This window comes from Streptomyces sp. NPDC048696, assembly GCF_043198895.1.
Classification (GTDB): domain Bacteria; phylum Actinomycetota; class Actinomycetes; order Streptomycetales; family Streptomycetaceae; genus Streptomyces.
On record NZ_JBICVJ010000025.1, the window covers coordinates 1 to 57,671 of the forward strand.

Sequence of the window (57,671 nt, forward strand, 5' to 3'; positions counted from 1 at the left end):
GCGGAGGAGGGCGGCGACGCGGAGCGTCGGCAACCGACGACAACGCGGCAGATGTGCGTGCCACGACCCCGCGGCCCAGGCAAGATCCACCGGACGGGCCCTAGAGTGGCCCGATGAAGACCATCGGCCTGATCGGCGGCATGAGCTGGGAGTCCAGCGCGGAGTACTACCGGCTTCTCAACGAGCTCGTACGCGAACGTCTGGGCGGGCTGCACTCGGCCCGCTGCGTACTGCACTCCGTCGACTTCGCCGAGATCGAGGAGCTGCAGAGCGCCGGGGAGTGGGAGCTGGCCGGGGAGATCCTGGCGCGGGTCGCCAAGGGGGTCGAGGCGGCCGGTGCCGATCTCGTCCTGATCTGCACCAACACCATGCACAAGGTCGCCGACCAGGTCGCGGCCGCCGTCTCCGTGCCGCTGCTGCACCTCGGCGACGCGACGGCCGAGGCGGTACGGGACCGGGGCATCCGGCGCGTCGCTCTGCTCGGCACCGCCTTCACCATGGAGCAGGACTTCTACCGCGACCGGCTGCGCGCCCACGGCCTGGACGTCCTCACCCCGGACGCGGCCGGGCGCGCGCTCGTGCACCGCGTCATCTACGAGGAGCTGTGCCTCGGCGTGGTGAAGGACGAGTCGCGGCGCGCCTACCAGGACGTCATCGCGGCGCTCGTCGGTGAAGGGGCCGAGGGTGTCATCCTCGGGTGCACCGAGATCGAGCTGTTGATCCGTCAGGAACACAGCCCCGTACCGGTGTTCCCCACGACACGGCTGCACGCGGAGGCCGCCGTGGCGGCCGCGCTCGAACCCTAGAGCGGGCCTCGCCCGCCACCTTCACCGTACGGTCACAAGAGCGGGCCACTCCCTACCGTCCCGACATTTCGACCGGTACCGTCCTTGGCAGCGTGCTCAGGGGGAGACCGGGGGGTCGAGTTGAGCAGTGGACGCGGTGGCCCTGTCAGGGTCGTGAGACCCGGCGAGCTGAACGCCGGTGAGCTGGAGACATGGCGCGACATACGGGCGAAGTCGGGCGCGCCCGCCAACCCTTTCATGGAGCCCGAGTTCACCCTCGCCGTGGCGCACGTACGCCGCTCGGCGAGGGTGGCGGTGGTCCACGAGGACGGCGAACCCGCCGCGTTCCTCCCCTTCGAGAGGGGCGCGTGGGGGCGGGGGCGGGCCATCGGGTTCGGCGTCTCGGACTGCCAGGGGATCGTGGCCCGGCCCGAACTCACCCTGGACGCGAGCGAGTTGCTGCGCGCGTGCTCCCTCTCCGTCTGGGAGTTCGACAATCTGGAAGCCGGGCAGGACCTGTTCGCGGCGGGCGCGGCCGCCGCGTATCCGTCGTTCGTCGTCGACGTGGGCGCGGGCTACCAGGCGTACGAGAGCGGGCTGAAGGTCCGCTCGCCCAAGTTCTTCAGGACCACCACCGCGAAGGAGCGCAGGCTCGGGCGGCAGGCGGGCGGGCTGCGGTTCGTGTTCGACGAGCGCGATCCGCGCGCGCTGCGGCAGCTGATGGAGTGGAAGTCCGCGCAGTACCGCCGCACCGGCCGCCGCGACCGGTTCGCGCAGGAGTGGATCAGCACCCTGGTGCGGTATCTCGCGCACACCGACGCGCCCGGCTGCGCCGGCGTCCTGTCGGTCCTGTACGCCGCCGACCGGCCGGTCGCCGCGCACTTCGGACTGCGCTCGCGCACGGTGCTGTCCTGCTGGTTCCCCTCGTACGACCCGGAGTTCGCCCGGTACTCGCCGGGACTCGTGCTCCATCTGCGGATGGCCGAGGCGGCGGCCGGGGCCGGGATCGCGGTGCTGGATCTGGGGCGGGGGGCCGCCGAGTACAAGGACGCGCTGAAGACCGGGGAGATCCCGGTGCACGAGGGCGCGGCGGTGCGGCCGGGCGCGGGCGCCGCGCTGCACCGGCTGGGCCGCGAGCCGTCCCGCCGCGCGCACGCCTTCGTCCGCGCCCGGCCGCGCCTCGCCGCCCTCGCCCAGCGCACGCTCAAGCAGGCGGGACGCCTGCGGCGCGGGCAGTAGCCCCGCCACCGCACCACCCGCACCACCCGGAAAACCACGGGGGAGTCGCATGTCACGTCGCGGTACCGGAGACGCACACAGAGCACACGTACGCGGAGCGCACGCGCGCGCACCACGGCTGCCGGAGGCGGAGGCCCTGGTCGGGGAGCAGGGCGTGCACGGCGGCATCGGCGTCGGTGAGCTGGACCTCGACGGGCTCGACGGCGGGGTGCTCTCGCTGACCCCCGCGCCCGGCGGGCCGCCGCTCGGGCAGGGCGAGGTGTACGTGCTCGTCCGGCTGCGGGGCCGCCCGGTCGGCACCGTGATCGGCCGGGTCAGGGCGGGCGAGGACGCGGCCGAGGTGCTGGCGGCGGCGGCCCGCAAACAGCTGGCGGGGCACGTCCCGGAGGACCGCGCGGTGTGGGACGCGATACCGGGGGCCGGGCCGGGGAGCCGGTCCGTGGCCCCCGCGCGGCTGCCCCGGGCCACCGTCGTCGTCGCCACCCGGGAGCGGGCCGCCCAGCTCGGCCGCGCGCTGGACTCGCTGCTCGTCCAGGACCATCCGGACCACGAGATCGTGGTCGTCGACAACAACCCCGTCACCGCCCAGACCCGCGAGCTCGTCGAGGGCTACGCGGCGCGCGGGGTGCGCTATGTGCGCGAGCCCGTGCCGGGGCTCGCCGCCGCGCACAACCGGGGTGTCGCGGTGGCCGGCGGAACGATTCTGGCGTTCACCGACGACGACGTGGTGGCGGACCGGCGCTGGCTGAGCGCGCTGGCCGCGCCGTTCGCCGCCGACCCGGGCCTCGGCTGTGTCACCGGCCTCATCCTGCCCGCCCGGCTGCGCACGCCCGCGCAGATCCTCCTGGAGAGCCACGGCGGGTTCACCAAGGGCTTCGCGCCGCGCCGCTTCGACCCCGCACGGCCGCCCGCCGACGAGCCGCTGTTCCCGTTCACCGCCGGCAGATTCGGCTCCGGTGCCAACATGGCGTTCCGGGCCGACGCCCTGCGCGCCGTGGGCGGCTTCGACCCGGCCACCGGCACCGGCACCCCGGCCAGGGGCGGCGACGACCTGTACGCCTTCGCGCGGATCGTCGTCGCCGGGCACCGCCTCGGCTACACGCCCGAGGCGCTCGTCTGGCACCACCACCGCGAGACCTGGCAGGACCTGGAGAACCAGGCGTACGGCTACGGCGCCGGGCTCACCGCGTACCTCACCGCGCTCCTGGTCCGCCGCCCCGCCCTGCTGCCCGCGCTGCTCGGACGGCTGCCGCGCGGCGCGGCCCACGCCCTCACCATCACCGCCCACCGCGAGGCGGGCGAGCAGTCCGTGCCGGGCGAGCACGGCGCCCAGGACTACCCGTGGCCACGCGGCCTGTCCCGCCTGGAGCGCCGGGGCATGCTGTACGGCCCGCTCGGCTACCTCCGGGCGCGCTACCGGGTACGGGGCCTGCGCCGCCCGTGGGAGCCGACCCGATGACGCGCCGGGACACGGCCCCGGACCGCCGCATCCCCGTCCTCCTCTACCACGCCGTCATGGCCGACCCGCCCGCCTGGATCGCCGAATTCACCGTCACGCCACGGCAGTTCGCGGCGCACCTCGACGCGGTCGTGGCCAGTGGGCGCACCCCCGTCACCGTCGGCGCGCTCGCCGACCACTTCGCCGGGCGGGCGCCGCTGCCGCCCCGGCCGGTCGCGCTCACCTTCGACGACGGCTTCGCCGATCTGCCCGGGCCCACCGCCGACGCGCTCGCCGCCCGCGCCCTGCCCGCGACCGCGTACCTCACCACCGGCGCGATCACCACGGGCGGCCGCTCGCTGCTGCCGCCCGCGCCGATGATGACCCTGGCCGGGGCGCGGCTCCTGGAGCGGTACGGGATGGAGATCGGCGGCCACACCGTCTCGCACCCCCAGCTCGACACGCTCACCGCCGGGGCCCTGCGGCGCGAACTGGCCGAATCCAAGGCCGTGCTGGAGGACGCGCTCGGCCACGAGGTGGCCCATCTCGCCTATCCGCACGGCTACAACAGCCCCGCCGTGCGCCGGGCCGCCCGCGCCGCCGGGTATGAGAGCGCCGTGGCGGTACGGCACGCGCTGAGCTCGGACGCCGACGACGCGTACCGCATCGCCCGGCTGATCGTGCGCCGAACCCACACCGTGGCGGACGTCGAGGCGTGGCTGGCCGGGGAGGGGGCCCGGGTCGCGCCGTACCGGGACTCGGCGGCGACCGTGGGATGGCGGCTGTACCGCAGGGCGAGGGCGGTGGCGCGGGGCCCGGTCTTCGCCGGATGAGCGCGCCCGTAAGCGAGTCGGACCTGGTCGAGGCCGCACGATCGGGTCCGGAGCGGGACCGTACGACAGCATCACAAAGGCGAAGGATGTTCCTATACTTCGCTGAAGGGGACAGCCAGGGGACGGCGGCGTGACGGCCGCACACCACATCCGTGGGGGGAGTCGCACTGTGCAGCAACGGGTGCCCGCGCCGGTGACCGAAGGCAGCGCGCCCCCCGGTCAGGGCGGCGAAGAAGACAGCGGGACGGGCGGATCCGCGCGCCTCCCGAAGTGGTCGGCTCCCGATCTGATGCGGCCTCAAATTCTCTTCACCTGGCTGCCGTTGGCCGTGGCCACCGCTCTGTGGCTGTACGCGCTGCCGCACATCGACTACCGGCACATGGGCGACTGGGGTCTGCTCGACAAGCTGCCCGCCGCCTTCTTCCTCTCGCTGGCCGTGCTCACCGCCGGGTTCGTCGTCAGCCTGCGCCGGGCGGGCACCGCGCCCTGGTGGCCCGGCCTCTACAGCGTCGCCCTGCTCTTCGCCCTGAAGGCGCCGACCGCGATCCTGTACGACTCGGTGCGCTATCCCTGGGCCTCCAAGCACGACGCGGTCGTCACGCATCTGATGGTCAACCAGGAGCTGCATCCGAACACGCCGCTCTCCGGCAACATGGCCGCCTACGACCAGTGGCCCGGCTTCTTCACGCTCAACTCGGCGCTGGTGCGCGCCTTCGGCGTGCAGAGCACCCAGTCGTACCTCAACTGGGCCGCGCTCTTCTACGGCGTGATCCTCATCCCGGTCCTGGTGCTGATCTACCGCACCTTCGCCGAGGACTGGCGGCTGGTGTGGACCGGGGTGTGGATCTTCGAGGTCGCCAACTGGGTGGGCCAGGACTACTTCTCGCCGCAGGGTCTGGCACTGATCCTGCACCTGTCCGTGCTCGCCGTGGTCCTGCGGCACTTCGTACGGCCGGGAGCCGCCGGTGACCTGCGCTCGCGCGCCAACCTGGACCCGGCGGCCGCCTCCGTGCCCCCGCCCACCACCGCCCGCCAGCGGGCGGTGTGCGTACTGATCCTGGCGCCGCTGATCGCCGCGATCAACTTCACCCACCAGCTCACCCCGGTGATGCTCTGCGTCTGCCTGTTCGCGCTCAACCTCACCCGCCGCTACCGCAACCCCGGTCTGCTCGTCGTCACCGGCGTCATCATGCTGATCTGGGACCTGACGATGGGCCGCAAGCTGTTCGTGGAGACGCTGGACTCGCTGAAGGAGTCCGCGGGCAACCTCCTCAACAACTCGCGCGCCGGATACGCGGGCGAACTCACCGGTCCGGGGCCCGTGTTGCAGGGCCGGGCCGACGTGGTGATGGTGCTCGTGGTGGCCGCGCTCGCCGCCTACGCCGTGCTGACCCGGCGCAGGCTGCTCAAGAGCGCGCTGCCGCTGCTGCTGATCTCGATCGCGCCCGTACCGATGTTCGCGATCAACGACTACGGCGGCGAAATGCTCTTCCGGGTCTATCTGTTCGGCCTTCCCGGCGCCGCGTTCTTCGCCGCCGCCGCCCTGGTGCCCGCGCCGGGCGGCGCCAGGGAGCCGATACGGCTTTTGGCGCGCATCCCCGTACGCATCGGCGTCCGGCCGGTGGTGCGGCGGCGGATCGCGGCCGTGGCGCTGCCCGCCGTGCTGCTCGCGCTCGTCGCCGGGTTCCTGCCCGCGTACTACGGCAAGGAGCGGATGTACTACACACCGCCCGCCGAGACCGCGCTGGTGACCCGGGTGATCGACGAGGCCCCGCGCGGCTCGCTGATCCTCGCCGCGACCGGCTCCTTCCCGATGGCGCTGCACCGCTACGACCAGCTGGAGCACTGGTTCTTCGTGGAGCAGACGCTGCCGGAGAACATCAGGATGCTCAAGGACCCGGCGGGGTTCCTGGCGCCGCAGCTGCCGAAGGACGGCAGACCCGCGTTCGTGCTGCTCACCCGCACCCAGGAGATCTACACCGCCGGTGAGGGGCTGCTGCCGCCCGGCGGGTTCCAGGAGCTCGAAGCCAAGCTGGCGGCGTCACCGCTGTTCCGTGTGATCGACCGCAACGCGTACGCGACCGTCCTCGCCTACCAGCCCACGCCCCGCTGACCGGAGGCCGCCGCAGTGACCGTGAACCAGAAGAGCGTCCGAGTGTCCGTGGCCCTGTCCGGCTGGGTGGCGCTGGCCGCGACCCTGCTGCCGGACGCCTGGCCGGCCCGCTGGATCCCGGTGCTGCTCTTCGTCACCTTCGGGCCGGGCTTCGCGCTGCTCTATCCGCAGCCCGCCGGGCTGCGGCCGGGCGCGCGCCTGGAGGCCCTGGCGCTCGCGGCGCCGCTCAGCCTCTCCTTCGGGGCGCTGGTGTCGACCTGCCTGTTCCTGGTGAAGGGGTTCTCGGCGACCGCGTTCCTGGTGTCGCTCGCCGTCTTCGCCTCGGTCGCCGCCGCCTTCCCGGGCCTGCCGCTGCCCGCCGCGACGCGCGGCGCGGCCGAGCGCACCCGCGCGAGGTGAGCGGTCAACTCCCGTACCGGCGGCGGTGGGCCACCGCCGTGGCCGCCACCGCGCACAGCCCCGCGAAGACCGGCAGCGCGGCCCGCGCGAAGGCCTCCTGCCCCGCCCACCCGGCCACCGCGAGCACCCACACCACCACCGAGGTGAGCCGCCAGTGCGCGCCCAGGGCGATCAGCGTCACCGCGACCAGCGCCAGGCAGAGCACCTGGAGCGCGACGGGCAGACAGCGCTCGGCCCCGGCGGGCGAGTCGAACCCGGCCACCTGGGTGAGCAGCCGGGTCAGCGGCCCGTGCCAGGGCCCGGCCAGCGGGTCCGGCCGTACGCCGAGGATCAGTGGCGCGGTGTGCAGGGCGGCCACCGTCACCCCGAGCCCGGCGGCGAGCAGGCCGGGCCGGGCCCGGTAGAGCGAGACGGCCGCGCTGCACACCACGATCAGGAGCACCCCGGCGGTGAGCGAGACGGGCGGCAGCGCGCGCAGCAGCCCGGCGCCGTCGACGCGCTCGGAGCGGATGTCGGCGGCCCGCGACAGCGGCACCCAGAACAGCCCCGCCGCGAGTCCGAGCAGCAGCCACAGCACGGTGGTGAGCAGCGGCTCGTCCCCGCTGTCCGGAGCGCTCGCAGGGATCGTCCGCAGATGCAGCGTGGTGGCGGTCGCGGTGCCGGGCGCGGGCCCGGGGACGTAGACGGGGATGCCGAGCGCCGGGGTGCCGGTGTCGAGGCCGCCGCTGAGGTACGCGGTCTGGGTGGCCCAGCGCGTCCCGTACTCCTTGGCCTCCTCGGTCCGCGCCAGCGCCGCCTTGCGGGCCCAGCTCGTGCCGTACTCCTCGCCCGTGCGCCTGGTGCGCGGCGTACGCACGGTGGCGCGGCCCGCGAGGGCCATGCGCAGACCCGGTACGGAGACCAGCGCCATGCCGGTCATCGACACCAGGACCGCCCAGCCCGCGCCCTCGATGCCGTTGGTGCCCAGCAGGACCGCCGCGCTGCCGAGGACCAGGGAGCACATGGCGCCCTGGAGGAGGGCGAGGACGCCGGTGCGGCCCTGGACGCGGAGCACCGCGATGTAGAGCTCGACGGCGACCCGGGGGAGCGCGGCCGCCGCCAGCAGGCGCAGGACGAGGGTGCCGTGCTCGGCGTAGTCCGCGCCGAACGGGGCGAGGATCTGCCGGGCGAAGACGATCAGGAGGAGGACGACGGGGACGAGCAGCAGCGCCATCCGCCGCAGTGCGCCGCGTACGCCGTCGGCGAGGCGGTCCGGGCTGTGCGAGGCGTGCGCGGTGAGCGAGGAGGCCATGTTGATCGCCATGTACTCCATCGTTCCGCCGACCGTGTACGCGATATAGAAGAATCCGTTCCGCGTGGCGTCGAACCGGACCGCGACCATCACCGGCAGCAGATTGATCATCGCGAGCGAGAAGAGCGCGCCGACCGAGTCGCCCGCCAGGAAGCGCCCGATCTCGCGCAGCTGAGGCACCGGCCGGTCGCGGTCGGCGTACTCCTGCGCGGGGATCAGCCTGCGGAAGACCAGCCAGCCCAGCGGCAGGATGGACAGGGCCATCGCCGCCGCCCAGGAGACGAAGACGCCCAGGGTCAGGCCCGCGCAGGCGGCGAGCAGCAGCAGCTTGCCGAGCGAGAACACCGCGTTGCCGACCGGCACCCAGATCGCCTTGCGCAGCCCGGTGAGCACCCCGTCCTGGAGCGTGAGGACCGCCCAGGCGACCGAGGCCGCGGTGAAGAGCGCACCGGCCGCGAGCCCGCCGAGCGGCGCGTACGAGGCGCCCCACAGCGGCAGCGTGAACAGGAAGCCCACGCTCGCCACACTCACCACGACCGTGCTCACGATGTACGCGCGGACGACCAGCGGCCCGGTAGAGCGGCCCGCGCGCGGCACATAGCGCACCACCGCGCCGGTCATGGTGGTGGCGGTGATCGAGGCGAGCAGCCGCATCGCGGCGATGGCGGCGGAGCCCTGGCCGACCGACTCCTCGCTGTAGTAGCGGGCCGCGACCAGCCAGAACCCGAGGCCGAGCGCGGCGGAGACGGCCGTGGAGAGCATCAGGGCGTAGGCGTTGCGGAACATGGAGTCACCGCTGCCCTCGCCCGTCGGCGCCGGCTCGTCCACGGCGCTGGGATCCCCGGTGCCCACGACGTCCCCGACGCCGTCCGGGCGTGCGTCGGACGTGGTGTCAGACACCGCCGGGGCCGCCTCTCGCGGGCCGCGCCCCGGACTCCTGAAGGACCCGGACGGCGAGCTCGGCCTTCAGCGGGTCGACGGGCAGGGCGTGCCGCGCGAACCAGCGCGCGGCCTCGGGGGCGGGCGAGGGGTCGGTGAACGCGTCGCCCGCGTAGTCGTCGAGCGGCGGGTCGTAGAGGTAGCCGACGGTGATCCGGGCCTCGGCGAGCGCCGCGCGGGCCGCGTCCCGGTCCTCGACGAGCAGCGGCACCCGGAACAGCGGCTGCGCGGGCCCCGGGCCCGGCCGCGCCCACTCGGTGGCGAGCAGCCGCTCGGTCCCGGCCCGGTGCGCGTCCAGTACGGCGTCCAGGCGGCCCAGCCTGCGGCCGATCCGGGCGAGCCGGAGCTGGCCCGCGCCGGTGCGGTAGTCGTGCATGTCGACGCGCACCCAGGAGTGGAAGGCGGCCAGGTCGGGCGCGGCCTGGGCGGCCCGGCGCAGCTCGTCGGGCCTGAGCGCCATCCGGATGTCGTCGCGCTCCTGGAGCCCGAGCATGCGCAGCACCGCCCACGCGGCGGGCGCCAGACGAGCGCCGCGCACGGCCGCCTCCGCGTACGGGCGTACCCAGTAGGCGAGTTCGGCCGTCCGGCGCGGCGGTTCCAGGAGCTCGTCGCGGGTCTTGGCCAGGGCCTCGCGCAGCCCCGGGTCGGCGACGGCGAGGAAGCCGCCCGCCTTGGCGGCGGTGTGCTTGGACAGCGAGAACACCGAGGCGTCCCCGAACGTCCCGACCGACCGCCCGCCGACCTCGCTGCCGATGGCGTGCGCCGCGTCCTCGATGAGCGGTATCCCCAGCTCGTCGCACTTGGCGCGCAGGGCGGGTGCCGGGTCCGGGTTCCCGTACAGATTGGTGGTGAGGACGGCGGCCAGGTCCGGCCACAGGTCCTCGGGGACGGCGGCCGGGTCGAGCGAGCCGTCGCGCGGGTCGAGCGGCGCCTGCACGGGCCGCAGCCCGGCCGCGAGCACCACGAAGAAGATGACGTCGTCGTTGACGGGCGACATCAGGACCCGCCCGCCCGGCGCGCACCAGTGGCGCAGCGCCACATACAGTCCGAGCCGGCAGGACGGCACGAACAGGCACTCGAGCCCAAGCCGGTCCCGCATGGTCTCTTCGAGCGTCGAGCACGTGGTCTCGTACGGCATGAGTCCCCCCAGACCCCCCGGTTGCCCCGCGCTCAATGTGACCCAGGTCGCACGGTTCGTCAACAAGGCCCAGGGCAATGTGCGAGGGCCCGTCCCCAGCGGGAACGGGCCCTCGCACAGATGTCGGGAAACGCGACCGTCACTCCTCGACAGTCAGCCCCTTGCGCAGCCGTGAGAGCGTGCGCGCGAGCAGCCGGGAGACATGCATCTGGGAGATGCCGAGCTCCTCGCCGATCTCGGACTGGGTCATGTTGGCGACGAAGCGCAGCGACAGGATCTTGCGGTCGCGGTGCGGGAGTTCGGCGATCAGCGGTTTCAGCGACTCGATGTACTCGACGCCTTCGAGGTCGTGGTCCTCGTAGCCGATCCGGTCCGCGAGCGCGCCCTCGCTGTCGTCCTCCTCGGGCTGGGCGTCCAGCGAGCTCGCGGTGTACGCGTTGCTCGCCGCCATCCCTTCGACGACCTCTTCCCTGCTGATGCCCAGGCGTTCGGCGAGCTCGCCCACCGTCGGTGAGCGGTCGAGCTGCTGGGCGAGTTCGTCGCCCGCCTTGGCCAGGTCGAGGCGGAGCTCCTGCAGGCGCCGGGGTACCCGGACCGACCAGGAGGTGTCGCGGAAGAAGCGCTTGATCTCGCCGACGATCGTCGGCATCGCGAACGTCGGGAACTCCACGCCGCGGTCGTGCTCGAACCGGTCGATGGCCTTGATCAGGCCGATCGTGCCGACCTGGATGATGTCCTCCATCGGCTCGCTGCGGGAGCGGAAGCGCGAGGCGGCGAACTTGACCAGGGCCAGGTTGAGTTCGACGAGCGTGTTGCGGACGTACGAGTACTCGTGGGTGCCCTCTTCGAGGGAGTCGAGACGCGCGAACAGCGTCTTCGACAGCGCCCGCGCGTCGAGCGGGGCGATCTGGTCGTAGGGAGGGATCTCCGGGAGATCCTCAAGTCCTTCGAGCGGGGGGTGCGGCATGTGCGGTGCCGACGTATCCAGGGATTCGTCGAGCCGGGGTGACATGGGGTCTCCTCCATCGTTCTCGGCATATGGCTGCCGATGCCCATACGTGGCGGTGCGGTGTGCGGCGCCTCCGTGGCCGGTCGCGTTGAAAAGCTGTCTCTACTACCCCTACCCGCTTTGGTTGTAAGCCCGCAAGGCTGGAATCTCCCTATATGTCCGGTTCATTGCGGTCTCCGGCTTCCGGAGGGCGTAGGGAAGGCGTAGTGTTCTCGGGGAGTCCGCGTGTACAGAGCCGTGTGCCGTCATCTGCACGGAGAGGTGCGTCACGTGTGACGGGGAACACGGCCACCGCCATCGGCGAGTGGCGGCGAACCACGGCGAAGAGGGACGGGCATGGACCGCGGCACGGTCGGTAGCGCGAATCGGGGCCGGCTTCAGGTCGGCGTCAGGTCGCACGGCCGCAGCGAGATCTTCACGCCCGTCGGCGAGTTGGACCACCACACCGCCGAACTGCTCAGCGAGCCGCTGGAGAAGGCGGTCGCGGCGGGCCGCACCCGGCTGGTCGTCGACTGCTCGCGGCTCGACTTCTGCGACTCGACCGGACTGAACGTGCTGCTCGGCGCCCGGCTCAAGGCCGAGGCCGGCGGAGGCGGCGTCCACCTGGCGGGCATGCTCCCCGTGGTGGCCCGGGTCTTCGAGATCACCGGGGCGGAAGCGGTCTTCACCGTGCATGATTCGCTCGATGCGGCACTGGACGACTGACCCCGGCGCGGCGGGGCAGGAGACCAGACTCAAGACGTTGGCATTCGGTGAATCGGTGAGGTGAAGCGCTGATGAGCACCACCCGGCAGCATCCGCCGGGCGACTTTGGCCCCGAGCCGGACGGAGCTGCTCCGGCCGCGGCCTCGCGCGTCCTCGCCCTGTACGGCGCGAGCGGCATCGTGCCGCTCGCGCGCGACTTCACCCGGCAGGCGCTGCACGACTGGGGCTGGCTCCCCGCCGCGACCGCCGAGGGGCGCGCGGCCGCCGAGGACGTGCTGCTCGTCGTCTCGGAGCTGGTCACCAACGCGTGCCTGCACGCGGAGGGCCCCGAACAGCTGCGGGTCTCGTGCACCCCGAAGGTGCTGCGCCTGGAGGTCAGCGACCGGGGCGCCGGACAGCCCGCGCCCCGCACCCCGCACCGCGCGGGGCGGCCCGGCGGCCACGGCATGTTCATCGTGCAGCGGCTCTGCCTGGACTGGGGGGTCGTACGGACCCCGGGCGTGCCGGGCAAGACGGTCTGGGCGGAGCTGGCCGCCCCGGCGTAGAGCGGCGGTGTCGCGCCCGCGCGGAGCGCGGGCGAACACTGGCGCGTAGAGCACTGGCGTCACTCCGGTGTGTTGTGTGTCTTCCCTCGACAAGGTCCCCGGCGTACCTTGACGGCCAATCTGATGTGCCGTCAGTAACTTGAACGGCCTCGGGAACGAGGGAAATTCGAGGTGTCGCACGTGTCGTACCAGAAGCGGACAGCACTCGCGCTGGCGGCGGCCGTGGCGGGCCCGGTGGTGCTGATGGCCGCCCCGGCCGCCCACGCCGACGTCGTGGACGTCAACTACAACTGCGAGACGCCGATCGGCCCCAAGAGCGCCGTCTCGCCCATCGACATCAAGGCGGTCCCCAGCGGCAGTGCCTACAAGCTGACCATGTCGTTCCAGAAGGGCGTCTCCTCCAGCCCGGTCGCGCTCGGCCCGGGCGCGATGAACCCGAGCGCGGTCGTCGGCCTCGGCGGCGCCGACAAGGGCACGGTCGCGGTGGCCGGGCCCGCCAACTCGGCCGAGATCCCGGCCAACAGCCCCATCAAGATCAGCGACCTGACCGGTACGTACACGCCCAAGGCGTCCGGCAAGGTCACCTTCACGGCCTCGGTCCTCACCATCAAGGCGCTGGGCACCGTCACCACCTGCAAGCCCGGCAACAGCCCCGGCCCCTCGCTCTCCCTCGACGTCACCGCGGCGCCCGGCGCCCCCGCCGCCGACTCGCTGCCCAAGACCGGCCCGCTCGACTCGACCGTCGCGCTCGGCACGCTCGGCGGCACGGTGCTGCTCACCGGCGCGGCCGGGGTGCTGTGGCTGACCCGGCGCGGGCAGCGGGCGCAGGGCTGACCCACGCACCCGGGCCGAGCCGATACCGACGGGGAGCCGCCGATGCCGCCACACCCGATCCGCCTGGCCGCTCTCGCGGCGGCCCTCGCCCTCTTCGCCCTGGACGCCCCGGCCGCGCGCGCGGCCGACGCCCCGTGGAGCGCCGCGCCCGCGCCCGGCGGCGGAACGCGGCCCACCGGCGACGGCAGACCGTACTTCTATCTGGAGGGCGCGCCCGGCTCCGTCCTGGAGGACAAGGTCGCGCTCACCAATCCGACCGGGCGCCCGCTCGCCCTGCGGCTGCGCGGGGCCGCGGCGGAGAACACCGCCACCGGGGCCGTCACCGTACGGCCCGACGCCGATCCCTGGATCGCGCTCGCCGCCGCCGAGGTGAGTGTCCCGCCGCACACCCGGGCCGACGTCCCGTTCTCGGTCACCGTCCCGGCCGGCGCCCAGCCCGGCGACCACCCGGCGGCGCTGGTGGCGTCCGGCGGCGGCCGCGAGGCGCGGGTCGGGCTGCGGGTGCGGGTCGGCGGCCCGACCCTGGCGGCGCTCACCGTCGAGGACGTCCATGTCGACGAGGGCCGGTCCCTGATCCGATACGCCCTGGTCAACCGGGGCAACACCACCCTGGCCCCGAGCCTGGCCGTGCGCGCCGACGGGATCGTCGGGCATCCGCTGCGGCGCCCGGCCCGGCCGCTCGCGCTGGAGCTGCTGCCCGGCCGCCGCGTCGAGCTGACCGAGCCGTGGCCGCACCCGCCCGCCCTGGACCGCGTCGAGGTCCGCCTGACGGTCACGGCGGCCGGGGGCGCGCGGGGCGAGGCGTCGGCGTCGGCCGTGTTCGTGCCGTGGGCGCCGGTCGCGGGTCTCGCGTGCGTACTGGCGGGAGGCGCGGCCTGGTGGGGGATCCGGCGGCGGAGAGGAGCGGCGTCGTGAGGCCGCGTACCGCGCGTACGAGGCGTACGAAGGTGGCGGCGCTGGTCACGGCCGTACTGCTGCTGTGTGCGGCACTCGCGCCGGTGGCGGCGGGAGCGAGCGCCGCCGACGGCGGGCCGGTCGTGACGCTCGCGCAGAAAGAGGCGGCGAAGGGGGCGGAGCTCACCGTCAGCGGTACGGGCTGGCGGCCCGGCGCCCTGCTGATGCTCCTGGTCTGCGGCCAGTCCAGCCCCGGTACGGGCGTGATCGGCGGCACCAACTCCTGCGCCAACGCGGACGGCCGCGCGGTCACCACCGACGCCAAGGGCGGCTTCAGCAAGCCGGTGCCGGTGGCCGCGCCCCCGAAGCCGTGCCCGTGCGTGGTGCATGTGGCGACGGTGACGGGTGAACAGGCCGCAGTGGACGCCGAGTTGACCATCACGGGACACCCGGTGGCGCCGCTGCCCACCCAGGCCGACGGCGGCCGCCTCGCCGTCCTGACCACCCCCGACCTGCGGGGCGGCAGCGGGCTGCTCACCTGGTTCGGCGCACCGCCGTCGCGCACGCTCGTCCTCACCGTCGGCAACCTCGGCTCCGCCCCGGTCAAGGACCCGGTCTTCCAACTGGGCACCTCCCACGGCGTGTTCGCGCCCCAGTGGGAGGACCGCCAGTGGAAGGGCACGATCAACCCCGGCCAGAAGACCGAGGTGAGACTGGGCTTCGAACTGTCGGCGGGCGCGCACGGCGACTACCAGATCTCCGTGAAGTACGCCCAGAAGGTCCTCGCCACCCAGCCCTGGGGGGTGAGCCGCCCCTGGGGCGTCACCCTCTTCTGGATCCTGCTCTGTCTGGTGGTCCCGGCGGCGGTGTTCCGCATCGCGATGGCGGTACTGGACCGGGCCCGCCCGAGGGGGGCGGGGCATGCGCGGCGGGGGCGCGGGGGCAAGACCGGCGGTGGCCGGGTCGGTGCCGGTCAGGGCGATGTAGGTCAGGGCGACGTCGGCCGGGGCGGCACCGGCAAGGGCGGCACTGGTCACGGCGGCGACCCGGACGGCCCTGGTCAGGGCGGCGGCGACCGCGTCGGCGGCGACCGGGGCCATGGCGGCCGTGTCGGCGGCGACCCGGACGACGTCGGCCGGAGCGGCACTGGTCAGGGCAGCGGTGACCGAGACGTCGGCCGGAGCGATGCCCGGCAGGGCGTCGGCCTGGGGCGCCTGCGCCTGCGCAGACCCCTCCGGTGGGCCGCCGCCCGTCCGGATCAACCCCGGACCGAGGTCGGCGGCATCCGCCCCGGCCCCGGTTCCGGCGAACCCGACGCCGACCCCCGCGCCGCCACGGCGACGACCCGCCTGCCGTGGTTCACCCCCGACTCCGCACCGACCGAGAAGAGTCCGAACACCCCCACGACGAAGGGAAATCCGTGACCACGCAACGGAGGATGAGCGCGGCCGGTGTCGCGCTGATGCTCGGCGGCGCGGGGATCATTCTGGCCGCCGCGCCCGCCCGGGCGGCGGCAGAGGTCTCCTACGCCACCGAGTGCATCCCACCACCCATCTCCGGCCTGCCGCCCGTCGAGGGCACGACGAAGGTGCAGATCACCGCGCCCGCCGAGGCGAAGGTCGGCGACGAGGTCGAAGTGGTCTGGAAGACCACCCAGGCCGCGTCGAAGAACCCCGATGTGCTCGATCTGGAGAAGGACACGGTCAAGCCGACCGGCGCCCTCAAGGTGGCCGGCGCCCAGAGCGCCGACCTGGCGGTGGAGGGCCCGCGGCAGAATCCGCCGATCCCCAAGAACAGCCCGATGGTCCTGCCCGACATGACGGCCAAGCTGAAACTGACCAAGGCGGGCGACGTCACGCTCACGCCGGACAAGTACAACATCAACGTCAGCAAGCCGCTGTCGACCGATACGAAGTGCTCCCCGAAGGCGCCGGTCGGGGTCGGTGCCACGATCAAGGTGTCGGACGGCGGGGGGAGTTCGTCCGGCGGCACGACCACGTCGGGCGGCACCAGCTCGGGCGGCACCAGCTCGGGCGGCACGACGGCGTCCGGCGGCACGAGCTCCGGCGGTACGAGCGCCGGTGGCACGACCGGCGGCACCACGACATCCGGCGGCACCACCGGCGGTACGACCACGAGCGGCGGCACCACCGGCGGCACGACGACCGGCACCACCACCGGCGGGACCACCACATCCGGTGGTAGCACCGGCGGCACCACCACCGGCGGCACCGGTGGCCAGTCCGACTTCCCCGGCAAGGAAGTCGCCGTCACCTTCGAGTGCAAGTCGCCCGGCCCGCCCAGCATCGCCTCCAAGGTGACGATCGACGCCAAGAAGAACGGCGGCGCCTACGACCTCACCGTCAAGACCGCCAAGGGCGTCATGAACAGCCCGGCCCCGCTGCCCGCGGGCGCCCTGAAGCCGTCCATGCAGATCACGGTCGGCGGCGCCGACAAGGGCTCGGTGGCGGTCGCGGGAGCGCCCAACTCCGGGCCCCTGAACGCCGGTGACCCGGTCAGCCTCTCCGACATGACCGGCACCTACAAGCCGGGCGCGAGCGGCAAGGCGACCCTCAGCCCGGGCACCCTGACCATCGACGTCACCCTCGGCGGCCAGAAGATCGACATCCCGTGCACGGTCAAGGGCACGGCGCCGGTCTCCCTGGAGCTGGACACCACCGCCCAGCCGGGCGGCACCTCGGGCGGCACCACCTCGTCCGGCGGCTCCACGGGCGGCTCCACCGGCGGCGCGGGCACGTCGTCGGGCGGCCTCGCCCAGACCGGCGCGACCGACCACGGCGTCCTGCGCGCCCTCGGCCTGATCGCCGGCACCGCCGTCCTGCTCGGCGGCGCGGTCTTCACCTTCACGCCGTGGCGGCGCCTGCGCGGCACCCGCTGAGCCGTCACGTCACGTACGTACGCACACAGGAAACGCGAAGGGCCGCCGCACCCGGTGAACAGGTGCGGCGGCCCTTCGCCGTGCTGTGGTGCTACGCGCTGCGGTGCTTAGTGCACGCCGCCCATGAGCTCCTGGACCTTCTTGCGGTACATGTAGATCGCGAGGCCCGCGACGGCGGCCATCGAGGCCTCCATCGTGATGATCCCGATGCCGTCGAGGCTCACACCGGCCAGCGAGAGCAGACCCGTGAAGCAGTCGCCCGCGGTGACCGCGAGGAACCAGACGCCCATCATCTGGGAGGCGTACTTCTGCGGCGCCATCTTCGTGGTGACCGAGAGGCCGACCGGGGAGAGGCAGAGCTCGCCGATGGTCTGGATCATGTAGATCGAGACCAGCCACATCGGGGAGACCTTGCCGCTGTCGCCCGCCATGCTCATCGGGACGATGAAGACGAAGAACGAGGCACCGATGATGACCAGGCCCATCGCGAACTTCACGATGGTGTTCGGCTCCTGGTTCTTACGGGCCAGCCACACCCACAGCCAGGCGAAGACCGGGGCCAGCGCCATGACGAACAGCGGGTTCAGCGACTGGTACCAGGTGGCCGAGAAGTGGATGCCACCGACGTTGTCGACGGTCTTGCTGTCGGCGAAGAGCGACAGGGTCGAGCCGCCCTGGTCGTAGATCATCCAGAAGACGGCGGCGGCGACGAACAGCCAGATGTAGCCGTTCATCTTCGACTGCTCGGGCTTCGACAGGTCCTTGTCGCGCTTGATGCGGACCAGGACGGCGATCGGGATGAGCAGACCGGCCAGCGTCAGCGGGACCAGCGCCCAGTTCAGCGTGTAGGCGCCCATGGCGACCACGGCGCCGTAGAAGACCGCGATGGCGGCGACGGCGATGGCGATCTTGGTGAGAACGCCCTTGCGCTCGGTGGCGCTCAGCGGGTTCGGGACGACGCTGCTCTTCGGGCTGAGGTGCTTGGTGCCGAGCAGGAACTGGGCCAGACCCAGGGCCATGCCGAGCGCGGCGAGGGCGAAGCCCAGGTGCCAGTTGTGCTCCTTGCCGACCGTGCCGATCACCAGCGGAGCCGCGAAGGCGCCGAGGTTGATGCCCATGTAGAAGACCGTGAAGCCACCGTCACGGCGCGGGTCGTCCGCGCCGTTGTAGAGGTGGCCGACCATCGTGGAGATGTTGGCCTTCAGCAGACCGGAGCCGATCGCGACCAGGATCAGACCGAGGAAGAACGGCGCCTGTCCGGGCAGGGCCAGCGCCAGGTGGCCGGACATGATCACGAAGCCGGCGATGGTGACCGTCTTGCGGGCACCCCACACACGGTCGCCGAACCAGCCGCCCGGCATCGCCATGAGGTAGACCATGGAGACGTAGACGGAGTAGATGGCCGTGGCCGTGGTGGCCCGCATGGCGAGGCCGCCGCCCTGGGCACCGGTCGCGGCGTCGGCGCCGCCGGAGACCAGGTAGTACACGAGAAGGGCGCGCATGCCGTAGTAGGAGAAGCGCTCCCACATCTCGGTCATGAAGAGAGTGGCCAGGCCGCGGGGGTGGCCGAAGAAGGTCTTCTCGGAGCCGGTGGTGCTGGCCGAGTCCTTCGTCAGGCTGGACGCCATGGTCGATCCTTGCTTGCTCGGGACGCGCGCTTCGTGAGCGGGGGTCGCGCCCGGTGGGGGGTGGCCGGCACCGGCAGGGGAGCCGTCCCGCCCCTACGCCCGAGGGGATTCGCTCCGTAAGCGACGGAGTCGAGAGGACGGACCCACCGGGATCCACGCCCGGGGCGCATCTTCGCGCCCGGGGCCCGGCCCATAGGTCATTCACTGTCTTCAGGTCCGGTGATAACCGGCCCTTGTGCAGAAAAGAGACCTTTGGCGCGCCAAGCAGGCCAAAGGTCCCCGAGTTAGTGCTAAAGGCGTTGAGACACCATACGACACCACACAGGCGCAAATGGAAGGACTTGAGACATGGATCACAGGCGTCTCAGGAACCATCCACGCACATTCCAAGGTGGTTAACAGGATCGCATCCCAGAGCCGCAGGGGCGGACCAAGAAAATACGATCAAGAAAAGGCCGCCGGACGATCAGGAGGCGGTCATGAGGTGATCGCGGGACGGTCCGTCGGCGCGCCCTCGACGATCAAGAACGGATCACCTGTCGCCCCCCGGCAGGTCACTGACGGGTTCGACGGACGGGCCCTCCCGCTCGCGGACTACCATCACCCCCATGACCCGTGTACTGCTCGCCGAGGACGACGCGTCCATCTCGGAGCCGCTGGCCCGCGCACTGCGTCGGGAGGGTTACGAGGTCGAGGTCCGCGAGGACGGCCCGACCGCCCTCGACGCCGGACTCCAGGGAGGCGCCGACCTGGTCGTGCTCGACCTGGGGCTGCCCGGCATGGACGGCCTGGAGGTGGCCAGGCGGCTGCGCTCCGAGGGCCACACCGTCCCGATCCTGGTGCTCACCGCCCGCGCCGACGAGGTGGACACCGTGGTCGGCCTCGACGCCGGCGCCGACGACTACGTCACCAAGCCCTTCCGGCTCGCCGAACTCCTCGCCCGCGTCCGGGCCCTGCTGCGGCGCGGCGCCACCGAGCCGGTGCCCCAGCCCGCCACCCACGGCGTGCGGATCGACGTCGAGTCGCACCGTGCCTGGATGGGCGACGAGGAGCTCCAGCTCACCGCCAAGGAGTTCGACCTGCTGCGGGTCCTGGTGCGCGACGCGGGCCGGGTGGTCACCCGCGACCAGCTGATGCGCGAGGTCTGGGACACCACGTGGTGGTCCTCGACCAAGACGCTCGACATGCACATCTCCTGGCTCCGCAAGAAGCTCGGCGACGACGCCGCCAACCCGCGCTACATCGCCACCGTGCGCGGCGTCGGCTTCCGCTTCGAGAAGAGCTGACGCCCGGTGGGCCGACGTGGTCCGTCGGCCCGCACCAGCACGTCCTGGGAAACTGAAGCATGCGCCGCCGACTGATCAACTCCACGCTCGCCGTGGTGCTCGTCGTGATCGCCGTCTTCGGCGTCTCGCTCGTCATCGTCGAGACCCGGACGATCAGCAGCAGCGCCCAGGAGAGCGTGGAATCCGAGGCGCTGCGCCTGGTCAGCGTGATCGACAGCCGGATGCTCGCCAATGAGACGGTCGGCCCGCAGGCGCTCGCCGGGATCGGCTCCGACCGCTACGCGCGCGTGGACATCCCCGGCCGCGACGCGATCGAACTGGGCGTGCGGCCCGACGGCTCGGTCATCCGGGGCACCGCCACCGGCGAGCGCGGCGAGTCCGTCCTGGTCGAGGAGTCCCGCTCCACGGTCACCCGCGAGGTCGGCCGCACCCTGCTGATCATCGGCGCGGTCGCCCTGCTCGCCATCGTCTCCGCCGTGCTCCTCGCCGTACGCCAGGCGAACAAGCTGGCCTCCCCGCTCACCGACCTCGCCGAGACCGCCGAACGTCTCGGCTCCGGCGACCCCAGGCCCCGCCACAAGCGGTACGGGGTGCACGAGCTGGACCGGGTAGCCGACGTCCTGGACTCCTCGGCCGAGCGGATCGGCCGGATGCTCACCGCCGAGCGGCGCCTGGCCGCCGACGCCTCGCACCAGCTGCGCACCCCGCTCACCGCGCTCTCGATGCGCCTGGAGGAGATCGCCCTCACCGACGACCTGGACACGGTCAAGGAGGAGGCGACGATCGCGCTCACCCAGGTCGAGCGGCTGACCGACGTGGTGGAGCGGCTGCTCACCAACTCCCGCGACCCGCGCATCGGCTCGGCCGTCGTCTTCGACCTGGACGAGGTGGTCAAGCAGCAGCTGGAGGAGTGGCGTCCGGCGTACCGCAGCGCGGGCCGCGCGATCGTGCGCTCCGGCAAGCAGGGGCTGCGGGCGGTCGGCACCCCGGGCGCGGTCGCCCAGGTGCTCGCCGCGCTGATCGAGAACTCGCTGATGCACGGCGGCGGCACGGTCGCCGTCCGCACCCGCGTCACCGGCAACCAGACCGTCGTCGAGGTCACCGACGAGGGCCCGGGCGTACCGCCCGACCTCGGGGCGCGGATCTTCGAGCGGACGATCAGCGGCCGCAACTCCACCGGCATCGGCCTCGCGGTCGCCCGCGACCTCGCGGAGGCGGACGGCGGGCGCCTGGAGATGCTGCAGCAGCAGCCGGCGGTCTTCGCGCTGTTCCTGAGCCGGGTGGCGCGCGGTCCGCGCGAGCAGGAGCCGACGATCAGATGACCGGTTTACGACCCTGAGTTGTGGCGGGCGTAGGACTGGGGGGCCTCGCCCAGAAAGGATTCGGCGGTCTGGACGGCCTCGCGCGCGGGCAGCGCGCGAAAGACCCAGGTGCGGTACGACCAGAACCGGAACACCGTGCCCAGGCCCAGGCCCACCACGTTCTTGGCGATGTTGTCCGCGACGGTCGAGGTGTAGCCGAGGCCGTAGTGCGAGAGCGCGAGCACACCGTTCTCGATGACCAGGCCGATACCGCTGAACAGCAGGAAGAGCATCAGCTCCCGGCTGCGTCGGCCGCTGTCGGTGTCGCGGTAGGTCCAGTAGCGGTTGCCCACGTAGTTCGTGGCGATGGCCACGGCGGTGGCGATGACCCCGGAGCGCACGACCGCGAGGTGGAACGCGTGCATGCACAGGTTGAAGACGATCGCGTTGACGACGAACCCGATGGCGCCCACGGCACCGAACTTCGCGATCTCCCGGGCGAGCAGCTGCAGTCGCGTACGCAATGCGCCCCGTTCACTCATGGTGATCGCCCAGCCCCGTTCGAATCGGTGTTCTCGGCGGCGTGTCTCGCCGCCGCCAACCTGGCCATGCTAACCAGCCCCCCAGGGCATTGCTCGTGGGCGCCCGCAAATCCCGGCCACGCCCGGGCTCCGGCCCCCGCTCCCGCCCGCCCCCGTATGCTCCGGCGGACCCGGACCGGCTCCTTCCGGGCGCTGTCGGGGCGGCGGATACCCTGGGGGTGTGACGTTCCCGGTAGTCGGCATGGTCGGCGGCGGTCAGCTCGCCCGTATGACCCACGAGGCGGGCATCCCCCTCGGCATCAGATTCAAGCTCCTCAGTGACACCCCCCAGGACTCGGCGGCCCAGGTGGTGAGCGATGTCGTCATCGGCGACTATCGCGACCTGGACACGCTGCGCGCCTTCGCGCGCGGCTGCGACGTGATCACGTTCGATCACGAGCACGTGCCCACCGAGCACCTGCGGGCCCTGGAAGCGGACGGCGTCGTCGTCCGCCCGGGGCCCGACGCGTTGGTGCACGCCCACGACAAGGGGGTGATGCGCGCCCGGCTCGACGCGATCGGCGCGCCGTGCCCCCGCCACCGCATCGTGGCCGACCCGGCGGACGTGTCGGCGTTCGCGGCCGAGGGCGCGGCGGAGGGCGACGGCTATCCCGTCATCCTCAAGACCGTGGTCGGCGGCTACGACGGCAAGGGCGTGTGGTTCGTGCGCTCCGAGGCGGACGCGGCGGACGCCTTCAAGGCGGGCGTCGACGTCCTCGCCGAGGAGAAGGTCGACTTCGTGCGCGAGCTCGCGGCGAACGTCGTCCGCTCGCCCTCGGGCCAGGCGGTCGCCTACCCCGTGGTCGAGTCCATCCAGGTCGACGGCGTCTGCGACACCGTGATCGCCCCCGCGCCGGACCTCGACGAGCGGCTGGCGGGCGAGGCCCAGCAGCTGGCGCTGCGCATCGCGGACGAGCTCGGTGTGGTCGGCCACCTCGCGGTCGAGCTGTTCGAGACCCGCGACGCCGATGGTGTGCCGGGCATCCTGGTCAACGAGCTGGCCATGCGCCCGCACAACTCCGGCCACTGGACCCAGGACGGCGCGATCACCTCGCAGTTCGCCAACCACGTCCGGGCCGTGCTCGACCTTCCGCTGGGCGACCCGCGCCCGAGGTCGAAGTGGACGGTCATGTGCAACGTCCTGGGCGGCGACTACCCGGACATGTACTACGCGTATCTGCACTGCATGGCGCGCGACCCGCAGCTCAAGATCCATATGTATGGCAAGGACGTGAAGCCCGGCCGTAAGGTCGGCCACGTCAACACCTACGGCGACGACCTCGCGGACGTGCGCGAGCGAGCCCGTCACGCGGCGGACTACCTCAGAGGAACGATCACCGAATGAGTACCACCCCTCCCGTTGTCGGCATCGTCATGGGCTCGGACTCGGACTGGCCGGTCATGGAGGCCGCGGCCCAGGCCCTGGCCGAGTTCGAGATCCCGTACGAGGTCGACGTCGTCTCCGCGCACCGGATGCCGCACGAGATGATCGCGTACGGCGAGCAGGCGGCGGACCGCGGTCTGAAGGCGATCATCGCGGGCGCGGGCGGCGCCGCGCATCTGCCCGGCATGCTGGCCTCGGTGACGCCGCTGCCGGTGATCGGTGTCCCCGTGCCGCTGAAGTACCTGGACGGCATGGACTCGCTGCTCTCCATCGTGCAGATGCCCGCGGGCGTGCCGGTGGCGACCGTGTCGGTGGGCGGGGCACGCAACGCGGGCCTGCTCGCGGCCCGTATCCTGGCCGCCCACGACCGCGAACTCCTCGCGCGCATGCGGGAGTTCCAGCAGGAGCTGAACGACCAGGCGACGGAGAAGGGCAGGCGTCTTCGTACGAAGGTGGAGTCCGCGGCGTCCTTCGGCTTCGGAAAGTGAGCACGGTGGACCACCTCGCGCGCGCCCGTACGCTGCTGGCCCAGCACCCCGTCGTCGACGGCCACAACGACCTGCCCTGGGCGCTGCGCAAGCAGGTCCGCTACGACCTCGACCGGTGCGACGTCGGCCGCGACCAGAGCGGCCGGCTGCACACCGACATCCCCCGGCTGCGGGCCGGCGGGGTCGGCGCGCAGTTCTGGTCGGTGTACGTACGGACCGACCTGGCGGGCGACGACGCGGTCAGCGCGACCCTGGAACAGATCGACTGCGTCGACCAGATGCTCGCGCGCTACCCCGGGGACCTGGCGCCCGCGCTGACGGCGGACGACATGGAGAAGGCGCGGGCGGCGGGCCGCATCGCGTCCCTGAAGGGCGCCGAGGGCGGCCACTCCATCAACAACTCCCTCGCCACGCTGCGGGCGTTGTACGCGCTGGGCGTGCGCTACATGACGCTCACGCACAACGACAACACCCCGTGGGCTGACTCGGCGACGGACGTGCCGGGGGTGGGCGGGCTCTCGCCGTTCGGCCACGAGGTGGTCCGCGAGATGAACCGCCTCGGCATGCTGGTCGACCTGTCGCACGTGGCGGCGACGACGATGCGGGACGCGCTGTCGACGTCGGTCGCTCCGGTGATCTTCTCGCATTCCTCCTCGCGGGCGATCTGCGACCACGCGCGCAACATCCCCGACGACGTGCTGCGGCTCCTCCCGTCGAACGGGGGAGTGGCGATGGCGACGTTCGTGCCGAAGTTCATCCTGCCGGCGGCGGTGGAGTGGACGGCGGCGGCGGACGAGAACCTGCGGGCGCACGGGCTGCACCACTTGGACACCACGTCCGAGGCGATGGCGCTGCACGCGGCGTTCGAGGCGGCGCATCCGCGGCCGATCGCCACGGCGTCGACGGTGGCCGACCACCTCGACCACATGCGCGCGGTCGCCGGCATCGACCACATCGGCATCGGCGGCGACTACGACGGCACGGCGTTCACCCCGTCGGGCCTGGACGACGTCTCCGGCTACCCGAACCTGATCGCGGAACTCCTCGGCCGCGGGTGGTCGGAGTCGGACCTGGCGAAGCTGACGTGGGGGAACGCGGTGCGGGTCCTTCGGGACGCGGAGTCGGTGGCGGAGTCCCTGGGGGACCGCCCCCCGTCCAACGCGACGCGCGAGTCCCTGGACGGCTGACTCCCCCCACCCCGCCCCTCCACCTGAACCCTCCGGGGGTGGGTGGGTGGGGGTGGAGGTGGTTCACCCGGGGGCTACGCCCCCGGACCCCGGGCGGGGGCTGCGCCCCCTGCGCCCCGCTGGGGCTCCGCCCCGGACCCCGGGCAGGGGCTGCGCCCCCTGCGCCCCGCTGGGGCTCCGCCCCGGACCTCGTTTCGTCTGCGGACCGTGCTGGGTTGCTCGCGCCCACGCGGCGGAGCCGCAAATCGACACAGCCCCGCGCCCCTTGATGGGCCCTTCGGGCCCTCCTTCAGGGGCGCGGGGAACTGCGCGACCAGCCCCCACCGGCCCGCAGAAGGCCCGCACGCCACCCACGCCGTACCCCCCGAACGCCTCACCCGGCGCGACCCGGCGCCGTGCGCGTGTGACGGTGGCTCTACTGCCGTCGCCGATGCCGAACCCGGGAGACCGTCATGGCAGATCTGCAGGACGAGGCCGACGTCGCCACCGCCGGAATAGGCGCACCGGACCGCCCCACCACGCGGAAACGGGGCGCCGAGCCCGCCCCCGAACCCGACATACCCGACGCCTCCACCGCCAGGAAACCCACCCGCAGGGTGAGGGCCAGGAAGCCCGATCCCGCACCCCCGGCGGCACCCCAGGAAGACCCCGCACCACCCGCCGCAGCGGCAGCGGCAGCCGCACCCGCCGAACCCGAGCACCTCGACTCCGACGTCCTCGCCCGCGCCCGCGCGGCGCTCCGCGCACACCCCGTCGCCGACGGATACAACACCCTCGCGCAGATCCTCGTGAACACCCCGTGGCACGACGTCGAGCTCGGGGAGAGTTCCCTGGACACCGACATCCCCCGGCTGCGGCACGGCGGAGTGGGCGCGCAGTTCTGGTCGTTGATGGTCGCGGCCGACTGCCCGGACCCGGTCAGCGCCACCCTGGAACGCATCGACCGGCTCCGTACGCTCGTCGAGGCCTGCCCCGAGGGTCTGCGGCTCGCGGTCTGCGTCGGCGACCTCGCCGACGCCCGTAACCACGGCCGTATCGCCTCGCTCTTCGGACCCGTCGCGGTCCACGCGCTCGGCGACTCGCTGGGCACGCTCCGGGCGTACCACGCGCTCGGCGTACGCGCCGTGGCGCTCACCGCGACCGTCAGCTGGACCCGCGCGGGCCTCACCCGCTTCGGCCAGGAGGTCGTACGGGAGCTCAACCGCCTCGGCATGCTCATCGACCTGTCCGGCGCGGCCCCGGAGACCATCCGCGACACCCTCGGCGCCGCCAAGGCCCCCCTGGTCTTCACCCGGTCGGCGGCCCGCGCCCTCACCGACCACCCGCTCAACGTCAGCGACGAACTCCTCGCCGCGCTCCCCGAGAACGGCGGCGTGTGCCTGGTGAGCCTCGCCCCGGACCAGGTCGCCCGCCCCGGCCGCGCCGCCTGCGTACAGGATGTCGCGGACCACATCGAGCATCTGCGCGACGTCGTGGGCACGGCCCACATCGGCCTGTCCGGCGCGTACGGGCTGCCGCCGGGCGCTCCCCGCACCCGGGGCCTGGAGGACGCCTCCTGCTACCCCGTACTGCTGGCCGAACTGATCGGGCGCGGCTGGGAAGAACCCGCGATCGGCGCCCTGACCTGGGAGAACCTGGCCCGCGTAATCCGCGACGTCGACTTCGCAGCCCGAGCGGCCCAGCCCAGAAGAGGCCCGTCAACGGCGACGATAGAGGACCTGGACCCGCCGCACTGAGGAGCCGCCCGCACCCCTAGGAGGGCCCGAAGGGCCCACTAAGGGGCGCGGGGCTGTGACATTTGCGGCTCGCCGCGGTGGGGGTCCCCCCTGTTCGAGCGGAGTCGAGAACTTGGGGGAGCGACCAGCCCCCACCGGCCCGCACCCGAACGACGAAGCCCTACAACCCGCACCCGAACGACCGCCCCCACGCTCTCCAGCGGAAAAACGCACCCCGAGCGGGCGCGGCCACTACGTCCGCCGCGCCGCTCGATACGCCCGCATCTTCGCCCGGCTCCCGCACACCGCCATCGAGCACCACCGGCTCCGCCCCGCCGGGCTTCGGTCGTAGTACGCCCAGTGGCAGTCCGCGGCCTCGCACGCCTTGAGGCGGGGCCACGTTCCGTCGGCCGCCGCCGCGGCGATCGCGGCCGCGACCCGGGCCACCAGCGAGCCGGGGTCGACGGGGCGCAGGGCGGCCGAACCGTCCGGGTCCACCGTGACCACCAGCGGCGCCGCCGCGAGCAGCCGGTCGAGCGGGGTGGCCGGGACCGGGGGGTGGCCGCCGTGGACCAGGCAGACCGCCCGCAGCGACTCCCGCAGCTCGCGCGCGTCCGCGAGCTCGGCCGCCGAGGCGTCGACGAGCCCGAGCGCCGCGCGCGCCGGGTCCGTGTCCAGCGAATCCACGCCGCTCTCCAGGTCCAGCGTGTTGACCAGCGTCTCGATCAGCGCCAGCCCACCGGGCGCGGGTGCCCTCTCCGCCATGGCCGAACCTCCTGCCCCATAACTGCTTGCGACGTTACCCCTTATGCGGGACCATCTAGTAACGGTTACCGGTTGAGCGCGTTAGCCAGTAACGCAACCGGACGCACTCGGACGCATCGGAACGCGCTCGGCGACGCGCTCAAGTCCACGCGTACACGTCAGCCAACGGAGGAACATCATGGCCATCGCCACCCTCGGCAGCGTCGTCCTCGACTGTCCCGACCCGCACGCGCTGGCCGCCTTCTACGCCGCCGTCCTCGGCGGCGAGCCGGTCGAGGAGGACGGGTGGATCGACCTCGCCGTCCCCGGCGGCGCCGGGCTCGCGTTCCAGGTGGCCCCGGGGTACGTGCCCCCGGCCTGGCCCGCGCCGGACCGCTCGCAGCAGTTCCATCTGGACCTGACCGTCGAGGACATCGACAAGGCCGAGGCGCAGGTCCTGGCGCTGGGGGCCACGGTCCTCGAAGCCGGTGAGCCGGGCCGCACCTGGCGCGTCTACGCCGACCCGGCCGGCCACCCCTTCTGCCTCTGCGCCTGCTGACTCCGCGCCCGCTGAGCCAGCGGACTTACGCCCGGGGCCGGCCCATCGCCCGGAACGTCCAGCCCGCCTCGCGCCACTTCACCGCGTCCAGCGCGTTGCGTCCGTCCAGGACGATCCGCGCCCCGGCGACCTCGCCCAGCGCCGCCGGGTCGAGGTCGCGGAACTCGCGCCACTCGGTGAGATGCAGCACCACATCCGCGCCGCGCACCGCGTCCAGCGCCGTGTCCGCGTACCCGAGGGTCGGGAAGAGACGGCGGGCGTTGTCCATGCCCTTGGGGTCGTAGACGGTGACCTGGCCGCCCTGGAGGTGGATCTGGCCGGCCACGTTCAGGGCGGGCGAGTCGCGTACGTCGTCCGAGTCCGGCTTGAAGGTCGCGCCGAGCACCGCGACGCGCTTGCCGAGGAACGAGCCGCCGCCCAGCGCCTCCCGGGCCATCTCCACCATCTGGCCGCGGCGGCGCATGTTGATGGAGTCGATCTCGCGCAGGAAGGTGAGCGCCTGGTCGGCGCCGAGCTCCCCGGCCCGGGCCATGAACGCCCGGATGTCCTTGGGCAGACAGCCGCCGCCGAAGCCGATCCCGGCCCGCAGGAACTTCGAGCCGATCCGCTCGTCGTGGCCGATCGCCTCGGCCAGCTTCACCACATCGCCGTCGGCGGCCTCGCACACCTCGGCCATGGCGTTGATGAACGAGATCTTGGTGGCCAGGAACGAGTTCGCGGAGGTCTTCACCAGCTCGGCCGTCGGGAAGTCCGTCACCACGAAGGGCGAGCCCTCCGCGACCGGCACCCCGTACACCTCGCGCAGCAGCTTCTCGGCGCGCTCGCTCTCCACGCCGACCACGATCCGGTCGGGGTGCAGGGTGTCGTTCACGGCGAAGCCCTCGCGCAGGAACTCGGGGTTCCAGGCCAGCTCCACGCCCTCCGGCAGCGTCTCGGCGAGCCGCGCCGCCGAGCCCACCGGCACCGTCGACTTGCCGACGACGAGCGCGCCCTGGCGCAGATGCGGCACGAGCGAGCCGAAGGCGGCGTCGACGTACGACATGTCGCAGGCGTACTCACCGTGCTTCTGCGGAGTGTTCACGCAGACGAAGTGGACGTCGCCCCAGGCGCCGACCTCCTCCCAGGAGGTCGTGAACCGCAGCCGCCCGCTGGATCCCTCGATGCCCGCGACGTGCCGCCGGAGCAGTTCCTCAAGCCCGGGCTCGTACATGGGCACGCGCCCCTGCCCCAGCATCTCGATCTTCTCCGGGACCACGTCCAGGCCCAGCACCTCGAACCCCAGCTCCGCCATGGCCGCGGCGTGGGTGGCCCCGAGGTATCCGGTGCCGATCACAGTGATCTTGAGGGCCATGCGGTGCTCCTGGAAGGTACGGGCTTGAGGGCGCTGCCCGAGCATAGTCGGGGCCCCGCGGCGCCCGTGATCCGCACTGATCACCAGCGCTTCCGGGCTGTCGTCAAGCTCACGTATGCCCCGAGCCGTACACCCCACTAAAATTAAGGTTACTTAACGGTAGTTAGCGCCCTTGGGGAGTGAGTCACCTTGGCCGGAACGGCTGATTTCGACCTGTACCGCCCGTCCGAAGAGCACGACATGCTCCGCGACGCGATCCGCTCGCTCGCCGAGGCGAAGATCGCGCCGTACGCGGCCGAGGTCGACGAGCAGGCCCGCTTCCCGCAGGAGGCGCTGGACTCGCTGGTCGCGAACGACCTGCACGCGGTGCACGTCCCCGAGGAGTACGGCGGCGCCGGCGCCGACGCGCTCGCCACGGTCATCGTGATCGAGGAGGTGGCCCGCGTCTGCGCGTCCTCCTCCCTGATCCCGGCCGTGAACAAGCTGGGCTCGCTCCCGGTGATCCTCTCGGGCTCCGAGGAGCTCAAGAAGAAGTACATGACGCCGCTGGCCAAGGGCGACGGGATGTTCTCGTACTGCCTCTCCGAGCCGGACGCCGGTTCGGACGCGGCGGGCATGAAGACCCGCGCGGTGCGCGACGGCGACTACTGGGTGCTCAACGGCGTGAAGCGCTGGATCACCAACGCGGGCGTCAGCGAGTACTACACGGTGATGGCCGTCACCGACCCCGACAAGCGCTCCAAGGGCATCTCGGCCTTCGTGGTCGAGAAGTCGGACGAGGGTGTCTCCTTCGGCGCCCCGGAGAAGAAGCTCGGCATCAAGGGCTCCCCGACCCGCGAGGTCTACCTCGACAACGTCCGGATCCCCGCCGACCGCATGATCGGCGAGGAGGGCACCGGCTTCGCCACGGCGATGAAGACCCTGGACCACACCCGCATCACCATCGCGGCCCAGGCGCTCGGCATCGCCCAGGGCGCGCTCGACTACGCCAAGGGCTACGTCCGCGAGCGCAAGCAGTTCGGCAAGCCGATCGGCGACTTCCAGGGCGTCCAGTTCATGCTGGCCGATATGGCGATGAAGGTCTCGGCCGCCCGCGCCCTGACCTACCAGGCCGCCGCCGCCTCCGAGCGCGGCGACGCCGACCTCACCTACCTCGGCGCCGCGGCCAAGTGCTTCGCCTCGGACATCGCGATGGAGGTCACCACCGACGCCGTCCAGCTCCTCGGCGGCTACGGCTACACCCGCGACTACCCGTGCGAGCGCATGATGCGCGACGCGAAGATCACGCAGATCTACGAGGGCACGAACCAGGTCCAGCGGATCGTCATGGCCCGCAACCTGCCGTAAGCGCCGGTCGCCTGCGTCTGTTGTACGAGTCGGGCCCGCGTCCGGATGCCGGATGCGGGCCCAACTCGCTGTACGCGTGCGTCAGTTGGCGCCGGAACGGCGGCGGCGTGCCGCGATGACCGCGCCCGCGCCGACGACGACCGCCGCGCCGCCCGCGAGCGCCAGCTTCGGCGTGTCGGAGGAAGCGCCGGTGGCCGCGAGGGTGCCGGTGTTCGTGGTGTTCAGCGGGGTCGTGGACGTGGCGCTGGTCTGCGTCTTGGGGTCCGACGTGTTCGCCTTGCCCTTGGCGGGCTTGGCCGGGTCGACCTCGCCCGGCTTGGCGCCTGCGGGCAGGATCTCGAAGGAGTACTCGGTGAGGTCCGGCGTGCCGCCGCAGGACTTGTCCTTGTTGACGTAGTCACCGGCGACGAAGGCGATGCCCGGGCCCGCCGGGGCCTTGGCGTCGACCTTGAGGCGCAGCTTCATGTCGTAGTGCGTGCCGCCCTTCAGGCCGTTGATCACGCCCGCCCGGTGCAGGCTGTCGAGGTCCTTCCAGCCGCCGGAGGCGGCGGTGGACCACTGCAGGCGCAGCAGGTCGTCGGTGACCTTGTGGCCGCTCTTGTCGGTCGCGTGGAGGTACGTGAACGGCCAGAGCTTGTCGATGTTCTTGCCGGTGCCGTTGGTGACCCGCAGCGAGAAGTCGGTGGTGGAACCCGCGGCGATCTTCGACGGCAGGCCGGTGACGACCGTGGTGAGCCCCGGGTCCATCTCGCACGACGGGTTCTCGGCCGCCTTCTTGGCGTCCGCGAGGGCCTGGTCGGCGGCGTTCTTGGCGGCGAGCGCCTTCTTGGTCGCCTCGGTGGCGTCGTGCAGCACGCGCAGCACGGCGACGTCCGCGTCCTGCTGCTCCTTGAGGGCCGCCGCGGCCTTGGTGTCGGCCGCCTTGAAGGCGGCGTCGGCCTTCTCGGCGTCCTTCTTCGCGTCGGCGAGCGCCTTCTGGGCAGCGGCCTTGTCCGCCTCGCTCGCGTCGGCGGGCAGCTTGTCCAGGATGAACTGGGCGTCCGAGACGGCCTTGTCGGCGACGGTCTTCGCGGCGTACGCGGCGCCCGCCTCCTTGGCGGCGGCCTTGGCCTTCACGTGCAGGGGCGCGTCGTCGGACAGCGCGGCGTCGACGGCCTTCCGGGCGACGTTCTCCGCGGCGACCGCGTCGTCGTACGCCTTCTTCGCCTCGGCGGCGGCCTTCTCCAGCTCCTCGATGGTGGGCTTCTGCTGAGCCTGCGCCTGCGCGGCCGGGTGGGCGTCGGCGAACGCGGTACCGGCCGACAGGATCACCACGGGCGCGGTCACAGCGGCCGCGACGGCCGTCGCGAGAACACGGCGAATCTTCACTTGTGCCCTTTTCTGGGTCCGATTCCGGGTACGGGCCGAAGGCTGACCCAGAATATGAATGCGTGAATACGCGTGATCGTATGACCGCGCCATGGGCGTCAGATAGGGGTTTCTTTACGCCAAAAGCCCCGCCGGGCCCGCCGGAGCGGCGGGCAAAGCGGGGCAATTTCGGGCAGTTGTGCAGAGTGGCTGTGTTTTCTCTGTGAGCCTTGTCGCGCGGGAGTGAAGACTCCGCTTTGACGGTGCGCGGTTACCGCGACGCCGTCACCGTGACCTTCTGGTCGTTGTTGAGCTCGTTCACCAGCTGCTTGACCTTGGTGGTGTCCCAGAGCAGGGACGTCTGCGGGCCGTCGCCGGAGATCGGCATGTTCAGGGAGGTGCCGCCGCCGCTGGTGATGCCCTTCATGGCCCAGAACATCTCGCCCAGGTCCATCAGGCCCATGTCCTTGTCGACGATCAGGGTGTCCAGGCCCGCGCCCACCACCGGGTAGAACTTGAACGGGTTGAGCACGGTCGTCGGGGTCGCCGTCTGCGCGGCGAGCGCGGACAGGAACCGCTGCTGGTTCTTCGTGCGCTCCAGGTCACCGGCCGCGTAGCCGTGCCGGTTGCGGACGAACGCCAGGGCCTGCTGGCCGTTGAGGGTCTGCTTGCCCTTCTTGAAGTCGGCGCCCGAGTCCTTGTCCTTGATGTCCTGCGGGATGTCGAGCTCGACGCCGCCGACCGCGTCCACGATGTTCGCGAAGCCCGCGAAGCCGATCTCGGCGTAGTGGTCGATGTGCAGCCCGGTGTTGGCCTCGATGGTGCGCACCAGGAGCTCGGGGCCGTCCATCGCGTACGTCGCGTTCAGCTTGTCGTGGCCCTTGGCCGGGAACAGCTTGCCGGACTGGGAGCCCTTGAAGCTGGGGACCGCGACCCAGGAGTCACGCGGCAGCGAGACCATCGTGTTCCCGTTGCTGCCGGTGTGCAGGATCATCATCGAGTCGGTCCGCTTGCCCTCGGCGGAGCCGGTGTGGAGCTTCTGCTTCTGCTCCTTGGACAGGCCCTCGCGCGAGTCCGAACCGACGATGAGGTAGTTCGTGCCCTTGCCGTCGGCGGGCCGGTCGATGACCTTGGACAGGTCCACCTCGCGGCGCACCTTGGAGTCGGCCCAGAAGTACGTGCCGACACTCACGCCGACGACGGCGACGACGAGGACCAGCGAGCCGATCTTGATACGGCGCTTCCAGTTGGGGCGGGGCTTGGCGGCGGCGCCGGGCGTGCCCGGCCCCTGGCCGCCGGGGCCGCGGCCGCCGGGACCGCCGGGGCCCCGTCCGGACGGGGAGCCGTAGACCTGGCCGTCGCTGTAGCCGTCGTACGAACCGGGCGCGGGCACGGCGCTGCCGTACCGCTGCTGTCCGTGACCCTGGCCGTAGCCCTGGCCGTCGTCGTACGGGGGCTGCTGCGGCGGGACCGGGCGCTGCGGGCGCACGGGTGTGGAGCCCACGGGCCGCTGCACATGGCGCATGACACGCGGGCCCTCCGGCTGCGCGGAGGAGCTGCCGCGGCCGTAGCGCTCGCCGCGGTCGTCGTCGGACCATCCGTCGTTCATGCCGTCAAGCATGCACAGGTCCCGGGCGCGTCTGACAGGGCGGGTGGGGATCTGGGGCCGGGCTGTTGCACAGCTGATGCAATGTGCGCGCCGTGCGCGGGCGCGGTGACCGTGGGGTGCGGGCGGTTCGCGGGTGCGATGGGAGGGCGGGGTGCGCGCTGTGAGGGTGCGGAGTGCGCGCGGTGAGAGTGGGGACGGGCCCGCATAAGCTGGGTGGTATGACTGATCTTCCGGGCAAGCCGACCTCGGCGTCCCGAACCACCCTGAGCCACATCATGACCAGCCATGACACCAACCTTCTCGGTACGGTGCACGGCGGCGTGATCATGAAGCTGGTGGACGACGCGGCGGGTGCGGTGGCCGGGCGCCACTCCGGCGGTCCGGCGGTCACCGCGTCCATGGACGAGATGGCGTTCCTGATGCCCGTCCGGGTCGGTGACCTCGTCCATGTGAAGGCCCAGGTCAACTGGACCGGTCGGTCCTCGATGGAGGTCGGCGTACGGGTCCTGGCCGAGCGCTGGAACGAGTCGACTCCGGCGCAGCAGGTGGGGTCGGCGTATCTCGTCTTCGCCGCGGTGGACGCGGACGGGAAGCCTCGTGCGGTGCCGCCCGTGCTGCCCGAGACGGAGCGGGACGAGCGGCGCTATCAGGAGGCCCAGATCCGCCGTACGCATCGGCTCGCGCGGCGGCGGGCGATTTTGGAGCTGCGGGAGAAGCGCGCGGCGGAGGGGTTGGACGACTAGGGCCGTGGGTGGCTGAGGTTGTCGCTTGGCTGCGGGCCGGTTGTGGCTGGTCGCGCCCACGCGGCGGAGCCGCAAATGTCACAGCCCCGCGCCCCTTTTCGCCGTGGGTGGTCCCTGTGGTTGCCTGAGAGCGCCTTGACCTGGGCTGGTCGCTCCCCCAAGTTCTCGGCTCCGCTCGAACAGGGGGGACCCCCATCGCGGCGGAGCCGCAAATGTCACAGCCCCGCGCCCCTGAAAGCGCCGGCCACTGCGCGGCCGCACCCCGAAAGGCCTACGGGCAGACCACCTCGTCCCCCGTCACCGCCTCGAACTCTCCCGTCGGGGTCGGTTCCGCCCGGACCGGGGTCGCTCCCTTGAAGTCCGTGCCTGCTGTCACCTTGAGGGTTTGGCCCAGGCCCTTCACCGGGTGGAGGTCGCTGCCGGGGAGGGACGCCGCCAGGGTTCTGGCCGAGCGGTCCCAGCGGGGGTCGTATTCGATGACCGTGCGCTGGAGGTCGCGGGTGCCGCCGGACTGCGGGGTGCCCGTCGTCTTGAAGCCCGTGCCGCGCAACGCGTCGTCGACCCGGCGGCCGAGGCCGTCCGTGCGGGTGCCGTTGTAGACCTGGACCCGGATGTGGTCGGGGGAGACCTCGACCATCGAGCCGGACGCGGTGGGCTGCGGCTGGGCCCGGCCGTCCTGCTTCGGCTTGTGCGGTGGGGTCAGGGGGCGGTCGTCGCGCAGGCCCGCGAAGAGTTTCTGCGCCTTCACCGGGTCCCACCTCACCGTCGACCCGATCCCCTTCACCGGGAAGCTCATCTGTCCGATCGGCACGGTCGTGAACTCCGACGACGCCGGGGAGAAGCCCCGCATCGCCCGGCCCAGGGACAGCAGCTCCTCGGCACCGAAGCCCTGGTCGGCCCGGACCGAGGACAGCAGCGTCGAGGCGGCCTCGCGGAACTTCACCGGGTTCATCAGCACGCCCGACCCCGTCGCCTTGTGGATCAGCGCCGCCAGGAACTTCTGCTGGCGCTGCATCCGGCCCAGGTCCGCCGAGCCGTCGGTGTGCCGGGAGCGTACGTACTGGAGCGCCTGCCCGCCGTCGAGCTGATGCGTGCCCGCGCTCAGGTCCAGGCCCGTGTACGAGTCCTTCATCGGGCGGGCCGTGCAGATCCGTACCCCGCCGAGCACGTCCACCGTCTTCATGAAGCTGGTGAAGTCGACCTCCAGATAGTGGTCCATCTTGAGGCCGGTCATGTGCTCGACCGTGCGCACCGTCAGCGCGGGCCCGCCCTCCGCGTACGCCGCGTTGATCTTGATGGGGTGCTGGTTGTGGTGCTCGCCGGTGTTCTGGTCGGTGTGCTCGGGGATCTCCGCGTAACTGTCGCGTGGGACGCTCACCACGCTCGCCCGGTCCCGGTCCGCCGAGATGTGCACGATCATCATCGTGTCCGTGCAGTGGCAGGGCGCCCCGCCGAGGCGGTACTTCTCCTTCTCCGTCGGCGTGATCTTGTCCCGGCCGTCCGTGCCGACCAGCAGGATGTTGGTGCCGTGGCCCCCCTGCGGCCGGTTCTTCATGTCCTTGAACGGGTCCACCCGGCCGATCCCGCCGTCCAGGCTGGTCACCACGGCATGGCCGACCCCGCCCGCGCCGAGCACCAGGACCGAGAGGGTCGTCGCCATCCGCATGCCCCAGCGGGGCCGCTCGTCCTGCTGTCTGCTGCGGGGCCGGTCGGGGCGCTGGGCGGGGCGCAGGGAGCGGGAGGGGGGCGGCGTGGGCACGGGGACCTCCGCTGGCGAAAGGGGGATATGTGGCACCGTAAGCCCATACGATCTGCGACAACCGCCGCCGCCACGGCCGCGCGCGGAGGTGTCCCCCGTTCGCGGTAACGTGAACCACGATGAACGCCACGCACCCCGCAGTTTCCGTGATCATGCCGGTCCTCAACGAGGAGCGGCATCTGCGCAACTCGGTCCGCCACATCCTGGAGCAGGAGTACGAGGGCGAGCTGGAGGTGGTGATCGCGCTCGGCCCGTCCACGGACCGCACCGACGAGATCGCCGCTGAGCTGGTACGCGAGACCGCGTCCCACCCCCGCGCCCGGGTCCACACCGTCCCCAATCCCACCGGGCGCACGCCGGCGGCACTGAACGCCGCCATCAAGGCCTCACGTCACCCGATCGTGGTACGGGTCGACGGCCACGGCATGCTCTCCCCGAACTACATCGCCACCGCCGTGCGGCTCCTGACGGAGACCGGCGCGCAGAACGTCGGCGGCATCATGCACGCCGAGGGCGAGAACGCCTGGGAGGACGCGGTCGCCGCCGCCATGACGTCGAAGATCGGCGTCGGCAACGCGGCCTTCCACACCGGTGGTTCGGCGGGCCCCGCCGAGACCGTGTATCTGGGTGTCTTCCGGCGCGAGGCGCTGGAGCAACAGGGCGGCTACAACGAGGAGTTCATCCGCGCCCAGGACTGGGAGCTGAACTTCCGCATCCGCGAGGCGGGCGGCCTCATCTGGTTCTCGCCCGAGCTGAAGGTCCAGTACCGGCCGCGCCCCAGCGTGCGCGCGCTGGCCAAGCAGTACAAGGACTACGGCCGCTGGCGCCATGTCGTGGCCCGCTACCACGAGGGCTCCATCAACCTGCGCTACCTCGCCCCGCCGGCCGCCGTGTGCGCGATCGCGGCGGGCGTGGTGGTGGGCGCGGTGCTCACCCCGTTCGGCTTCGTGATCCCGGCCGGGTACCTCGCCGCGATCGCCGCCGGTTCCGTACCGGCGGGCAAGGGGCTGCCGCTCAAGGCGCGCCTGCAGATCCCGGTGGCGCTCGCCACCATGCACATGTCCTGGGGCTACGGCTTCCTGACCAGCCCGAAGGCGCTCGCCAAGAAGGTCATCGCGAGCCGCCGCCCGTCGGTGCGGGTCTGAGCCGCACACGTACGAGGCAAAAGGGGGCGCCCGGTGCTTTTCCAGCACCGGGCGCCCCCTTTCGTCGTGCGCGCCGCGCCTACCAGCGGTAGGGCGCGTACACGTCCATGCACTCCTTGTCGTTCGCGCCGTTGACGTTCTCCACGTCCTTCAGCGGGTCGGCGTTGTCGGCGGCCTTCTTCGGGTACGTGGCGCCGGTGCGCCAGTCCGAACCGACCGTGAGGGTCAGCGTGGTGACGTCGGCGGAGACCTTCACCGCGCTGGAGGGCAGCTCCATCGCCTTGGCCACCGACATCGCGTCCGCCTTGCCCTGCGCGCCCGCGCTCTTCGGGTAGGCGAGCGTGGTGGTCGTCGCCGAGCCACGGGTGTCGGCCGCGGTCGCCTTCTGGAAGCCCTTGTTCTTCAGGGTGTCCTTGACCGTGGTCGCCCGCTTGGCCGTGGGCGCCGAGCCGTCGCCGCCGGTGCCGTTGACCACCGTCACGGGGAGGGAGTCGGCGGGGGTCGCCGCCGGGCCCTTGTCCTCGGTCTTGGCCGGGGCGTCGTCCTTCTTGTCGAGCGGCTTGTCGTCACGCAGCAGCGACCACAGCGCGTCGGCGGCGCCCGGCTGCGGCAGCACGTGGTCCTTGTCCTTGGGGTCCTCGATGCGCGGCATGGTCAGCATGTTGATGCGGTCCATCGGGATGCCCTTGAGCTCCATCCCGAGGTCGTAGATCTTCTTGGGCGTGCCGAGCTCACGCGAGACCTGGAGCGCCTTGGTGGCCGTCTCGGCCAGCCCCATGATGCGCCCGGGGTTGCTGAACGCGTTCTGGCTCTTCAGGTTGCGCATCACCGAGTTGAGGTACATGTGCTGCGCCTTGGCGCGGCCCAGGTCGCTCTCGAAGGCGTGCCGGGTGCGCAGCCACTGGAGCGCCTGCTCGCCCTTGACGGTGGTGGTGCCCGCCTTCAGCCGCAGGTGCGAGCCGCCGGGCACCTTGGGCTTGGGCCCGTCGTACACGTTCTGCTTGACGCACACGTCGGCGCCGCCGACCGCGTCCGACATCGCCACCACGCCCGCGAAGTCGACCATCAACCAGTGGTCGATGTAGACCCCGGTGAGGTTCTCCCAGGTGTCCAGGACACAGCCCGCGCCGCCCCGGCCCAGCGACTCGTTGATGACGGTGTTGGTGGCCGGCATCTTCTTCTTCGTCTTCTCGTCGGTGCACTCGGGGATGTCCACCCGGGTGTCGCGCGGAATGCTGACCACCGAGGCGCTCTTGCGGTCCGCCGAGACGTGCAGGAGCATCTGCACATCGGCGAGCGGCGGGGCTCCGACGCTGTCCTTGGATCCGCCCAGCTTCAGGTTCTCCGGCGTGTTGCGGCTGTCGGAGCCGATCAGCAGGATGTTGAGCGGGGTCTGGCCGTCGGCGTTGGCCGCGGTCTTCTTGGCGTTGGAGCCGCCCGCGCTGCGGTCGCCCTTGCGGATGTTCGCGCTCAGGTGCTGGTAGTACAGGTAACCGGCGCCGGCCGTGCCGAGTATGAGCAGCGCGAGCGTCGAGGCGACCCAGCGCAGTATTCGGCGCTTGCCCTTCTTCTTCACGCGCGCCCGCGCTCTGCCGCGCCGGTGCCCGCCGCCGTCGGGCGACGTCTGCTTCTGCGGACCTGACTCCTCCGGCCCCGACGGACCGTCACCGGACGGCTGTTGACCCGACGGCGCCTGGCCGTCGGTCTCCTCGCCGTACAGCGACTCGTCCCAGCCGAGCTGGCCGGCGTGCTGGACGCGCGGTCGCGTCCCCTCCCCGCGCACGCTCTTGTGCCCCACCCCAATACCCCCCTGTCTCAGGGAGTCCCCAGGCCCTCGCGGGCCGGGGACCCGTTGTCACTTTGCGCAGACCGACTTGTCGGCTTCGACCTTCTGGATGCCCTCGGGCGCCTTGGACGGCGCGGCGATGGGAATCCCGGCGCCCTTGAAGTCCGCGCCGAGGGTGAGCTCCATGGGAGCGCGCCCCACCGCATCCTTGGTGCCGGGCTTCAGCGCACTCGCGGGCAGACCCATCAGATCGGCGAGCTCGCGGGCCTGGTCGGCCTGGTTCGGCGCGTACACCAGCGTGGTGTCGGCCAGTTTGGCGGGAGCGTTCCCGCCGTTGTCGGACTTGAGTACGCCCTTGCTGTTCTGCAGCCAGAGCAGTGTCTTGGAGGCGGAGCCCGGCTGGGCACCGCCGTTGAGCACCTGGACGCGCACGGCGGACGGCGCGGCGCGGGTGCCCTTGAGGAGCGCCGCCTGGGCGTCCTTGGCCGCGTTCTCCTTCTTCTTCACCTCGGTGAAGGAGATGTCGGCCTTCATCATGCTGAACACCTGCGGCGCCTTGGTCGGGTCGACGACCACGGTCTTGTGCACCTTGCCGTCGGCCGGGTTGTCGATGACCGGGACGGTCGCGAAGGTGACGTTCTTCAGATCGACCTTGCTCAGATCCTGCGCCAGGCTGGTCAGCTTCTTGATCGACCCTATCCCGGAGTCGACCGTGAGCGCCTTCGTCGCCGCGTTGGCCAGGCTGAACACCTTGGTCGGGCTGCTCAGCGTCGAGTCCGACTTCATCTGCCGCATCATCGAGCCGAGGAACTGCTGCTGCTGCTTGATCCGGTCGAGGTCGCTCTCGTTGCCGAAGCTGTGCCGCGTCCGTACGAACGCGAGCGCCTGCTCGCCCTGGATCTTGCTGATGCCGGCCGGGAGCTTCAGATGCGACTTGGGGTCGTTCACCGGCTTGGCCAGGCACACCTTCACACCGCCGACCGCCGTCGACAGCTCCTTGACCGCGTTGAAGTCGGCCATCATGAAGTGGTCGACGTCGAGCCCGGTGAGCGCCTTGACCGTACGCATGGTGCAGCCCGGGTCGCGGCCCTCCTGGCCGAGGCTGGTGTTGAAGCGGACGTTCGACTCGCCCGGGACGGTCTTGGTGGAGCCGTCCTTCTGCTTCGTCGGGCACTCGGGGATGTTCGTCACCAGGTCGCGGGGGATGGACAGCGCGGTCGCGTTCGTCCGGTCCTTGGAGACATGGAAGAGGATGTTGGTGTCGGCGTGGCCCTCGCTGCCCTTGTCTCCGTACCCCTCGTTGCCCTTGCCGGTGCGCTTGTCCGTGCCGATGATCAGGATGTTGACGGGCCCGTCGGAGGTGGCGTTCTTGTTGCCCGCGTCACCGACGTCCACCGTGTTCAGGTTGTTGTTGAAGTGCTGGTAGAGCAGGTACGCGCCGGCCGAGCCCGCGACGAGGACGAACCCCATCACGCCGCCGGTCCACAGCAGCACCTTCTTCTTCCGCGACGCCTTGGGCTTGCGCTTGCGCCGGCCCGCGGCGGACGCGTCGTCCTGGGGGCTGTCGGAGCCGTCGGCGCCGCGCCGGTTGTCGCGCTGGCCGGGCACCTCGCGCTCGCGCCGGGAGGAGGAACCGCTTCGGCCGGGAGCCGAGGATCTACGGGAAGGAGCGCCGGTCGACGGGGACGACTGCGTTCCGGAGGGATTCAGTCGCAATTCGTAATTGCCCGTCTGCGGGTTGAGTACCCACTGGTCTGCCGGATCGACTTCATCCGCCCGCCCACGGCTCTGCGCATCCACGGTTGCCTTAGTCCTCCGTCGGTGCCACGCGAGACACTTCCCCCAAAGCGCTCTGTCGTTCGGTCGTGCAGTGCGCGGCCCCGGGGGCCACAAGCACCGGGTCGCGTCACACTATCTGCCCAGTTGAGCGAAGAGCGACGGCCGTGACAAATTCCACGCCCCTTACAACCGGGCAATCCGCCCAATCCGCATCCCCGCCCGTTCTCCGTTGGCACACGTTTTACCCGCACATCCCCACGGCGGCATTCGAACCGGGGTACGTGGGCGCGGGACTCGCGGACGGCGGATCGTCCGGCTTGTCGTCCGTCGAGGAGCCGTCCGCGCCGTCCGAGCTGCGGGCGACGTGCTCATCGCCGTCCCCCCTGTTCTTCTGCGCGGTCCCCGGCGCCACCTTCAGCGGCCGGTCGTCGCGCAGCTCCTTGAACAGCACCCGCGCGTCCGGCTGGACCAGTTCGTCGCGGTTGGAGTCGTACGCGTAGGGCTGCCGCGGCACGGTCAGGAACTGCACCTTGTCCGTCGGAATTCCCCGCATCCCGCGCACGAGGTCGTAGAGATCCCTGAGCGAATTCAGCCCCGGGTCGGTGGTGAGCGACTTGGTCATCGCGTCGAGCACCGGATAGAGCCGGGTCGGATTGAGCAGCACCCCATTGCTCTGCACCTTGCGCACCAGCGAGCCGAGGAACTGCTGTTGGCGGTCCATGCGTTCGGTGTCGCTGCCGTCACCGAATCCATGCCGGGCGCGCACGAATCCGAGCGCCTGCTCGCCGTGGAGCGTCTGCCGCCCCGCGGGCAGTTTCAGACGCGCCTGACGGTCGTCGACGGGCTGCTTCAGACACACCTCGACCCCGTCGACCGCGTCCACCATGTCCTTGAACCCGCTGAAGTCGACGACCATGTGGTGGTCGACCCGGATTCCGGTGAGCTTTTCCACCGTACGAATGGTGCAGGCGGCGCCGCCGAACTCGAACGCCCAGTTGAACTGGGCGAATTGGGCCTTGGTGCGGGCGCCGTCCTGCTTGAGGCAGTCGGGGATGTCGGCCATCAGATCGCGCGGCAGCGACACGGCGGTGGCGGACTTCCGGTCCGCCGCCAGGTGCAGCAGGATCGTGGTGTCCGAGCGCTGACTGCCGCCGTCGTCACGGCCGTACGCGCTGTTGTTGCCCGCGCGCGAGTCCGAGCCGATGAGCAGCAGGTTCTGCGCGTTGCCGGTGCCCGGCGGCGGGCGCTCCTTCTCGTAGCGCTCCAGCTCGGCGGCGGCCGTGGTGTCGGTGCGGATGTTGTGGTCGAGCTTGTTGTAGAACCACCAGCCGGTACCGGCCGCGGCGAGCACCAGACAGGAGACGCCCACGGCGGTCCAACGCAGCCAGTGGGAGCGATGGTTGGACCCTTCGCCGGTTCCGCTGGTTTCGTCGTCCTCGGCGTCTGTGCCCGCGGACGCCTGCCCGGTCTCCGTGCCGGTCGCTTCCGGCGCCTGTGTCCGTGCCCGCGCCCGTGCCGGTTGTGGTGCCGGATGCGTCGGCGTGTCCGGCTGCGGCTCGTCCTCGGTCCGGTGGTCGGGCCCGGGCGGAGTGCCGGCACTGTCGGTCACGTCGGCGTCCATCCTTACGCGAGGTCGGCGGCGCGCGGGATGCCGCCGGGGCACCCCGGTAGACGGCTGTCGTCCGCGCTTGGTTGTGTGCTCACCGCCGATCATGTCCCGAAGCCGGGGCCCGGGCCCGGGGGACTCGGCCCCCTGTGGGCCACAAGAGTGGCGCCGAACTGCTTTTCGCATGGACGCGTCGGCGTGCGGACGGGCGCGCGGCCCACCGGACGGCCCGTCAGATGTACCTGACCGGGCCGACCGGGTCTGCCTGACCGGACCGGGCGGGTCTGCCTGACCGGACCGGCGGGATGTGCCCGGCCGGTCCGAAGGCTCTGGTCCTACAGCTCCACCGGGCGCTGCCCGGCCTCACACCGCCCGGTGCGTGACCCGTTCGCTCTCGATCCGCTTCTCCAGGCCGCCGTCGCCCAGTTGACCGAGGTTGCGGCAGAGCACCACCGAGCCGCCCGAGGCCAGCGGCGCGTACAGCCCGCGCGCCAGACCCTCCCAGCTGTCGTACGGGAGCGCCGACAGCAGCCGCGAGCCGGGTTCCAGGCCCAGCTCGGCCGCGTCGGCGCGGGCGCGCTCGACGAGCTCGGCGGCGCTCAGTTCGACCGGGCCGACCGCGAGCGCGAGCCCGTCCGAGTCGACGGGGGCGTACGGCGCGAACCGGTCGCCCTGGCTCGGCACCTCGACCGCGTAGTCCTGGAATCCGGCGGGCACCTGCGGGAAGCGGCCGCCGAGCGGGCGCAGCGCGAGCGCCACCCGCTCGCCGGAGCAGGCGCGGGCCGCCTCCAGCGCGTCCGGCCCGGCCACCACGAGGTCCGCGCCCGCCGGGTCGCCGCCGATCTCGACGGTCACGCCCACCGAGTGGCAGGCGAGCAGCCACACCGCGCTCTGCCAGTGCGCGGGCAGCAGCAGCGCGAGCCGGTCGCCGGGCGCGGCGGCGAGGTCGCCCTGGAGCAGATTGGCGGTCTTGGCCACCCAATTGGCGAAGGTGGCCACCGACAGTTCCACGCGTTCGCCGGTGGCGTCGTCGTAGAAGGTGACGAGGGGGCGGGCCGGGTCCGCGGCGAGCGCGGATCGCAGCAGGTCGGCGGGGGTGCGGTCGCTGGCGTTCACGCGGCAAGCGTACGGGGGCCGATGGGGCTCGCGCCCAGGGACGCCACGTCCCGCGTACACCGGTTCGGCCGACGGTCCGTCAGTTCTGAGATGGACAGACTTGTACGGTTATGTCCAGGATCGTCGACATGCGTGCTCTCCTTGCATCCTCGATCGGGGTCGCGTGCGCCACCGCACTCGCCCTGCCGCTCGCCGTGCCCGCCGACGCCGCCACCCGGCCCGCGTCCGCCGCCGCGCCGGACGCCGCCACCCGGCCCGCGCGCGCCGCCGAACTGCCCGGCTCCACCCAGTCGCTGCCGCTCGCCCCGCTCGGCGCCACCGACCGGACCCTGGGCGCCACCCGCGCCCAGGGCCTGCCGGAGCGGGACACCGAGCCCTTCTCCCTGCTCGGCGTCGTCTGGGACGACGCGAAGACCGAACTCCACGGCACGGTCCAGGTCCGCACCCGTGCCGCCGCCTCGCGCACCTGGTCCGGCTGGCAGGACGTGGACACCCACAACCAGGAGCACGCCCCCGACCCCGGCAGCCCCGAGGACGACGCCGCCCGCACCCACGGCGCCACCGCCCCGCTGTGGGTCGGCGACTCGAACGGCGTCGAGGTGCGTGTACGTGCCGACGCGCCGGGCGGGCGCGCACCGGCGGCCGAGCTGCCCCGGGGACTCCACATCGACCTGGTCGACCCGGGCGCGGACCCGGACGCCGGTGACGGCGGGGGCGGGGGCGAGGACCGCGCGCTGGCGCCCGAGGCGGAGACGGCGGGCGAGGCGGGCGCGCCCGGGACGCGCGCGGCGGCGCGCCCCTACATCGGCCCGCGCCCGCGCATCATCACGCGCCGGGGCTGGGGCGCGGACGAGAGCCTGCGCGAGCCGGGTTACGTCTACACCGGCCGCATCAAGGCGGCGTTCGTCCACCACACCGCCTCCGGCAACAACTACCGCTGCTCGCAGGCCGCCTCCGTGCTGCGCAGTATCTACCGCTACCACGTCAAGAGCAGCGGCTGGCGGGACATCGGCTACAACTTCGCCATCGACAAGTGCGGGAACATCTACGAAGGCCGCGCCGGGGGTGTGGCCAAGCCCGTCCTCGGGGCGCACACTCTCGGTTTCAACACCAACTCCATGGGCATCGCCGTCCTCGGGACGTACACCTCGACCAACCCGTCCGCGGCCTCCCTCGACGCGATCGCCCGGGTCACGGCCTGGAAGCTCGGCATGTACGGGGTGGACCCGACCGGCACCACCCATCTGACCTCGGGCGGCGGCAATCTCTACCGGAAGGGACGCAGCGTCAGACTCAACGTGATCTCCGGCCACCGCGACGGCTTCGCCACCGAGTGCCCGGGCACCCGCCTCTACAACAGGCTCGGCAAGGCGCGGTCGTCCTCGGCCCGCCTCCAGGGCCGCCGCTGACGCCCGCCGCGGCGGCCGGCGCCGCCCGGGGCAGGGGCCCGGCGAACCGTCTGCATAAACTGGCCGGCCGTAGTTGAACGATTGATTCCGCCCGGCCCCAGCAGGAAGCAGAGACGACAGGTGACTGAAGCGATCCTCCTGGTCGGCGGCAAGGGAACACGGCTGCGCCCGCTCACGGTGCACACGCCCAAGCCGATGATCCCGGCGGCGGGCGTCCCGTTCCTCACCCACCAGCTGGCCCGCGCGCGGGCGGCGGGCGTGGAGCACATCGTCCTGGCGACGTCGTACCTGGCGGAGGTCTTCGAGCCGTACTTCGGCGACGGCTCTGCGCTCGGGCTGCACCTGGAGTACGTGACGGAGGTGGAGCCGCTGGGCACCGGCGGCGCGATCCGCAACGTCGCCTCGCGGCTGCGCTCGGGGCCGGACGAGCCGGTGCTCATCTTCAACGGGGACATCCTCACCGGCCTGGACATCGGCGCCCTGGTCGAGACGCACTCCTCGTCCGGGGCGGACGTCTCCCTCCATCTGACGCGGGTGGCCGACCCCCGGGCGTTCGGTCTCGTCCCCACGGACGCGGACGGCCGGGTCCAGGCGTTCCTGGAGAAGCCGCAGACGCCCGAGGAGATCGTCACCGACCAGATCAACGCGGGGGCGTACGTGTTCCGCCGCTCGGTGATCGACGAGATTCCGGCGGGGCGGGCGGTGTCGGTCGAGCGGGAGACGTTCCCCGGGCTGCTGTCCGCCGGTGCGCACCTGCAGGGCATGGTGGATTCCACCTACTGGCTGGACCTCGGCACCCCGCAGGCCTTCGTACGCGGCTCCGCCGACCTGGTCCTGGGCCGCGCCCCGTCCCCGGCGGTGCCCGGCCGCTGCGGCGACCGCCTGGTGCTGCCGGGCGCCGTGGTGGCGCCCGACGCGAAGCTCACCGGCGGGACGGTGGTGGGCGAGCGCGCGTCGATCGGCGCGGGCGCGCGGGTGAGCGGCAGCACGGTGCTCGCGGACGCGGTGGTCGAGCCGGGCGCGGTGATCACGGACTCGCTGATCGGGGCGGGGGCCGTGGTGGGGGCGCGGTGCGTGCTGACGGGTGCGGTGGTCGGCGACGGCGCGGTGATCGGCCCCGACAACGAGCTCCGCGACGGGGTCCGGGTGTGGTGCGACGCGACGCTCCCGGCGGCAGCGATCCGCTTCTCCTCGGACGAGTAGCCCCACCCCGCGCCTGGGCGGGGCCCCGCTTCGGGGTGTTCGGCAGCGGACCGTGCTGGGCTCCGCCGCGATGGGGGTCCCCCCTGTTCGAGCGGAGTCGAGAACTTGGGGGAGCGACCAGCCCCCACCGGCGGCGGGACGAAGAACGGGTCCGGGGGCGAAGCCCCCGGGAAAGCCCGTCTCCAGGAGCCCGGGACAGTAACCTCGGGAGCGTGGCCGGTCGCTTCGCTCCCCGTACTCCCACCCGCACCACCGTGCGGGGCGGAGAAACCCGCATACCCCCGGCCGTACCGACCCCCCGCCCCGCCGCCGCGCAGGCCCGCAGCCGCAGCTACACACCCCCCGGCCCACTGGACCTCGGCCTGGTACTCGGCCCCCTCCGTCGCGGCCCCGCGGACCCCACCTTCCGGGCCACCCCGGACGGCGCGGTGTGGCGGGCCTCCCGTACGCCGGACGGCCCCGGCACCCTGCGCGTGACCAGGCAGGCCGACACCGTGGCGGCCGAGGCATGGGGACCGGGCGCTCAGTGGCTGCTGGCGCACCTCCCCGGCCTCCTCGGGGACGAGGACGACCCCACCGCCTTCGCCCCCCGCCACCGCCTCGTCGCCGAGTCCGCCCGCCGCCGCCCCGGCCTGCGCCTGACCCGTACCGCCCTGGTCCTGGAGTCGCTGATCCCGTCGATCCTGGAGCAGAAGGTCACCACGGACGAGGCGTACCGCGCCTGGCGCCTGCTCGTACGCAAGTACGGCGAGCCCGCCCCGGGCCCGGCCCCGGACGGGATGTACGTGATGCCGGACGCGCGGACGTGGGCGCTGATCCCGTCCTGGGAGTGGCACCGGGCCGGCGTGGACGGCAAGCGCTCGTCGACGATCCTGCGCGCGGTACGGGTCGCCCGCCGCCTGGAGGAGGCCGTCGCGCTGCCCCAGGAGGAGGCGGCGGCCCGGCTCCACCTGGTCCCGGGCATCGGCCCGTGGACCAGCGCCGAGACGCTGCAGCGGGCGATGGGCGCGCCCGACCTGGTCAGCGTCGGGGACCTGCATCTGCCGGGCATCGTCGGCTACGCCCTGGCGGGCGACCGCACCGCCGACGACGCCGCGATGCTGGAGCTCCTCGCCCCGTACGCCGGTCAGCGCCACCGCGCCGCCCGCCTGATCCTCCTCAGCGGCCGCACCCCGCCCCGCCGCGCGCCCCGGATGTCGCCTCGCGACATCGGGGCGCTGTGACAAGAGCGGGTGCCTTTAAGGGGCGCGGGGAACTGCGCGAGCAACCCAGCACGGTCCGCAGTCGAATGACGGCACCTCCAACGGAGCGCTCAGCAGTGCTCAGCGCACCTCGATGAACGCCGCCGCGTCCCGCGCCGGTCGCTCCTTCGGCGGCTCCGCCGCGCGCCCGACCGCGACCGCGCCCATCGGGTCCCAGTTCGCGGGCAGGTCGAGGACGTCGCGTACGACATCGCGGCAGAACATCGTCGACGACACCCACGCCGAGCCCAGCCGCTCGCCCGCCAGCGCCACCAGGAAGTTCTGCACCCCGGCACCGGTCGCGACCACGAACATCTCGCGCTCGGCCGTGTCCCGGCGCGGATCGCCGTAGCTGTGCGAGCCGTCCATGACCAGGCACGGCACCACCAAGTAGGGCGCGTTGCGCAGGACTTCGCCCCGGCCGACCCGCTTGGCGATCGACTCCTCGGACTTGCCGTCGCGCCGCAGGTCCGCGATCCACGCGTCGCGCATCGCGTCGAGCAGCCGGGTGCGCGCCCCGGCGGACTCCAGCAGGACGAAGCGCCAGGGCGTGGTGTGGTGCGGGGCGGGAGCCGTCACGGCCGCCGCCACCGCGCGCCGGACCGCGCCGGGGTCGACCGGGTCGTCGGTGAACGCCCGGACCGTACGCCGCTGGGTGACCGCCTCCCGTACCGCCTCCGAGGTACCGAGACGGAACATGTCGTCGGCCGCCGAGCGGACCAGCGCGCGGGCGCCGCCCTCGGCGGACGCCGAGACGAGGTGGGACAGACCGCTGACCACCGCGACCGGCAGGTGCTCGGCCTTGCCCTTCACCAGGTCGCCCGCGGCGGCCAGTTCGTCGGCGTGCGCCACGACGGTCGCGGTCAGCGGGTTGCCGTGCGCGTCCGTGCCGCCGCGCAGGTCATCGAGGACGCGCACGCCCGCGGCGCCGATCGCCACATCGGTGAGCCCGCTGCGCCACGGACGCCCGAAGGTGTCCGTCACCACGACGCCCACCTCGACGCCGAGCGCGGCCCGCAGTCCGGCCCGGATGGCCTCGGCCGAGGCGTCCGGGTCCTCGGGCAGCAACAGGATGGTCCCGGCGGGGGTGTTGGAGGCGTCGACCCCGGCGGCGGCCATGACGAGCCCCTGCCGGTTCTCGACGATGCGCAGGGTGCCGCGCCGGGCCACCACCCGTACCGTCTCGGCGTCGATCGCGGCCTCACGGTCGTCGGCCCGCACGACCCGGCCCTCCGCCTTGGAGACGATCTTCGAGGTGACGAGCAGGACGTCACCGTCGGCCAGGTCGGGCGCGGCGGCGGCGATCAGCTTCGCGAGGTCGTCACCGGCCCGCACCTCGGGAATCCCGGCCACGGCCCGTACCCGGTACGAGGGCGCCGCGACCGGGGTCCGTGTGCCGTGACCCGCGTCCGAGCGGTTGTCCACACGCGCGTCCACGCCCGCCCCGATGTCCGCGTCCGCGTTCACGCTCGCGCCGCCGCCCGCTGCCACGCCCGCGCCCGTCCCGTAATCCGCGTCCCCGTCCGCGCTCACGCCCGTACCTCCTCGGCCAGTGTCAGCGCCTCGCGCGCCATCGCGGCCGTCGCGTCCAGGTCCGTCATCAGCAGCGGGACCGCGCGGCAGCGGATGCCGGCCGCCTCGACGGGGGCGACGGCCGCCGCGTCGGCGGTGTCGACCAGCCAGCCGTCGAGCAGCCCCGACCCGTAGTGCTCGGCGACCGCAGCGGCCGTGGACTCGACGCCGACGGCGGCCAGCACCTTGTCCGCCATGCCCCGCACCGGCGCGCCCCCGACGATCGGCGAGAGCCCGACCACCGGCACGCCCGCGTCCGCGATCGCCTCGCGGATGCCGGGCACGGCCAGGATCGTGCCGACGCTGACGACCGGGTTGGACGGCGGGAAGAGGATCACGTCGGCGGCGGCGATCGCCTCCAGGACGCCCGGCGCGGGCTTCGCCGTCTCCGCGCCGACCGGCACCACGGCCGTCGCGTCCACGGACGCCCGCATCTTGACCCAGTACTCCTGGAAGTGGACGACCTTGCGCCCGCCGCCGTCCTCGATCGCGACATGGGTCTCGACCCGGTCGTCGGACATCGGGATCAGCCGCACGCCGGGCTGCCAGCGGGCGCAGAGCGCCTCGGTCACCGCGCTGAGCGGATAGCCCGCGCCGAGCATCTGCGTACGGACGATGTGGGTGGCGAAGTCGCGGTCGCCGAGACCGAACCACTCGGGGCCCACCCCGTACGCCGCGAGCTCCTCCTTGACGTGGAAGGACTCGTCGGTACGCCCCCAGCCCTGCTCCTCGTTGATGCCACCGCCCAGGGTGTACATCACCGTGTCGAGGTCGGGGCAGACCTTCAGTCCGAACAGATGGATGTCGTCACCGGTGTTGCCGATCACCGTGATGTCCGCGTCGGGCGCGGCCTGCTTGAGGCCACGCAGAAAACGGGCACCGCCGATGCCGCCGGCCAGAACCACAATGCGCATGTAAAACAGTGTGTCAGGCGGGTACGACATCCTGGGCGGCGGCTGTGGACTGGCTCGCGTGCATCGGCATCTCGGTCAGGCCCGGGTAGTAGATGTGCAGGCTGACGGCCGGTTCGAGGGAGTCGTTGACCATGTCGTGGGCGTAGCCCGGCGCGAAGACGCGCTGCGCGCCCGGGGCGAGCCTGCGGGTGCCGCGCTCGGTGCGTTCGCTCAACTCGCCCGCCAGCACGGTCAGTACGCCCGAGGAGCGGCCGTGGTCGTGCAGCCCGCTGCTCTGCCCGGGCACCCAGGACAGCAGCCAGATCTCGTAGCCGGGCCCGGTGCGCAGCCGGTGGTACCAGCGACTGGTCGCGTCGTACTGGACGAGCGGGGCCCACTGCGCGCGGTCGGCCGCGATCGAGCGGGCCAGGCCGACGAAGTCGGCGACGGTCGTCGGGTGCTCGCGGGCGGGCTGGAGGAGGTGCAGTACCTCAAGGATGTCGCCGGCGATCTGAAGGTCGCTGTCGCTGTTCATGGGTGCGGTGGTTCCTCGGCAGAGACTTGAGAAGCAGTGCGGGGGGTCGCGGAGGCGTGTCGCGATGGCGCATCGCGGGGGCCCGGCGGGGCGAAGACACGGGAAACGCGCGGAGCGCGCGGCTGGAGCGCTACGGCATCAACAGCTGGAACAGCAACAGCGCGCCTGGACAGCGCTGCGGAACCCACGGACGTGGGTCGCGAAGGGCGCTGTGGTCGCTGGCATGGCATCAAAGGTGACCAAGAAGAGCCCGGCTGTCAACCCAATACCCGATTTGGCCGTAATGTTTCACCTCATCCGGTTACTGCGTACGGAGAAAGGTTTGTGCACAACCGCCGCCGGAGATGTGGCGCTGCGACAGTGCGCACAAACGCCGTTGTGTTCTTGTGATCGGACTGTGATCCGAGTCGCTTCCTCCGCTCGGACGCAACAAGATCGATATTTGGCTCGTCCCTCAGTGCGGATGGACGAGGTGCGATTGGGCCAATGGCATGTGTCATGGTTTTTGCCGATTTGAACACTTTCCGTATGGCCTTGGTTCCGCAGAGTGAATACCGGGCCCAATAGCAGATCTCGGCTTGACTGGCCCGGATCGGCGCACTTGTAATTTCACTCGTGTCGTTCGCCCGAAATCGGTAACGGCAGCATCACGGGGAAGCAAAGACAGACGAGGGGTGCACATGACCGAGGTGTTCCAAGAACTGCTGGTCGACGATGTGGACGAAGAACTCGGCTGGCAGGAGCGCGCGTTGTGCGCCCAGACCGACCCCGAGTCCTTTTTCCCCGAGAAGGGCGGCTCCACCAGGGAGGCCAAGAAGGTCTGCCTCGCCTGCGAAGTCCGCTCCGAGTGCCTCGAATACGCCCTCGCGAACGACGAACGCTTCGGTATCTGGGGCGGACTGTCCGAACGCGAGCGCCGCCGCCTGAAGAAGGCGGCGGTCTAGTTTTTTCGGGGGCCCCGCCCCCGCCGGAACCCGTCCGGAACCTGTTCGAACCGGCTATTGAGCCCGCTCCGGACCTGTTCCGAACCTGCTCCGGACCCCTTCTGGACCGATTCCGGACCCCCTCCGGTCCCACCGGCCCGAGCAGGCGGCGGACTGCCGTGTTCCCCAACCATTAGTGTGGGGCGCTGCCAGTCAGCACAGCAGCCTCCGGGGCTCAACCCCCGGACCCCGGCCGGAGGGGCCCGTACCTCGATGTCCGTGCACAGCCAGTCGACGGCCCCGTACACCGAGGCCGCGACGCCCGAGTTCCCCAGACACGTCGTCACCGCCGTGCTCGTCTCGCACGACGGCGCCCGCTGGCTGCCCGACGCCCTCGCCGGGCTGCTCGGCCAGGAACGCCCCGTACAGAACGTGTACGCGGCCGACACCGGCAGCGCCGACGACTCCGCCCGCCTGCTCACCGAGGCCCTGGGCGCCGAACGCGTCCTGCACCTCGCCCGCCGCACCGGCTTCGGCGCGGCGGTCGACGAGGCCGTCCGCTCGGCGGGCGTGCTCGGCCCGGAGGAACTGCCGTATCTGAAGCGCCCCAGCGGCTGGGACCCCGTCTCGCGCAGCTGGCGCGACGACACCTACGACCTGCCCGAGCTGCCGCACGGCGAGCCCGTGCAGTGGCTGTGGCTGCTGCACGACGACTGCGCCCCCGAGCCGGACGCGCTCGCCGAACTGCTGCGCGTCGCCGACTCCGACGCGTACGCCGCGGTCGTCGGCCCCAAACTGCGCGGCTGGTACGACCGCAAGCAGCTGCTCGAAGTCGGCGTCTCCATCGCCCGCAGCGGCCGCCGCTGGACGGGCCTGGACCGGCGCGAGCAGGACCAGGGCCAGCACGACCAGGTCCGCCCGGTGCTGTCCGTCTCCTCCGCCGGCATGCTGATCCGCCGCGATGTGTGGGAGCAGCTGGGCGGCTTCGACCGGCGGCTGCCGCTGATGCGCGACGACGTCGACCTGTGCTGGCGCGCGCACGCCGCCGGGCACTCCGTCCTCGTCGCCCCCGAAGCCGTCGTACGGCACGCCGAGGCGTCCGCCCGCGAGCGCCGCACCGTCGACTGCGCGGGCCGCTCCGCCGTCGACCCGCACCGGGTCGACAAGGCGGGCGCCGTCTACACGATGCTCGTCAACTCCCGCCCCGCCGCGCTCCCGTACGTCCTCCTGCGGATCGTCGTCGGCACCCTGCTGCGCACCCTCGCCTATCTGGTGGGCAAGGCGCCCGGCCAGGCCGTCGACGAGATCATGGGCCTGTCCGCGACCCTGCTGCGGCCCGAGCGGATCCTCGCCGGGCGGCGCAGGCGCGGCAAGAGCGCGGTGGAGGCGAGCGAGCTGCGGCCGCTCTTCCCGCCGCCGGGCGCCACCGTGCGCGCCACCGTCGAACAGGTCGCCTCCAGCCTCGGCGCGGGCACCGAGGACACCGGCGGCTCCCGGCACGGCGCCGTCGAGTCCGGTCCCGGCGGCGACGACGCGGACTTCCTGGAGATCGAGCAGTTCGCGCGGCTGAAGAAGATCGCCCGCAGGCCCGCGCCCGTCCTGTTCGCGCTGCTCCTGCTGATCTCGCTGGTCGCCTGCCGCCAACTGCTCGGCGGCAACGCGCTGACCGGCGGCGCGCTGCTGCCCGCGCCCTCCGGCGTCGGCGACCTCTGGGGCCGTTACGCGAACGCCTGGCACCCCGTCGGCACCGGCGGCACCCAGACCGCGCCGCCCTATCTCGCGGTGCTCGCCGCGTTCGCCGCCCTCTGCTTCGGCTCGACCGGCCTGGCGCTGACCTTGCTGCTGGTCTGCTCGGTCCCGCTGGCCGGGCTCACCGCGTACTTCGCCTCCCGCCCGCTCGTCGAGTCCCGGCTGCTGCGCGCCTGGGCCGCGGTCGCCTACGCCTTCCTGCCCGCCGCCACCGGAGCGCTCGCCACCGGACGCCTGGGCACCGCCGTCCTCGCCGTCCTGCTGCCGCTGATCGCCCGCGCGGGCGTCACGGCCGCGGGCCTGCGCGGCGAGGGCCGCGGCTCCTGGCGCGCGACCTGGACGTACGCGCTGCTGCTCACCGCCGCCATGGCGTTCACCCCGGTCGTCTGGCCGGTCGCCGTGCTCCTGGGCCTGGTGGTCCTCGCGCCGCGCCGCGACGACATCACCGCGTACGGACTGCGCTTCCTGGCCGCCGTCGGCACCCCGCTCCTCGTCCTCGCCCCCTGGTCGCTGACGCTGCTCACCGGCCCGTCCGGCTTCTTCCGCGAGGCCGGTCTGGAGTACGGCAAGGGCGCGGCCTCCGGGCTCGACCTGCTCGGCGCCAGCCCCGGCGGCCCCAAGACGGTCGGCGGGCTGCTGCTCATCGGCTTCGTGCTGGCCGCGCTCGCGGCGCTGCTGCGCGGGGAGCGCGAGTTCGCGGTCCGCACCGCCTGGGCGGTCGCCCTGACCGGCTTCCTGTTCGCCGCCCTGTCCAACAACAACGGCTGGGCCGGCCCCGCCACCCTCGTCTACGGCCTCGCGCTGATCGCCGCCGCCGTACTCGGCGCGGAGGGCGCCAAGGAGCGCGTCGCCGCCCACGGCTTCGGCTGGCGCCAGCCGGTCGCCGCACTGATCGCCCTGGCCGCCCTGGCCGCACCGCTGATCGCCGCCGTCGGCTGGATGGTGAGCGGCGCCGACGGCCCGCTGGAGCGCCGCGACCCGGTGCAGGTGCCCGCGTTCGTCGCGGAGGAGAGCGGCACCCGCGACCAGGCCCGCACCCTCGTCCTCGGCGGGACCTCGCCCGCCAAGGTCTCCTACACCCTGGTGCGCGGCTCCGGCGGCCGCCTCGGCGACGCCGAACTCGCCGCCTCCGGCGGCAGCGACCCGCGCCTGGACAAGGTCGTCGCCAACCTGGTGGCGGGCTCCGGCGCCGACCAGTCGTCCCAGCTCAGCGGCTTCGCCGTGCGCTACGTCCTGGTACGCGACGGCGCTCCCCGTGAGTTCGGCCGCGTCCTCGACATCACCCCCGGCCTCAGCCGCCTCAGCCAGCTCGACGGCAGCGCGCTGTGGCGCGTCGACCGGCAGGTCGCCCGTGCGGTGATCATGCCGCCCGCCGCCCCCACCGGCTCCGCCGGATCGGCCCAGGCGGGCGCCGCCGAGCCGGTGGCCGTCGCCGCCGACCCGGTCGACGTCCACACCAAGATCCCATCCGGCGCGGACGGCCGCGTCCTGCGGATCGCCGACCGGGCCGCCCCCGGCTGGACGGCGAGCCTCGACGGCAAGGTCCTGAAGAAGACCACCGTCGACGGCTGGGCCCAGGGCTTCCAACTCCCCGCCGAAGGCGGCCGGTTGGACATCACCTACTCCGCTCCTTTCACCCACACCGCGTGGATCTGGGCGCAGTCGCTGCTCGCCCTGGTGCTCGTCGTGCTCGCCCTGCCGGGCCGCCGCCGCCAGATCGACGACGACCTGCCCGAGGAGGAGCAGCCCGTACTGCCCCCGGCCATGGAGGGCGAGGGCCGCCGCGCCCGCCGCCTGCGCGCCCAGGCCGAGGCCGACGCGGCCGACGCCGACCAGTACGACGCCCCCGCCGACACGGGCGGGTCCGCCGGCATGGGCGGCCCCATCGGTACGGGCGACGGCGACTTCCCGCCCCCGCCCGCCGAGGCACCGCAGACGGCCCCCGGGCCCGACCCGTACGCCGCGCCCCAGTACGCCCCCGAGGTCCCCCAGCAGCAGCCGTACGGCGAGTGGGACTCGTCGGCCTACCCGGGCGCCGAGTACCCACAGCAGCAGTACGACCCGTACCAGCAGCACCAGTACCAGCAGTACGACCCGTACCAACAGCAGCAGTACCCGCAGCAGGACGCGGCGTACGACCCCTACGGCTATGGCTACGGCGGCGAGCACCCCGACCCGGCGCAGGGCGAGGCCGGGCGTATCCCCGGCCAGGACCGGGGTCACGACACCGAGCAGCCGCACCGCCCCGACGGGAGCACCCAGTGAACCGCAGCACTCTCTCCCTGGTCGCGGCCGCGGTGGCCCTCGCCGCTGTCACCGGCTTCGCGGCCGTCACGGCGCCCGGCGGCGACTCGGGGAAGGCCGACGCCAAGGGCCCGGCCCGGCTGCCCGTGGAGCGCTCCAGCCTGCTGTGCCCGGCGCCCAGCCTCTCCGAGCTCGCCGAGACGACGTACACCGCGTACACCCCCAAGGGCAGCGGTGAAGGCAGCGGCGGCAAGGCGGCCCCGCCCGGCACGGCCGTCCTGAAGCCCGCCGTCACGCCGCTCACCGACGACACGACGGCCAAGCCCACCGACAAGGGCGACAAGGGCGACGGCAAGAGCGGGAAGGGCGACAAGAAGGGCAAGAAGGACAAGCCTTCGGAGAAGCCCGACCCCAACAAGGCGGTCGTCACCCTCAAGGAGCCCGGGAAGCCCGCGTCCGCCACGGCCAGCGGCTCCGACGCACCCGCGCTCACCGGCTCCGCCGACGGCCTGCTCGCGCCCGGCTGGGCCGCGCAGCAGACCACGGTGGTGTCGGGGGGCGACACGCGCGCGGTGCTCGGCACCCGCTGCACCGAACCGGACACCGACTTCTGGTTCCCCGGCGCGTCCACCGCCAAGACCCGCCTGGACTACGTCCACCTCACCAACCCCGATGACAGCGCGGCCGTCGTCGACATCGAGCTGTTCGGCAAGGACGGCCCGGTCAAGTCGGAGGCGGGGGAGGGGATCACGGTCCCCGCCAAATCCAGCGTCCCTGTTCTGTTGTCAACGTTGACCACGGCCGCGGCCGATGACCTGACCGTGCATGTCACGACCCGCTCGGGCCGGGTCGGCGCGGTGATCCAGGCCTCCGACGCGAAGGCCGGCGCGGACTGGCTGCCCGCGTCGGCGGACCCGGCCGCGAGCCAGGTCCTGCCGGGCATCCCGGCCGACGCCACCGACGTGCGCCTGGTGGTGCACGCCAAGGGCACGGACGACGCCGATCTCAAGGTGCGGCTGGCGGGCGGGTCCGGCAGCTTCACCCCGGCGGGTCTGGACACCGTCCATGTGAAATCGGGGATGACGGCGTCCTTTGATCTGAAGAACGTCACACGGGGCGAGGCGGGTTCCCTGTTTCTCACCCCGACTTCGGATGGCGGAAAAACGCCCATCGTGGCGGCGCTGCGCGTAGTGCGCGGAACGGGTGACAAGCAGGAGACCGCATACATTCCGGCCACCGCGCCGGTCGGCGACCGGTCCACGGCGGCCGACAACCGGGCCAAGGGCTCGACGCTCGCGCTCACCGCGCCGACCGCCGCCGCCACGGTCAAGGTCACCGCCTCGCCCGGTACCGAGGGCGGCGAGCCGCAGACCAAGACGTACACCGTCAAGGCCGGCACGACGCTCGCGGTGGAGCCGCCGGTCCCGGCCGGGCTCAAGGGCTCGTACGCGCTGACCGTCGAGACCCAGCCGGGCAGCGGCCCGGTCTACGCGTCCCGCACGCTGGCGCTGCCGCAGGACGGCATCCCGATGTTCACCGTGCAGACGCTCCCGGACGACAAGGGAACGGTCGCGGTCCCGGCGGCGAAGCAGGACTTGTCGGTACTGGGCGACTGAACGGACCGGGCGACCGGGCGCGGCGGCCTGCCCCGCCCGGGCCGCCCGTCCGCGAACAGGCCCGTCCCGTCCGTGAACGGGTCGGTCGTACGGTGAACGGGTTAGTCGTCCGCGAGCGGGTCAGTCCTGTCCGTAGCGCGGATCGACCGATTCCGGTGCCAGGCCGAGGAGTTCGGCGACCTGCTCGACCACGACCTCGTGGACGAGCAGGGCCCGCTCGTCACGGCTCTTGGTGCGGATCTCGACCGGCCGCCGGTAGACGATGATCCGCGCGGGCGACCCCTTCGCGGCGGGCAGCGCCCGCCCCAGCGGCACGGCCTCGTCGCTCCAACTGTCGTCGTCGCTCTCGGGGAGCGGCACGTCGGAGACGAGGAAGTCGACGTCGGCGAGTTGCGGCCAGCGCCGCTCCAGCCGCTCCACCGAGTCCCGCACGAGGTCGCGGAAGGTCTCCGCCCGGCTCGCCGAGAGCGGTACCTGGGGCGGCGCCACGGGTCCGCGCATCCCGCGGCCGTGGCGGTCTCGGCGGCGCGGTCGCGGGTCCGCCGGTACGGAGTCGGGGCCGGAGCCGATGTCGGAACGGGAACTGTCCATCACTGACGCAGCGTAGCCCTCCGGGGCGCCCCGGGATCGCGGCGGCGGGCCGTGGAAGGCCATGTCGTGAGATGACCATTTCGCTCCGGCTTGAGAGCGATTACCGGCCCATACAAGACAGCGGATTTCACGCCGTTTGACCGGAAGATTCTCAAGTGCGGAACGTAATCGGG

Annotated in this window: 45 protein-coding genes and 1 pseudogene; 28 read left to right on the top strand and 18 right to left on the bottom strand. The window is 72.4% G+C overall.

Annotated features, from left to right (window positions below; all coding sequences use genetic code 11):
- Nucleotides 1-113: 113 nt before the first annotated feature.
- The 6 genes from ACGFRG_RS33730 to ACGFRG_RS33755 all read left to right on the top strand — a co-directional run bounded on the left by ACGFRG_RS33730 (nt 114) and on the right by ACGFRG_RS33755 (nt 6,807).
- Nucleotides 114-806, top strand: coding sequence for an aspartate/glutamate racemase family protein (locus ACGFRG_RS33730; protein WP_393270199.1), 693 nt, complete (start codon nt 114-116; stop codon nt 804-806).
- Between the two features lie 153 nt (nt 807-959).
- Nucleotides 960-2,024 (top strand): GNAT family N-acetyltransferase, encoded by a 1,065-nt coding sequence (locus tag ACGFRG_RS33735; protein WP_393270202.1) that lies wholly within the window; start codon nt 960-962, stop codon nt 2,022-2,024.
- Nucleotides 2,025-2,190: 166 nt separating this feature from the next.
- Nucleotides 2,191-3,483 (top strand): glycosyltransferase, encoded by a 1,293-nt coding sequence (locus tag ACGFRG_RS33740; RefSeq protein WP_393270267.1) that lies wholly within the window; start codon nt 2,191-2,193, stop codon nt 3,481-3,483.
- Entirely contained in the window at nt 3,480-4,295 is an 816-nt protein-coding gene (locus ACGFRG_RS33745; RefSeq protein ID WP_393270205.1) for a polysaccharide deacetylase family protein, read from the top strand. The genes ACGFRG_RS33740 and ACGFRG_RS33745 overlap by 4 nt, the downstream gene beginning before the upstream one ends.
- A gap of 169 nt (nt 4,296-4,464) precedes the next feature.
- A complete protein-coding gene (locus ACGFRG_RS33750) occupies nt 4,465-6,408 on the top strand; it encodes a hypothetical protein (RefSeq protein ID WP_393270208.1) in 1,944 nt (647 codons plus the stop codon).
- Between the two features lie 15 nt (nt 6,409-6,423).
- On the top strand, nt 6,424-6,807 hold the full coding sequence (locus ACGFRG_RS33755) for a hypothetical protein (RefSeq protein ID WP_361426409.1): 384 nt from the start codon (nt 6,424-6,426) through the stop codon (nt 6,805-6,807).
- Nucleotides 6,808-6,811: 4 nt separating this feature from the next.
- On the opposite strand, the gene ACGFRG_RS33760 is transcribed toward ACGFRG_RS33755, so the two are convergent.
- From ACGFRG_RS33760 to ACGFRG_RS33770, 3 genes are all read right to left on the bottom strand, one after another.
- Entirely contained in the window at nt 6,812-8,998 is a 2,187-nt protein-coding gene (locus tag ACGFRG_RS33760) for a lipopolysaccharide biosynthesis protein (protein ID WP_393270211.1), read from the bottom strand.
- A complete protein-coding gene (locus ACGFRG_RS33765; protein ID WP_393270270.1) occupies nt 8,991-10,136 on the bottom strand; it encodes a DegT/DnrJ/EryC1/StrS family aminotransferase in 1,146 nt (381 codons plus the stop codon). Before ACGFRG_RS33765 ends, ACGFRG_RS33760 begins: the two co-directional genes overlap by 8 nt.
- Before the next feature lie 178 nt (nt 10,137-10,314).
- Nucleotides 10,315-11,187 carry an RNA polymerase sigma factor SigF gene (locus tag ACGFRG_RS33770; RefSeq protein WP_361426415.1) on the bottom strand — a complete coding sequence of 291 codons (873 nt, stop codon included), beginning with the start codon at nt 11,185-11,187 and terminating at the stop codon, nt 10,315-10,317.
- Nucleotides 11,188-11,520: 333 nt separating this feature from the next.
- Between ACGFRG_RS33770 and ACGFRG_RS33775 the strand changes: the two genes are divergently transcribed.
- From ACGFRG_RS33775 to ACGFRG_RS33800, 6 genes and pseudogenes are all read left to right on the top strand, one after another.
- A complete protein-coding gene (locus ACGFRG_RS33775) occupies nt 11,521-11,889 on the top strand; it encodes an STAS domain-containing protein (protein ID WP_361426418.1) in 369 nt (122 codons plus the stop codon).
- A 71-nt stretch (nt 11,890-11,960) separates the two neighbouring features.
- Nucleotides 11,961-12,434, top strand: coding sequence for an ATP-binding protein (locus tag ACGFRG_RS33780; RefSeq protein ID WP_361426421.1), 474 nt, complete (start codon nt 11,961-11,963; stop codon nt 12,432-12,434).
- Between the two features lie 180 nt (nt 12,435-12,614).
- Complete coding sequence (locus tag ACGFRG_RS33785) at nt 12,615-13,268, top strand: peptidase (RefSeq protein ID WP_361426424.1); 654 nt, start codon at nt 12,615-12,617, stop codon at nt 13,266-13,268.
- A 42-nt stretch (nt 13,269-13,310) separates the two neighbouring features.
- Nucleotides 13,311-14,183, top strand: coding sequence for a hypothetical protein (locus ACGFRG_RS33790; RefSeq protein WP_361426427.1), 873 nt, complete (start codon nt 13,311-13,313; stop codon nt 14,181-14,183).
- Nucleotides 14,180-15,100 (top strand): annotated as a pseudogene (locus ACGFRG_RS33795) (neocarzinostatin apoprotein domain-containing protein); the annotation flags it as partial. The gene ACGFRG_RS33790 and the pseudogene ACGFRG_RS33795, both read left to right, overlap by 4 nt.
- 500 nt (nt 15,101-15,600) lie before the next feature.
- Complete coding sequence (locus ACGFRG_RS33800) at nt 15,601-17,061, top strand: hypothetical protein (protein WP_393270273.1); 1,461 nt, start codon at nt 15,601-15,603, stop codon at nt 17,059-17,061.
- Nucleotides 17,062-17,168: 107 nt separating this feature from the next.
- On the opposite strand, the gene ACGFRG_RS33805 is transcribed toward ACGFRG_RS33800, so the two are convergent.
- Nucleotides 17,169-18,689, bottom strand: a complete 1,521-nt coding sequence (locus ACGFRG_RS33805; protein WP_393270216.1) for a peptide MFS transporter — start codon at nt 18,687-18,689, stop codon at nt 17,169-17,171.
- Nucleotides 18,690-19,297: 608 nt separating this feature from the next.
- Here ACGFRG_RS33805 and ACGFRG_RS33810 point away from each other — a divergent pair.
- Together ACGFRG_RS33810 and ACGFRG_RS33815 are read left to right on the top strand one after the other, a co-directional pair.
- On the top strand, nt 19,298-19,975 hold the full coding sequence (locus ACGFRG_RS33810) for a response regulator transcription factor (RefSeq protein ID WP_053725082.1): 678 nt from the start codon (nt 19,298-19,300) through the stop codon (nt 19,973-19,975).
- Between the two features lie 59 nt (nt 19,976-20,034).
- Nucleotides 20,035-21,297, top strand: a complete 1,263-nt coding sequence (locus ACGFRG_RS33815; RefSeq protein ID WP_361426433.1) for an ATP-binding protein — start codon at nt 20,035-20,037, stop codon at nt 21,295-21,297.
- A gap of 5 nt (nt 21,298-21,302) precedes the next feature.
- On the opposite strand, the gene ACGFRG_RS33820 is transcribed toward ACGFRG_RS33815, so the two are convergent.
- Nucleotides 21,303-21,818, bottom strand: a complete 516-nt coding sequence (locus ACGFRG_RS33820; RefSeq protein WP_361426436.1) for a GtrA family protein — start codon at nt 21,816-21,818, stop codon at nt 21,303-21,305.
- A 241-nt stretch (nt 21,819-22,059) separates the two neighbouring features.
- Here ACGFRG_RS33820 and ACGFRG_RS33825 point away from each other — a divergent pair, with 241 nt between their 5' ends.
- The 4 genes from ACGFRG_RS33825 to ACGFRG_RS33840 all read left to right on the top strand — a co-directional run bounded on the left by ACGFRG_RS33825 (nt 22,060) and on the right by ACGFRG_RS33840 (nt 26,652).
- Entirely contained in the window at nt 22,060-23,202 is a 1,143-nt protein-coding gene (locus ACGFRG_RS33825) for a 5-(carboxyamino)imidazole ribonucleotide synthase (protein ID WP_393270276.1), read from the top strand.
- Nucleotides 23,199-23,729 carry a 5-(carboxyamino)imidazole ribonucleotide mutase gene (gene purE / locus ACGFRG_RS33830; protein WP_361426442.1) on the top strand — a complete coding sequence of 177 codons (531 nt, stop codon included), beginning with the start codon at nt 23,199-23,201 and terminating at the stop codon, nt 23,727-23,729. The genes ACGFRG_RS33825 and purE overlap by 4 nt, the downstream gene beginning before the upstream one ends.
- A 5-nt stretch (nt 23,730-23,734) precedes the next feature.
- Nucleotides 23,735-24,916, top strand: a complete 1,182-nt coding sequence (locus ACGFRG_RS33835) for a dipeptidase (RefSeq protein ID WP_361426754.1) — start codon at nt 23,735-23,737, stop codon at nt 24,914-24,916.
- Between the two features lie 452 nt (nt 24,917-25,368).
- Nucleotides 25,369-26,652, top strand: a complete 1,284-nt coding sequence (locus ACGFRG_RS33840) for a dipeptidase (RefSeq protein ID WP_393270220.1) — start codon at nt 25,369-25,371, stop codon at nt 26,650-26,652.
- A gap of 231 nt (nt 26,653-26,883) precedes the next feature.
- On the opposite strand, the gene ACGFRG_RS33845 is transcribed toward ACGFRG_RS33840, so the two are convergent.
- Nucleotides 26,884-27,396, bottom strand: a complete 513-nt coding sequence (locus ACGFRG_RS33845; protein WP_361426448.1) for a CGNR zinc finger domain-containing protein — start codon at nt 27,394-27,396, stop codon at nt 26,884-26,886.
- Nucleotides 27,397-27,574: 178 nt separating this feature from the next.
- Here ACGFRG_RS33845 and ACGFRG_RS33850 point away from each other — a divergent pair, with 178 nt between their 5' ends.
- The gene (locus ACGFRG_RS33850; RefSeq protein WP_361426451.1) at nt 27,575-27,934 is read left to right on the top strand and encodes a VOC family protein; all 360 of its coding nucleotides are present in this window, start codon (nt 27,575-27,577) and stop codon (nt 27,932-27,934) included.
- A gap of 25 nt (nt 27,935-27,959) precedes the next feature.
- Here the strand turns inward: ACGFRG_RS33850 and ACGFRG_RS33855 are convergent, their stop codons facing one another.
- Complete coding sequence (locus ACGFRG_RS33855) at nt 27,960-29,285, bottom strand: UDP-glucose/GDP-mannose dehydrogenase family protein (RefSeq protein WP_361426454.1); 1,326 nt, start codon at nt 29,283-29,285, stop codon at nt 27,960-27,962.
- Between the two features lie 189 nt (nt 29,286-29,474).
- On the opposite strand from ACGFRG_RS33855, the gene ACGFRG_RS33860 reads away from it, so the two are divergent.
- Nucleotides 29,475-30,632 carry an acyl-CoA dehydrogenase gene (locus ACGFRG_RS33860; RefSeq protein WP_361426457.1) on the top strand — a complete coding sequence of 386 codons (1,158 nt, stop codon included), beginning with the start codon at nt 29,475-29,477 and terminating at the stop codon, nt 30,630-30,632.
- Between the two features lie 81 nt (nt 30,633-30,713).
- On the opposite strand, the gene ACGFRG_RS33865 is transcribed toward ACGFRG_RS33860, so the two are convergent.
- Nucleotides 30,714-32,000, bottom strand: coding sequence for an LAETG motif-containing sortase-dependent surface protein (locus ACGFRG_RS33865; RefSeq protein WP_393270225.1), 1,287 nt, complete (start codon nt 31,998-32,000; stop codon nt 30,714-30,716).
- A gap of 250 nt (nt 32,001-32,250) precedes the next feature.
- Complete coding sequence (locus ACGFRG_RS33870) at nt 32,251-33,588, bottom strand: LCP family protein (RefSeq protein WP_393270228.1); 1,338 nt, start codon at nt 33,586-33,588, stop codon at nt 32,251-32,253.
- A 218-nt stretch (nt 33,589-33,806) separates the two neighbouring features.
- On the opposite strand from ACGFRG_RS33870, the gene ACGFRG_RS33875 reads away from it, so the two are divergent.
- The gene (locus ACGFRG_RS33875) at nt 33,807-34,331 is read left to right on the top strand and encodes an acyl-CoA thioesterase (protein WP_361426466.1); all 525 of its coding nucleotides are present in this window, start codon (nt 33,807-33,809) and stop codon (nt 34,329-34,331) included.
- A gap of 271 nt (nt 34,332-34,602) precedes the next feature.
- Here the strand turns inward: ACGFRG_RS33875 and ACGFRG_RS33880 are convergent, their stop codons facing one another.
- Complete coding sequence (locus tag ACGFRG_RS33880) at nt 34,603-35,997, bottom strand: LCP family protein (protein WP_361426757.1); 1,395 nt, start codon at nt 35,995-35,997, stop codon at nt 34,603-34,605.
- Between the two features lie 212 nt (nt 35,998-36,209).
- On the opposite strand from ACGFRG_RS33880, the gene ACGFRG_RS33885 reads away from it, so the two are divergent.
- The gene (locus ACGFRG_RS33885) at nt 36,210-37,235 is read left to right on the top strand and encodes a glycosyltransferase family 2 protein (RefSeq protein WP_361426469.1); all 1,026 of its coding nucleotides are present in this window, start codon (nt 36,210-36,212) and stop codon (nt 37,233-37,235) included.
- Between the two features lie 79 nt (nt 37,236-37,314).
- Here the strand turns inward: ACGFRG_RS33885 and ACGFRG_RS33890 are convergent, their stop codons facing one another.
- From ACGFRG_RS33890 to ACGFRG_RS33905, 4 genes are all read right to left on the bottom strand, one after another.
- Nucleotides 37,315-39,033, bottom strand: coding sequence for an LCP family protein (locus tag ACGFRG_RS33890; protein ID WP_393270233.1), 1,719 nt, complete (start codon nt 39,031-39,033; stop codon nt 37,315-37,317).
- A 57-nt stretch (nt 39,034-39,090) separates the two neighbouring features.
- Entirely contained in the window at nt 39,091-40,821 is a 1,731-nt protein-coding gene (locus ACGFRG_RS33895; RefSeq protein ID WP_393270236.1) for an LCP family protein, read from the bottom strand.
- Nucleotides 40,822-41,041: 220 nt separating this feature from the next.
- On the bottom strand, nt 41,042-42,409 hold the full coding sequence (locus tag ACGFRG_RS33900) for an LCP family protein (protein WP_393270239.1): 1,368 nt from the start codon (nt 42,407-42,409) through the stop codon (nt 41,042-41,044).
- Between the two features lie 360 nt (nt 42,410-42,769).
- Nucleotides 42,770-43,522 (bottom strand): TIGR03089 family protein, encoded by a 753-nt coding sequence (locus tag ACGFRG_RS33905; protein WP_361426481.1) that lies wholly within the window; start codon nt 43,520-43,522, stop codon nt 42,770-42,772.
- Between the two features lie 128 nt (nt 43,523-43,650).
- Between ACGFRG_RS33905 and ACGFRG_RS33910 the strand changes: the two genes are divergently transcribed.
- The 3 genes from ACGFRG_RS33910 to ACGFRG_RS33920 all read left to right on the top strand — a co-directional run bounded on the left by ACGFRG_RS33910 (nt 43,651) and on the right by ACGFRG_RS33920 (nt 47,357).
- Nucleotides 43,651-44,931: a peptidoglycan recognition protein gene (locus ACGFRG_RS33910; protein ID WP_361426484.1), complete on the top strand. Its 1,281-nt coding sequence runs from the start codon at nt 43,651-43,653 to the stop codon at nt 44,929-44,931.
- 120 nt (nt 44,932-45,051) lie between these two features.
- A complete protein-coding gene (locus ACGFRG_RS33915) occupies nt 45,052-46,134 on the top strand; it encodes an NDP-sugar synthase (protein WP_361426487.1) in 1,083 nt (360 codons plus the stop codon).
- Between the two features lie 212 nt (nt 46,135-46,346).
- Complete coding sequence (locus ACGFRG_RS33920; protein ID WP_361433670.1) at nt 46,347-47,357, top strand: DNA-3-methyladenine glycosylase 2 family protein; 1,011 nt, start codon at nt 46,347-46,349, stop codon at nt 47,355-47,357.
- A 99-nt stretch (nt 47,358-47,456) separates the two neighbouring features.
- Here the strand turns inward: ACGFRG_RS33920 and ACGFRG_RS33925 are convergent, their stop codons facing one another.
- The 3 genes from ACGFRG_RS33925 to ACGFRG_RS33935 all read right to left on the bottom strand — a co-directional run bounded on the left by ACGFRG_RS33925 (nt 47,457) and on the right by ACGFRG_RS33935 (nt 50,375).
- Nucleotides 47,457-48,800 carry a coenzyme F420-0:L-glutamate ligase gene (locus tag ACGFRG_RS33925; protein WP_393270280.1) on the bottom strand — a complete coding sequence of 448 codons (1,344 nt, stop codon included), beginning with the start codon at nt 48,798-48,800 and terminating at the stop codon, nt 47,457-47,459.
- Nucleotides 48,801-48,904: 104 nt separating this feature from the next.
- A complete protein-coding gene (gene cofD, locus ACGFRG_RS33930) occupies nt 48,905-49,861 on the bottom strand; it encodes a 2-phospho-L-lactate transferase (RefSeq protein WP_361433672.1) in 957 nt (318 codons plus the stop codon).
- A gap of 13 nt (nt 49,862-49,874) precedes the next feature.
- Entirely contained in the window at nt 49,875-50,375 is a 501-nt protein-coding gene (locus tag ACGFRG_RS33935) for a cysteine dioxygenase family protein (protein WP_361433675.1), read from the bottom strand.
- 680 nt (nt 50,376-51,055) lie between these two features.
- On the opposite strand from ACGFRG_RS33935, the gene ACGFRG_RS33940 reads away from it, so the two are divergent.
- The 3 genes from ACGFRG_RS33940 to ACGFRG_RS33950 all read left to right on the top strand — a co-directional run bounded on the left by ACGFRG_RS33940 (nt 51,056) and on the right by ACGFRG_RS33950 (nt 56,907).
- On the top strand, nt 51,056-51,319 hold the full coding sequence (locus ACGFRG_RS33940) for a WhiB family transcriptional regulator (protein ID WP_067159810.1): 264 nt from the start codon (nt 51,056-51,058) through the stop codon (nt 51,317-51,319).
- Nucleotides 51,320-51,571: 252 nt separating this feature from the next.
- Complete coding sequence (locus ACGFRG_RS33945; protein WP_393270245.1) at nt 51,572-55,312, top strand: glycosyltransferase family 2 protein; 3,741 nt, start codon at nt 51,572-51,574, stop codon at nt 55,310-55,312.
- Entirely contained in the window at nt 55,309-56,907 is a 1,599-nt protein-coding gene (locus tag ACGFRG_RS33950; protein ID WP_393270248.1) for a DUF5719 family protein, read from the top strand. Before ACGFRG_RS33945 ends, ACGFRG_RS33950 begins: the two co-directional genes overlap by 4 nt.
- 120 nt (nt 56,908-57,027) lie before the next feature.
- Here the strand turns inward: ACGFRG_RS33950 and ACGFRG_RS33955 are convergent, their stop codons facing one another.
- Nucleotides 57,028-57,498: a metallopeptidase family protein gene (locus ACGFRG_RS33955; RefSeq protein ID WP_361433684.1), complete on the bottom strand. Its 471-nt coding sequence runs from the start codon at nt 57,496-57,498 to the stop codon at nt 57,028-57,030.
- Nucleotides 57,499-57,671: the final 173 nt, after the last annotated feature.

Coding starts and splice junctions, on each gene's coding strand:
- ACGFRG_RS33790 (WP_361426427.1), top strand. CDS start 13,311: ATGCCGCCACACCCGATCCGCCTGGCCGCTCTCGCGGCGGCCCTCGCC.
- ACGFRG_RS33945 (WP_393270245.1), top strand. CDS start 51,572: ATGTCCGTGCACAGCCAGTCGACGGCCCCGTACACCGAGGCCGCGACG.
- ACGFRG_RS33870 (WP_393270228.1), bottom strand. CDS start 33,588: ATGAACGACGGATGGTCCGACGACGACCGCGGCGAGCGCTACGGCCGC.
- ACGFRG_RS33800 (WP_393270273.1), top strand. CDS start 15,601: ATGAGCGCGGCCGGTGTCGCGCTGATGCTCGGCGGCGCGGGGATCATT.
- ACGFRG_RS33780 (WP_361426421.1), top strand. CDS start 11,961: ATGAGCACCACCCGGCAGCATCCGCCGGGCGACTTTGGCCCCGAGCCG.
- ACGFRG_RS33820 (WP_361426436.1), bottom strand. CDS start 21,818: ATGAGTGAACGGGGCGCATTGCGTACGCGACTGCAGCTGCTCGCCCGG.
- ACGFRG_RS33850 (WP_361426451.1), top strand. CDS start 27,575: ATGGCCATCGCCACCCTCGGCAGCGTCGTCCTCGACTGTCCCGACCCG.
- ACGFRG_RS33730 (WP_393270199.1), top strand. CDS start 114: ATGAAGACCATCGGCCTGATCGGCGGCATGAGCTGGGAGTCCAGCGCG.
- ACGFRG_RS33745 (WP_393270205.1), top strand. CDS start 3,480: ATGACGCGCCGGGACACGGCCCCGGACCGCCGCATCCCCGTCCTCCTC.
- ACGFRG_RS33840 (WP_393270220.1), top strand. CDS start 25,369: ATGGCAGATCTGCAGGACGAGGCCGACGTCGCCACCGCCGGAATAGGC.
- cofD (WP_361433672.1), bottom strand. CDS start 49,861: ATGCGCATTGTGGTTCTGGCCGGCGGCATCGGCGGTGCCCGTTTTCTG.
- ACGFRG_RS33825 (WP_393270276.1), top strand. CDS start 22,060: ATGGTCGGCGGCGGTCAGCTCGCCCGTATGACCCACGAGGCGGGCATC.
- ACGFRG_RS33845 (WP_361426448.1), bottom strand. CDS start 27,396: ATGGCGGAGAGGGCACCCGCGCCCGGTGGGCTGGCGCTGATCGAGACG.
- ACGFRG_RS33810 (WP_053725082.1), top strand. CDS start 19,298: ATGACCCGTGTACTGCTCGCCGAGGACGACGCGTCCATCTCGGAGCCG.
- ACGFRG_RS33940 (WP_067159810.1), top strand. CDS start 51,056: ATGACCGAGGTGTTCCAAGAACTGCTGGTCGACGATGTGGACGAAGAA.
- ACGFRG_RS33775 (WP_361426418.1), top strand. CDS start 11,521: ATGGACCGCGGCACGGTCGGTAGCGCGAATCGGGGCCGGCTTCAGGTC.
- ACGFRG_RS33765 (WP_393270270.1), bottom strand. CDS start 10,136: ATGCGGGACCGGCTTGGGCTCGAGTGCCTGTTCGTGCCGTCCTGCCGG.
- ACGFRG_RS33815 (WP_361426433.1), top strand. CDS start 20,035: ATGCGCCGCCGACTGATCAACTCCACGCTCGCCGTGGTGCTCGTCGTG.
- ACGFRG_RS33805 (WP_393270216.1), bottom strand. CDS start 18,689: ATGGCGTCCAGCCTGACGAAGGACTCGGCCAGCACCACCGGCTCCGAG.
- ACGFRG_RS33855 (WP_361426454.1), bottom strand. CDS start 29,285: ATGGCCCTCAAGATCACTGTGATCGGCACCGGATACCTCGGGGCCACC.
- ACGFRG_RS33955 (WP_361433684.1), bottom strand. CDS start 57,498: ATGGACAGTTCCCGTTCCGACATCGGCTCCGGCCCCGACTCCGTACCG.
- ACGFRG_RS33885 (WP_361426469.1), top strand. CDS start 36,210: ATGAACGCCACGCACCCCGCAGTTTCCGTGATCATGCCGGTCCTCAAC.
- ACGFRG_RS33880 (WP_361426757.1), bottom strand. CDS start 35,997: ATGCGGATGGCGACGACCCTCTCGGTCCTGGTGCTCGGCGCGGGCGGG.
- ACGFRG_RS33770 (WP_361426415.1), bottom strand. CDS start 11,187: ATGTCACCCCGGCTCGACGAATCCCTGGATACGTCGGCACCGCACATG.
- ACGFRG_RS33910 (WP_361426484.1), top strand. CDS start 43,651: ATGCGTGCTCTCCTTGCATCCTCGATCGGGGTCGCGTGCGCCACCGCA.
- ACGFRG_RS33875 (WP_361426466.1), top strand. CDS start 33,807: ATGACTGATCTTCCGGGCAAGCCGACCTCGGCGTCCCGAACCACCCTG.
- ACGFRG_RS33935 (WP_361433675.1), bottom strand. CDS start 50,375: ATGAACAGCGACAGCGACCTTCAGATCGCCGGCGACATCCTTGAGGTA.
- purE (WP_361426442.1), top strand. CDS start 23,199: ATGAGTACCACCCCTCCCGTTGTCGGCATCGTCATGGGCTCGGACTCG.